This is a genomic window from Flavihumibacter petaseus NBRC 106054, from assembly GCF_000974785.1.
GTDB classification, from domain to species: Bacteria; Bacteroidota; Bacteroidia; order Chitinophagales; family Chitinophagaceae; genus Flavihumibacter; species Flavihumibacter petaseus.
The window spans coordinates 1671452-1729122 of the sequence record NZ_BBWV01000001.1; the positions used below are offsets into that span (position 1 = coordinate 1671452).

A 57671-nucleotide genomic window follows, 5' to 3' on the forward strand; every position below is an offset into this window, starting at 1 on the left:
TTAACCCGATCTACCACCGGCTACAATTCTTTGGTAAGCAACCGTTCGTTTGGTTACGCGGGCATTACCCTGTATGAATCCCTGGCGCCCGGCATTCCCGGCTCCCGGTCGCTGCTGCCCCAAATTGGCGGAACCGCCGTGACGACTGATAAAAACCGTAACGCGTATTATTGGCCGGCAAGCGCAAATGCCGCGATGGCCGCCATCAGCAGGAGTTTTTTTGAATCTACTTCAGACGCCAATAAGGCCAGCATTGACTCGCTGGAAAATGCCTATTCAGTACAATTTCAATCAGAAGCCGATGTTGATGAAATTCAGAACGCCATAGAATACGGCCGCCAGGTGGCAACATCCATTTTCGAATGGTCTAAAACTGATGGCGGGCACCAGGCCTATCTGCATATTACTGACCCCAACATCACGCAGCTCGGGGATGGAACAGGGCACGACGGCATATGGATCTCCACCACACTGCCACCCGCCGCCCCGGCGTTACCGGTTCATCCGCACTGGGGCGATAACCGCAGCTTTATCGCCAACATTGCTGTATCTACCCAGCCGGGTCCTCCCCTGGCCTATAGCGAAGACCCCAAATCACCCTTCTACGAAATGGTCAACGAATTGTACACCATTTCTTTGTCGCTGTCCCACGAAGATTCCACCATTGCCAGGTTTTGGGGCGACCAGCCGGGTAACCTCAATGTGCCGGCACACGCCACCAATATCCTTACCCAACTCATCGTTAACAAGCACCTGGACCTGGAGTTAGCTGCAGCAGCGTACGCCTTGCATGGTATTGCGTTATACGATGCCAGTATTGCTGCTTTCAAAACAAAATATACCTACAAACTGCTTCGGCCCGCCACCTATATCCGCAATGTCATGATGCACCCCGACTGGAACACCGTCATCCCGACACCATCGCATCCTGAATACAGCGCGGCACATGCGGTGGTGTCTGCTGCCAGCGCAGCAATACTGGAAAAGATCTTTGGCGCGCATTGTTCGTTCACCGACCATACCTACGAAGCCACGTATGGCGCCCGTTCCTTTAACAGTGTTGCCGACTATGCCAGAGAAGCCGGGCGGTCCAGGTTACTGGCAGGCATACACTATTCGCCTTCCATTGCAGCGGGGTTGGTACAGGGGAGACTGGTAGGCTACCAGGTGGTGCAGTTGCGCATCCGGTAATCATTGGGTAGAATGCAGTAACTTTCCTGACAGCGTCTGCCTTTTTCAATACCTAAAGCGCCGACCATGAAGCTGACATGGGTGATAGTATTGGTAGTCATTCCCGGGCTTTCCCATTCCCAAAGGCATACCATCGACAGCCTGGTTACTATTCTGCCTTCCTTAAAAGACAGCGCCAGGGTGGAATGCTTAAACAAACTGGCACTGGAATATTACAAAAACGCCTTACCCGAAACCTACATCAATGTGCAAACCGACAGTGCGCGGGTGTATGCTTCGCAGGCTTACTCGGAAGCTAAAAAAATCGGGTACACCAGGGGCATCGCTAATGCCCTGCAAAACCTGGGGGAAATCGCGCGGGACAGGAATGACTTTATCACATCAGAAAAATATTATCGCCAGTCCATTCCCCTGTTTGAAACCATACATGCGGAAGACAGGTATAGCCTGGCAAACCTGCGACTGGGCTGGAGCTTGTTCCGGCAAGGCAAATATGCTGAAGCAAGAGCGGCTTATGAAAAGGCAATGCGGTATTACCTTGTAACCAAGGACGGGGAAAAGCAATCCATGTTATTACGGATGATCTCCTCCACTTACAGCGCAGCCGGATATTATGACAAGGCGTTTGAAAATACAGCAAAAGCCATCAGGATAACCTACCAGATCAGTGATGAGCGGGGCATTATTTCTTCCCCCGAGAATATGGGTAACTTATATAGCGCTGCCGGGGAAAAGGAAACCGCGTTACAGTACTTCAGGACAGCGGCACAAAATGCAAAGCCGATCAATCCCGTACGGTACAATTACCTGCTGGGCGTCATTGCCAGGTCACAGGATAAACTGGATTCGGCCATCTATTATTATGAGAAATCCTATCAATGTGTAGCCAGGATGACCACCGATACCATGATGCGGAAAAGGAGCCGGTACTTTGTCAATGGGCTTACCGGCGGCGTGTATTTGCAACAACATAAATACGATGCAGCCATTGAACAGTTTAAAGCCCCTTTACCATTTTTTGAAAAGGGAAATGACAAGGGCAACATCATGTGGATGCTGGGATCGCTGGCAAAATGTTACCTGGCTAAAAAGGCGTTTGCTACCTCTTTCCAATATGCAAAACAGCTGCTTGCAACAGCCCGGGAAACAGGCGCAAGGCCTGCAATCAGGGATGCCTACCAACTGTACTGGCAAAACTATGACGGGTTGGGGAAAACAGACAGCGCGTACAAATACAACTTAAAATATTCCGCACTAAAAGATTCTATTCTGAGTGATGAGTACCGGCGGAATATGGCTTTGGCAGAAATGAAATCGCTGGATGAACAGCAGAAGGCAAAGATCAGTTTATTGCAGAAAGACCATCAGCTCGATCAACAAAAATTGTCATTACAACAGCAGAAACTGAAAAGTGAATCGCTCCTGCGGTATATCCTGATGGCCATGGCGGGCGCTTTTATGTTGATAGGCTTTTTTATTTTTCGTTACATCAACCTTAAACGCAAAAATGAGCAGCAGCAGCTTAAACATGAACTGGAATTGCAGCAACTGGAGAGCAGAAAAGCAAAACTTGAATTTCAGCAACAGGCTACTGAACTGGAAATGCAGGCCCTCCGGGCACAGATGAACCCGCATTTTATTTTTAATTGCCTCAGCTCGATCAACCGGTATATACTCATCAATAAAACTGCGGAAGCCTCTGATTATCTTACTAAATTTTCCCGCCTGATCCGGATGGCCCTGCAAAACGCGGAGAAACCATTTATTGCACTGGAAACAGACCTGGAAGCACTGCGGCTTTACCTGGACCTGGAACGATTACGGTTTAAAAATGCCTTTAACTACAGCATTACATTTGTCAATGCGATTGACGCCAACACGGTGTATATTCCGCCGATGCTGATACAGCCTTTTGCAGAAAACGCTATCTGGCATGGACTCATGCACAAAAAGGACATCGGCAGCCTGGACATACAGCTTTGTGCAGAAAACAAGACCCTGACCTGTATGATAACAGACAATGGCATCGGGAGAGAAATGGCGTCCGGCTTCAAGAGCCGCTCCGCGGAGAAAAACAAGTCCATGGGTGTGGGGATTACTACCGGGCGGCTGGCGTTATTGAATAAAGCGGCCCATAAACCGGCTGTTTTTGATATTGAAGACCTGGTAGACAATATGGGCAATGCCTGCGGCACTAAAGTAATTTTGTCTCTGCCGTTTAAGGAATTGACTGAGGTGGTTTTATAACCCATAAACCGATACAATGATTACTGCTACTATTGTTGATGACGAACCGGATTGTTGTGAATCCCTGGCGGTGTTGCTGGAGCGTTATTGCCCCGAGGTAAAGGTTTTGGACATCTGTCATTCCGGCGAAGCGGCGCTGCAGTCGGTTAAAGAGCAGCATCCGCAAATACTTTTCCTGGATATCGAAATGCCCTTTATGAACGGCTTTGAGCTGCTGGAAAAATTGGGCAACATTGATTTTGAATTAATCTTCACTACGAGCTACGACCAGTATGCCATTAAAGCATTCCGTTTCAGTGCGTTGGATTATTTGTTGAAACCCGTTGACCGGGAAGAGTTGCAGAAGGCCGTGCAGAAAGCGGTACAGCGGAAAATGCATCCGCTTCCGCAGCAACTGGAAATGCTGTTGCAGAAATACAAACACCCGGCCATTCCTGTCAATAAGATCGCCATTCCCACCATGGAAGGCTTTCAGTTGCTGGCGGCTGATGCAATTATCAGTTGCGAGTCGGACAATAATTATACCTGCCTGTTTTTAAAAGATAAGCGGAAGATAGTTGCCTCCCGTACGTTAAAAGAGATGGAAGAGATCCTGGAAGACTATCCGTTTGTGAGGGTACATCATTCGCATATTGTCAACCTTAACGAAGTGGAGAAATACATCAAAGGCGAAGGTGGTTACGTCATCATGAGTAATGGCGCCACGATCAATGTTTCCCGCAGCCGGAAGGAATTGTTGTTAAGAACCTTTCGGTGAGATAGAATGGGATGTCACTATCTTCACCCTAATTGGAAACTTTCAAATGGCTTACGTAATAAAAACACTGTTGGTTAGCAGTGCCATAGTAACACTGATTACATTTGGCGGCTGCACAGAAAATAGAATACTTTGGAATGATGTAAATACATATTTTGGTAAGCGTGACTTAACTGGTGACGATATTAGAAAGAAAGTCTCCTTTGAAGCAATCAACTCCATTACTAATGGAGATACAACTAATTTCACGGTGAAAGTGAGGGATTTTTTTGTGAGATTAGGAAAGTCTCCGAATTATGGTCTTGAAAAGCGTGATAGTTTGATTTATGTCATATTTAACAAGAACGACGAAATCGCTGCAGGCCCAACCGTTGAAATAAGGTCTGATGGAAAAGACTGGTATATATCAGATGTTAGATTTGGTAAATAACTTTAGCTACCCGCCACTGGTTAATTTAATGTAGATTGGTTACCAAATTCAAAAAATGATCTCTCCCGGTGTTTCCGGCCTTGCCGTTTCCCTGATCTCCCTTTTCCTGCTTAATGAGCAACCCTCCAGGGTACCCGAAGCCAAAAAGCATGACATCACCGTGATGACCTACAACATCCATCACGGCAATCCCCCCGGAAAACCCGGCACCATTGACCTGGATGCCATTGCTAAAGTGATCAAAAAGTCGGATGCGGATGTGGTAGCGATTCAGGAAGTGGATATCAAGACCGGCCGCTCGGGTCATATCAATGAAGCAGCAGAACTGGCAGAAAAAGCGGGATATACCTCCTTTTATTTCGGAAAGGCGATGGACTATGACGGGGGCAGTTACGGCGTTTTGCTGATGGCGAAAGTGCCGTTATTTGATATGCGCACCCTTCTGCTGCCATTGGATACCGCCAACCCTTCCGAACCCAGGGTACTGGCCACCGGAAAGGTCAGTATTGACGGGAGACAGGTCACTATTGGCTGTACCCACCTCGATGCGGGCGAAACGGATGCCGTCCGCCAGCTGCAGATCAACGCCATCAACAAATTCGCTGCCACCGTGGAAGGTCCCTTCATTATTGCCGGAGATTTCAACGCATCAGAAAAAAGCCCTGTTATCCGCTCGCTGGACAGTCTCTTCACCCGTACTTGCCAGAATTGTCCGCAGACGCTGCTGGAAGACGGGAACTTTTTTGCCATTGATTTTATCGCGTTCAAGGGAAAATCTGACTTTATTATCAAGGAGCATAAAGTGATCCCCGAGAAAAAAGCGTCTGACCATATGCCGGTGAGAGCGCGCCTGGAATTTCACTAGCCGGTAAAGTGCCGGCTGCTGCTGCTACTTACCGGTGAGTTTTATGTCAGACCAGGCAAACGTAAAGCCGGTGGTGCCCACTTTCAGTAATGTGGAATCGCTATTGTATTTATAAGTAAATCCGGATTCGCCATAAGTGCTGAAAGTGTATCGCAGCTTGTATTCGTAGTTGAAAATGCAGGTTTTACTAAACACCAGGTATTTTACCAGTGATCCGGCGGTATCATTAAATACCATAGGCAGATAGCCCGTTCCCGCTCCGGTCTGATTCGTCCAGTTCGCTATACCAATAAACGGAAAAAACCAAAGGGCATGGTACGGATTGGGCACATCTGTCAGCTTCACCCGGATCGTTTCCAGAACATCAAACTGGTTGCGGCCGGCCCACTCATAAAGGGTCATGGATAGGTCGGTTCCATCGGCATATGGTGTATAATCAAGTGTTGCATAACGGTATGGACGGGAGCTGTCTCCGTCTATAGTATAAACAGCAGCAATCTTATCATCTGGTGTATAGGCAATCGAATCATAAATATTCCGCAGGTTACCACTCAGGTCACCGAAATAAGGACTGTTGATATCATTCAATTGTTTCGGAAGCTTATAATTTGCTTTAACAGGCCTCCCCTGCTGATCATAGGAGAAAATGACTGAACTACCTTCTGTTCTGAAATCGGAATACCAGGCAGTATCCATAAAGGCAATATGATCAATTTTTCCGTCTTCCCTGTAGAAAACATGATTGGTTGCCTTCGACTCAAATAAAGTGAAACTTGCCAGGCGTCCGTTTTCATAGGTAAAATTCATGTCCTGACCTTCCATGTCATTGGATCGCACGCTTAAAATGAGTCCCGGAGGCGTTTTAACACCATTGTTTCCCTGGACAGGAGGTAAAGAGTCTATCGGCGGATGCGGCGGAGCGGGTGGATCAGGTGGTGGAGAGTAGGACGGGGTACAGGCAATGAAGCAGCACAGCAACGTCAACAGTTTCAGTTTCATAGAGAAGGTTTAATTCTGGCAACAAATAAAACCAAAAAACCAACAGGCGGATCATTTTTTCGATCAGTTGTTTCCGGGGCGGCTTCAGTTATGCAATTGCTCCTGCACAAATTCGCGGCTGTACTCCCGGATCTGATCCCGCACGTTGCGGAACTGTTCGCTGATCTCGGCTTCCGTGCCGGTAGCTTTGGCCGGGTCCGGGAAATTGTAATGAAATTTCTGCGCTTCAGACGGGAAGAAGGGACACCGCTCTTTCGCATTGTCACAGACGGTAATCACATAGTCAAAAGCGAGGTCCCTGTATTCACTGATATTGTTGGAAGTGTGCATGGAAATGTCAATGCCATCTTCCTGCATCGTCTGAATCGCCCTTGGATTGACGCCATGCGTCTCAACACCCGCACTATAGACCTCCGCCTTTTCGCCGGCAAAATGTTTCAGGTAGCCCTCCGCAATCTGGCTGCGGCAACTGTTGCCGGTACACAACACTAAAATTTTCTTCTTGTCCATTTTTATACGATTAACCAGATAATGTTGATGATGCAAAACTTCGGATCAAATCCAAAGATCAACTGAAGCACGACCACCGAAGTGGTGATGATCAGCGGATTCCGGTACCTTTTCCAGGTTGGGCTAGTTGCAGCAATCCGGTCCACAGCAGGATGATGATTTTTCTGCATACACGGTGATGCTGTAAATGCCGGCATTGCTGTTTCTGAAAGCTGCGATCTCTTCGGCGCTCAGGTAATTTCCCAGAATATCATCAGGCACTACGATCGCCTTTTCCTTCTGGAGCGTGATATTGTCAAAGCCATTGGAGCGGATCAACTCCAGGTACGCTTCTTTCTGAATAGCACCGGATACGCAACCCGCATACATTTCAGCCGCTTCCTGGATCTTTCCCGGTAACTCGCCTTCCAGCACGATATCGGAAATGGAAAAATGTCCGCCATTCTTTAATACCCGGAAGATCTCTTTGAATACACCATCCTTATTGGGCACCAGGTTCAGCACGCAGTTGCTCACAATCACATCCGCCACATTGGAAGTGACCGGCATTTTTTCAATATCGCCCTGGCGGAACTCCACATTGTGCAACTGCAGTTTCTCCGCATTAGCCCGGGCCTTTTCAATCATGGCCGGTGTAAAATCAATGCCGATCACTTTGCCGGTCTCGCCGGTCTCCTTCCTGGCAATAAAGGCATCATTGCCCGCGCCGGATCCCAGGTCGATCACCACATCGCCTTTCTGGATTTTCGCAAACTGCGTCGGCAACCCGCACCCCAGCCCCAGGTCCGCATCGGGGTTGTAGCCTTCCAGGTTGGTGTAATCGTCGGTCATGATGTTGTAAACCTCCGTGGAACAGCAACCGGAACCGCAGCAGGAGGCTGCATTGTCGGCTTTGTCCTGTAAGGCGATCTCGCTGTATTTCTGCCTGACCATTTCCTTAAGTTCGTTTTCTGTTGACATGTTATGGCTTTTAATTGATTGTAATATTGCGATGAATAAGTTCAAAAAAATTTAACAGCAGGTGTCCTTGTTGAAATAAGGCTCAAAGAAGGTGTCAAACGCCGCCCGGAACTGTTTCCACACTTTGGGGTCAATGCAGTAGCAAACGCTGGTCCCTTCGATAGTGCCCTGGATCAGTCCCACGGTTTTTAACTCCTTCAGGTGCTGACTAATGGTCGCTTGCGCCAGTCCCAATTCCTCCACCAGGTCACCACAGATGCAGGCCTGCGCTTTCAGCAGGTGCTGGATGATGGCAATCCGCGCGGGATGCGCCAATGCCTTCATCATCTGCGCCAGCTTGTTCTGCTTCTCGGTAAATATCTCTGCTTTGGTCAATCCCATATCTATCGCAATATTACGATACAGTTTGAATCCGCCAAAAAATTATTTTGCCTTCGGCCTGATACGCATCCCGGTTGAATCCCGCCCGATGCGTACTTCATCAAGGTAATAGCTGCGGCTGGTCGTCGTGCTGGGCGTCCCTTTCCAGTCCGGCATCCAGCTCCACTTGTACAGTCCCACCTTAAAGTACGGGAACCACGACCCGATATACTGCGCGGGGCCGCTATATTCCAGCAGCAGCTTGCGGTTCTTCCAGATCCTGACGATTCCTGTGCTGTCTGTCCGTGGCAGGTAATACACCAGCCAGTCGTTCCATTTGCTTTTGGTCACTGGTCCCAAATCAAAACTGCGTTCCACGATGGATTCCCGGTTGCTGCAGTAATTGCCTGTGCTGTACCGGATCCGCGCGCGGAACCGGTTGGCCTTGATCTCTATTGCCAGCGTGGGACTCGCACTGCATTCGGGACTTTTATCATGCCACTGCGCCACAATTTCTTCGGCATCATCCGTGGTATAGGTTTTCGGGAAATAGTTGGAGAAAGCATACCACCGCAACGTGCTGTCGATTCCGCTTTCGTTATTCGACACATTGTACACCAGCTCCGAGCGCTTGTTGCCCACATTGGATTCCGGGTCGTCCTGCTTCAGCTGGATCTTTGCCGCATGCTGTCCCGCACGCACCGGCTTGGTCACCTGGCTGATATTGTCCTTTAGGCCATATTCCACAAAATACCAGCCCTTGAGAAAGTCCGCCGCGTTTTCAAAACCCTCTTTAAAAACAGGGCCTTTTTTGCCATTGGCAGATTGAGCAAAGCCGCTACCATACGTAGATATGAATATGAAAAAGATTAAAATGCGCATAAAGCAGATGGAAATTGCATAAAACTAACCCTTTAATGGGGTTATTTTTACCAATAGAAAGAAGACGATCGTATGAAAAAGTTTGCGTGGACTTACCTGGCGGTGTTTGTGATTTTTATCGGGCTGATGTGGGTGATTGCCATGAAGGGCCGCGACCTGGTGGCCGCATATGGTTCACTCCCCGGTAATATTGTTCCCGGAAAAGGAGCCGCACACGGAGCCACCAACCTGGGCCTGCTGCTGATGCAGGTGTTGGTGATCCTGCTCGCTGCCCGGTTGATGGGTTACCTCGCCAAAAAAGTTCGGCTGCCAGTTGTAGTCGGTGAGATGATCGCCGGTATCCTGTTGGGACCATCCCTGCTTGGCTGGCTCGCCCCCAATGTCAGCGCCTTTGTTTTTCCGCCGGCTTCCCTACCTACACTTTCCTTTATCAGCCAGATCGGCCTCATCCTGTTCATGTTCGTGATCGGCATGGAGCTTGACACCAGCCGTATGCGGCATAAAGCCCGTGCCGCTGTCGTGATCAGTCATGCCAGCATCCTTTTCCCCTATTTCCTGGGCATGACCCTCGCCTATTTCCTCTTTGAGAAATTTGCCTATACCGGTACACCCTTTCTTTCCTTCGCACTGTTCATGGGCATCGCGATGAGCATCACCGCTTTCCCCGTGCTCGCCAGGATCCTGCAGGAAAGAAAGCTCACGCAAACACCCGTCGGAGCACTGGCCATCACCTGCGCAGCAGCTGATGATGTCACCGCATGGTGTATCCTCGCCATGGTGATCGCCATTGTAAAAGCAGGCGATCTTACGGGTGCCTTACTCACCATTGTGTATAGCCTGGCCTTCGTGTTGCTGCTGCTATATCCTGTTAAAAAATGGATCGCCGGCAGGATGGAACAGCTCCTCGGGAAAAAGGACGGTGCCACCCGCATCATTGCCCTCTCTTTCCTGGTCATGATTTCCAGTGCCTGGTTATCTGAAACCATCGGGATCCATGCCTTATTTGGCGCCTTCCTGGCTGGCGTGATCATGCCGCGCGATGCCCGCTTCCAGGAACTGCTGGCCGGCAAAGTAGAAGACCTTAGTGTTTTGCTGCTTCTACCGATCTTCTTTGCCTTTACCGGCCTGCGTACCCAGATTGGCCTCCTCGGCGAAGGGCATTACTGGTGGATTTGCGGACTCATCATCCTGGTGGCCGTCGCCGGAAAATTCGGCGGCAGCATGATCGCTGCAAGACTGGTCGGACAGGACTGGCGCTCATCTTTTGAGATCGGGGCACTGATGAATACCCGCGGACTTATGGAGCTGATCGTCCTGAATATCGGCTTTGACCTTGGCATACTATCCCCCGAGATCTTTGCCATGCTGGTGATCATGGCCATCAGTACTACCCTGATGACCGGTCCCGCACTCGACCTCATCAACCGGTACTGGGAGCCCCGGAGCGCCGCAACTCCAGTTCATCTGCCGACAAATGGCGGTAGCTGAATTCATAACAACGGTACACCACCTGGTCATCGGGCGCCGGCGCAGCACCCGTAAAATAATTGAACTGGAATCCCCGGAACAATAATAACTCCCGGTGAACAGTAAACGCAGCTGCATCCGGATCCAGCAAGCTCGCCAGGATGCGCCGGTTTCTGCTCAATACATGATTCACGGCCGTCATGGCATGATAGTCATCACTATTGCGTTGGTTGTGGTAACGACCGCGGCAATCGTCGTTGCAAAATTTCTTGTCGATGCGACCCTTCAGTGGCGTGTCACACCAGATACAATGCTTTCTTTCGGTCAACATAAATTTTTTTCGAAAATTACCGGTCGCCGATGGCGCCCACAACCGTGTTTTAGCCCGAATTGTTTTGCACAACTCCTATACCTGTTTACAACACGACTACAGCTTTCCGCCTGCCGCATTTTTACATTCTAAAATTTAATGTATGAGTGCGAACAGGAACAAGGTTATCCTTATCGGTAACCTGGGGGCAGACCCGGAGATCAGGATTACACCCAACGGAAAACGCGTGGCCAATTTCAATATGGCGACAGACGACAACTACACCAACAGCCAGGGCGAAGCCGTGAAGGAAGTGCAGTGGCATCATGTGGTGGCATGGGGAAAACTGGCCGAGAAAGTGGAGGCGGAATTGAAGAAAGGATGCCGCGTGCGCGTGGAAGGCAGGATCGGCTACAGGAGTTATGAGGACAAGGAAGGGCAGAAAAGATACCTGACAGAAATAACGATCGGGGAATTTGAACTGCAACAAACCGCGGTATCCGTAGATTTACCGCAGGAACATGAAACCTGACGAAATCAATCCGGCTTTTGACATTGCTGTCCGCTTTGTGCTGCACACGAAACGGAACCTTTTCCTGACGGGTAAGGCAGGCACGGGAAAGACGACTTTCCTGAAACATATTCTCGGCCGCCACGAAAAAAAGACGGTGGTGGTGGCGCCCACGGGTGTCGCTGCCATCAATGCCGGTGGCGTAACGCTGCATACCTTTTTCCAGTTGCCCATGGGTGCATTTGCGCCTGGCTATGAGCTGCCCGATGCGGGACATATACTGTTCAACAACCAGCAGACCTTATTGTCCAACCTGCGGCTGAACAGTACCAAGAGAGAGCTCATGCAGGAAATGGAACTGCTGGTGATTGATGAAGTGAGTATGCTGCGCGCCGATACGCTCGATGCCATCGACTGCATCCTGCGGTATGTGCGCAGGCAACCCCGGGAGCCCTTTGGTGGCGTGCAGGTCTTGTTTATTGGTGACCTTTACCAGTTGCCACCGGTGATCAGTGATGCAGAATGGGAATCGTTGAAAACTTATTATAACAGCCCATTCTTCTTTGATGCGCGGGTGTTGAAAGACACGCCATTGCAGGTGATCGAGTTGACGAGGATCTACCGCCAGCAGGAACAGTTGTTTATTGACCTGCTCAATAAGGTCCGCAACAACAGCATCACGGCAGTTGAATTGCAGCAGCTGAATGCGCGTTGCAATATACCCCGGCTGCCAGAAGCAGGAGCCACGCGGCCGATCACCCTGACCACGCACAATGCGATCGCAGAATCGTTAAACCTGAAAGAGCTGAATGCACTGCCCGAAATGGTGAAAGAATATGATGCCGTCATTACCGGTGAGTTTTCGGACAAAGCGTACCCGGCGGAACAGGTGTTGAAGCTGAAAGTGGGTGCGCAGGTGATGATCACGAGAAATGACAAGGGAGAAGACCGTCGGTATTACAATGGAAAGATCGGGCGCATTCGGGCCTTCCGCGAGAAAGGCATCGAGATCGAATTTCCCGGAAGTTATGATACCCTGCTGCTGGAAAAAGAAACCTGGCGCAACCTCCGCTTCCGTTTTAACCGCGTGCTGAACCAGGTGGAAGAAGAAGAACTGGGCACATTCACCCAGTATCCGGTGCGGCTGGCCTGGGCCATCACCATTCACAAGAGCCAGGGACTGACCTTTGAAAGTGCAGAAGTGGATGCGGGTGCTGCGTTTGCAGCGGGACAGGTATATGTTGCGCTCAGCCGGCTGACCCGGCTCGATGGCCTCTACCTGAGAAGACCGATTGCTGCCAATGCGATTTCCACCGACGGAAGGATCGTTGCGTATTCCAATACATTTCCGGATCCTGAGTCTGTAGCATCCGTTTTGCCGGAAGCAGAAAAATGGTTTATTGCCGACAAGGTCTTTGCTGCATTCCGTTTCGAAACCCTTGCAGAGCAGGCAAGGTTGTGGATCACGGGTGAAGGCGACTACAAGAAATACCCGGTCGGCGAGAAGGCTACACTTCCGGTGCTGTTCTCGGAGCAGTTGAATCACCTGGCCACCGTCGGCAGGAAAACTGTCACGCACCTGGATACACAATTCAACCTGGGTCAAGTACAGGGATTTGAAACCATGGGGGAACGCATCTATGCGGCGATCGGCTACTTTAACCCGCTGCTGAAAAATTTGCTGGAGCAACTGTATACAGAAGCGAAGAGCGTACCCGATGGAAAGAAAGGAAAGCAACAGAAGCTGGTGCTGGTGATGTGGGAGGAATTGTTGCTGCGAAGGGTCTCCGCGATGGAACAAGCGCGAAAAATAGCCGATGCCCTGGTGGCGGCCATCCCCGCTGCAGCCATCCTGGCAATGGTGGAGCAGTCCGAAGCAGTCAAAGGAGTGCTGTCAGACGAAAATGCCGGATCAGCCAGCACAAAAAAATCAGGTTCAAAAAAAGGAACGAAAAAGCATGTTGCTGGTGGGAACAACGATGACCCAACAGGAGAAAAAGTTCCGAGCGCATGGATGACACTGGCATTATTTATGGGCGGTAAAAGCATGGAGGATATTGCAACCACGCGGGAGCTGGCTTTGTCTACAGTCGCCGGCCATCTTGTGGAAGCTGTTGAGGCAAATAAACTTTCGGCAGCAGACCTGGTCTCAGTTGAAAAGATAGTATTGATCCGTCAGGCAATCACCGGAAGTGGTGCCAAATCACTGAAAGAATTGAAAGCAGTATTATCTGATGAAATAGAATACTATGAGATCAGGGCCGTACTGGCGGATAAAAAAATATCCGATTCAATATGACCTTCGGATCAGTTTGCTTATATTCAGGAAAGCGTCCCCCATTTTTGGAAACTAAATATTGTGTGCATGGATTACAAGCAGTACCGAAAGCATCTGGATACCCTAATGGAAGCACAGCGAACAACAGGAGCGAACCAGGAAGAGTGGCTCGTTGACTATACCCGGCTCAATATTCAACGGATGCGGAAGGTTGAGGAAAACTGGAAGCCCAGTGAACAACAGGAAGACCTCCTGCTGACTTTTGAAACTCCCTTAAGATGGATCACCCTCACCGAGGGCTGGTCAGGCGACGCCGCCCATATAGTTCCCGTCATCGAGAAAATCGCACAGATTAATCCCCTCATGCAACACCAGGTGTTGCTGCGGGATGAGAACCCCGAACTGATGGATAAATTCCTGACGGACGGAGAACGTGCCATTCCCAAAACGATCTTTCTTGATGCGGAAACTGACCAGGTCTGGGGCAGCTGGGGTCCAAGGCCCAAAGCAGCCATGGAACTGATCCACGGGCTTGAAGCAAGCCGCGCACTGCCGAAGGAAGCGATCTTTTCTCAACTGCATGCCTGGTACCAGAAAGACCGGGGTTGCCGTACGGCCTGGGATTTTATCGATCACCTGCAGGCAGCTGTACTCAGGAAAAAAGCTGATACGCAAGAAGGCTCATAACATAAGCCAGTCCGGTCATGTAGGCCAGCTGAATTGCCGGCCATTTCCAGCTGCGGGTTTCTCTTTTCACCACAGCAAGCGTACTCATGCACTGCATCGCCAGCAGGTAAAACACCATGAGGGAGATGCCGGTGGCCAGGGTATATACTGGCTGACCATCCGCCTTTTTGGCCTGCTGCATTTTTTCACGCAGCAGCAATCCGCTGTCGTCATCGCCTACACTGTACAGGGTGGCCATGGTGCCGACAAATACTTCGCGTGCAGCAAAAGAGGTGATCAGTGCAATACCGATTTTCCAGTCGTACCCGAGGGGACGGATCACCGGCTCGATCGACTTGCCTAGGATGCCGGCATAGGAGTTCGCCAGCTTTTCTGAATTTTCTTCGCGTTCCAGCTCATCCACGTTGGCAGGTTGGCTGGCTTTCAATGCGGCGTATTGCTTCTCCACATTGCTCATGCGGTCGGCGGGACCATAACTGCTGAGTGCCCAGAGCAGGAGGCTGATCACCATGATCACTTTACCGGCATCTACCACGAAGATCTTTGCTTTCTGCACCATGGTGGTACCCACATTTTTCCAGCGCGGCGCGCGGTACATCGGCAGTTCGAGGATGAAAAAGCTTTTTTCTTTGATTTTTATAAACCACTTGGCGATATAAGAAATCAGCATTGCCAGCACGATGCCCAGCAGGTAAAGGCCCATCATGACGAGCCCCTGCAGGCTGATAAAGCCGAGCAGTTTTTTGGAAGGAATAACGAGGCCGATCAGGATGGTATATACGGGAAGCCGCGCGCTGCAACTCATCAGCGGGGTGACGAGGATGGTCAGCAGGCGCTCTTTGGTATTTTCAATATTACGTGCCGTCATGATCGCGGGCACGGCACAGGCGAAGGCACTGATCATTGGCATCACGCTCTTGCCGTTAAGTCCCACTTTGCGCATGAGCTTATCCGTGAGGAAGCTGATCCGGGCCATATAGCCGGTGTCTTCCAGCAGGGTGATCAGTCCGAACAGGATCATGATCTGCGGCACAAAAACCAGGATGCCGCTGAGTCCCGCGAGGATGCCGTTCGTTAAGAGATCAGACCACCAGGTTTGTGGCAAAACGGAGGAAAGCCAGGAGCCGAGGTAACCGAAGGTCCATTCGATAGCATCCATCGGGTATTGGGCGATCAGGAAAACGCTTTGGAACAACAGGAATAAAACGGACAGCAGGATAATGTATCCCCACACGCGGTGCAGCAGGAGTTTGTCCAGCTTTTCGGTGAAGAGGCTCTTGTGCAGCGGATCGGGCTCCACCACGGTTTGCTGCATGATCCCCTTGATGCGGGCATACCGCTGCAAAATTTCTTCTGCCTGGGTTTTGGTGGGGTTGAAGTTGAAAGCTTTTTCCTTGCCTTCGATCAGGTCCTGTTCAGCTGGGGACAACTGGAAATGTTCATGGTTGATCAGGTAGTGGATGGCCTTGTAATCGCTTAGGCCGGCGATCTCTTCTTTTACCGCATCCACGGCCTGGGGGGCGAGTTCCTTGTTGGTGATGAAATCGCGGCTGGGGATCCGGTATTGATGAGTGGCGGTGGCGGCCATGGCTTTTTTCAGCTGGGGGATCCCCTTGTTCTTGCGGGGATTCACCACCACCACCGGTACGCCGAGTTCGCGCTCGAGGCCTTCGATATCGATCTCGATGCCTTTCTGGCGGGCGAGGTCCATCATGGTGAGGGCCACCACCACCGGGATCTTGAGGTCGATGATCTGGGAAACAAAAAGGAGGTTGCGTTTGAGGTTGGCAGCATCGGCCAAAAGGACGAGCATGTCGACCTTGACGTCGGTATCCTGTTCCATCAGCACCTTGTAGGTCACCCATTCGTCGCCGCGTTTGGGATAAAGGCTGTACGTGCCCGGCAGATCAATGATGGTGGCAGCCAGTTGTTCAGTCAACTGGGTGTTTCCGGTCTTTTTATCTACGGTTACTCCTGGGAAATTTCCAACTTTCTGGTTTAATCCTGTCAGTGCATTAAAAAGCGAGCTTTTGCCACTATTCGGATTTCCCACTAATCCAATTTGAATCATGCCAACCTCTTGAAGCGCAAATTTACCGAGGAATCATCCATTCGGCTTACGAATTCGGGAAGAAGGTGGTTACCCGCCCTTTTCCTGGACATGCAGGCGGTGAAATACCCGGTGCATGATCGGCGCCAACAGGATGCCGCTGTTGGTAATGAACACGATACCCGCAAAAAGCGCATAAAATGACGAAAAGAGCTTGGCGCCATTGCCGTGCATGTCCACCACCGGGCCCATTCCGCCCAGTAACATGGCGGAATTGTGGAAAGCATCCAGCCAGGAGGCTTCGTCAAGGAAATGAAATCCTGCGGTGCCCAGCACGAGGCAGCCGGCCAGTACTAACAGGCAGATAAAGAGGTTGTAGGAGAGCCTGCGGTAAAACCGCTGCCTGCTGATAACAGGCTGGTTGATACGCTCATACATATATGTAAGGGATTTGAGCGAAGTTACGATCCCGGGACCGCCGAAACCGCTGCCACAGCCGGAACCGCGATCAGCCTGTCCCCCTGGAACAGCGGCAGCACATTCGCCCCGTCGGCCGTCAGGCAGTACCGGATATCCTTTTCCAGTCCATAGCCGGTCAGCCGGTGGTAGTGGGACGCATCCCTGCTCTTCATGAATTCGTAAAGGTCCGGCTGTGCTTCCTGGTAGGCTGCTTCGGCCAGGTTGGAACTGTCGCAGTTGATCCGGAAATGTTCCCGCACCCGGTTGATCACGGCACCGGCGAAGAGGGTATCCTCGATGTTCACGCGGTCTTTCCAGGCAGCGCAGGCCAGCACCACGTTTCTTTTTTCGCGGATCAGGAAATCAGCAATGGCCGATAAATTGGGAAATGATCCGGTTACGATCACCGGGGCACCGTTGTTCAGGGCCATATGCAGCAGCTTAGTGCCGTTGGTGGTGGTCAGGACGAGTGTTTTGCCTTCAATAAACTCGCGGGGATATTCAAAGGGGGAATTGCCATATTCGAGGCCGTCGGCCACCTTGCCGTCGCGTTCACCGGCGGTAATGCCGCCGAGTTGTTCGCCGAGTTCGATGCAAAGGGGTACAGAATCCACCGGAACTACCGACGCCGCGCCATTGTAGAGGGCCGTGGCAATGGTGGAAGTAGCCCGCAGTACATCAATGATTACCACAATACTATCCTTCAGGTCATATAGGTTCAACAGGGAGGGCGATAACGCCGTAAACAGTTCGGGCTTTGTAGTCATGGGACGCAAAATTAAGATTTTGCGCGGCTACACGATTCCGCGGCTACACGATTCCTTCCAGGACCCTTTTCCATTGGTCGGTTTCCGCATAGGCCTTGATGCCCTGGTTACGCGTTTCCAGCAGTGCGGTGAGGTAATTCTTCAGGTAGAAGCGGTCCACCGCATAACCGAGAAACCCGTAGGGCACTTCGTAATGGAGATAGTCGATCATCAGGGTGCCGTTGGCGACTTCCTTGAAATGGTGTTCATGTTTGAAGCTTTTGAAATCGCCTTCCAGCATTTCGTCGATGAAACTAACGGGTGGTTTCAGCGACGTGATCTTGCTTTTCAACAGACGGTTCTTGCCCAGGTGACGGGCTTTCCAGGTGACCGTTTCGTGCAGGTTCATCAGTCCCATACGGGTGCCACCTACGGCTTCTTCGCCATATTTGCTCATTGTTTTACGATGCAGGTCAATGCTTCTCGACAAATCGAAAACGCGCGAAGGAGGGGCCTGGATAAAGGTGGTCAGGTGGATCGTCGGCATGGGGTAAATCGTTACCGGTTTCCGAGCGAAAATTGTTCCAAAAATTGAACCATTACTGGAAAGGAACCTTGCTCACTTTGGCTTTCAGCTTTTTATCACGTACCGCAATGAAAACTTCGCTGTCCGGCGCGGTATGGCTGATGTTCACATACCCGAGACCGATAGCTTTCTGCAGGGATGGTGCCTGTGTGCCGCTGGTCACCACGCCGATATTGTTGCCGGCTGCATCTTCAATCGTATAACCATGCCTGGGAATGCCCTTGTCGATCATTTCGAAGCCCACCAGTTTGCGGGAAACGCCGCTGGCTTTTTGTGCCTCGATGATCTTGTCTGCCGTGAATTCCTTGGAGAATTTGGTGATCCAGCCAAGGCCAGCTTCGAGGGGTGACGTGGTATCGTCGATATCGTTACCGTAGAGACAGTAGCCCATTTCCAGGCGGAGGGTATCGCGGGCGCCGAGGCCGATGGGCTTGATGCCGCTGGCCTTGCCTGCTTCAAAAATGGCATCCCAGATCTTTTCGGCTGCACCGTCGGTGTCTTCAAAATAGATTTCCACGCCGCCGGCACCGGTGTAGCCGGTAGCACTGATCAGGACATTGTCCACCCCGGCAAACCTGCCTTTTACAAACGTGTAATATTTGAGGTTGAGGATATCAATATCGGTGAGGGTCTGCAGGATTTTAGTGGCGTTGGGTCCCTGGATCGCGAGGAGGCAGGTTTTGTCGGAAATGTTGTGCATTTCGACGTTCTTCTCATTGAAAGAAGAGATCCAGTTCCAGTCTTTTTCAATATTGCTGGCATTGACTACCAGCATGTATACTTTTTCGGGTTCGATGCAGTACACGATCAGGTCGTCTACGATACCGCCTTCCTTATTGGTCAGGGCGCTGTATTGGGCCTTGCCGGCAGTGAGTTTGGACGCGTCATTGGTAGTGACCCGCTGGATCAGGTCCAGTGCATCAGCTCCTTTCAGGATGAATTCGCCCATATGGCTTACATCGAATACGCCGGCATTTTTGCGGACGGCGGCATGCTCATCATTGATGCCGGTGTAGGAGATCGGCATGTTATAACCTGCGAAGGGGGCCATCTTGGCACCCAGTTCAATATGCTTCTGCGTAAACGGTGTATTTTTCATATAGCGCTGTTCGGTCGGCAAAAGTAGGTAAAGGGTATGGAAAATAACCAGTTAGCCGATTGCGTTAAAAAGATAGCTGTTTGTTTACAGCAAATCTTAGTAAATTTGCGTATATGTTATTACTCGCGACTGATCTTGATGGTACGCTGTTAGGAGGAAACTACGAGGAAAAACACGAGTTGTACAGCATTATTTCCGCCAACCCTTCGGTTCGATTGGTTTTCGTTACCGGACGCGGTCTGCCCTCCATACTTCCCTTACTGAACGATCCCTTTATTCCCAACCCCGACTATATCATTGCCGACGTAGGCGCAACGGTCGTGGATGGAAAGACATTGTTACCGGTAGAACCATTACACACAGAAATCATGTCCCGCTGGCCCGGTGAAGCGCTGGTGCGGGAGCGTTTAAAACAGGTGCCGCATTTGCGGGAGCAGGTTGTTCCGATGGACAGGCGTTGTTCCTATTATTTGCATGAGCAACTGGATATCACTGAGGTTAAAAGTATCGCAAATGGTTTGGGCTGTGATGTAATTGTATCCGCCGGCAAATTCGTGGACGTGCTTCCGGGCGGCATCAACAAGGGGTTCACCCTTCGCAGGCTGATGGAAATGCTCAACGTTCCGGAAAAAGAAGTATTGGTGGCGGGCGATACGTTGAACGATCTTTCCTTGTTTGAAACCGGTTATAAAGGTGTAGTGGTGGGTGGTGCGGAGAAAGAACTGCTCGATGCTACTTCCGGTCACCAGCATGTGTACCAGGCGGAAAGACTGGGATGCGGGGGAATTCTTCAGGCATTACACCATTACAATGCCGTTTTTGATGGCATATAATACCAGGCCCGTCCTGTTCAATACCGTTAATTTTTCAAAGAGGCGCTCCCGGTAGGAATCCACCGTCCGGATGCCGATATTCATCCTGTCGGCAATCTCCTTATAAGTCAGGTCGGAAGCAGCATGTTTCAGAAAGGTCAGTTCTTTTTCTGACAGGCAGGGTGCATCCTTTGGTGGCGCAGCAGTATAGTATCCTTCGTCCTTTAGCTGGATCAGGGCTTTTTGAAACTCCCAGGGCTGACTCACTTTGGGTAGAAATCCCCTTGCACCTTTTTTCAACAGCCGGATGCTCGCCAGGTCGCTTTCCAGCATACTCAGCCCCAGCACCCTTGCTTCCGGCAGAAACTCCCCCAGCCAGTCCATGGTATCATAACCATTCATTACCGGCATATTCACATCCAGCAAAATTATATCGGGAAGATGCGGCGACCCGGGGATCCGGTCGATGAAATCTTTACCATTGTCCGCTTCCAGGATCACCTGGAACCCGGGTAGGTCATTAATGATGGATGCAATGCCTCTTCTGATGAGGATATGGTCATCGATCACGGCTACATAGTGGATCATAAGTCGAACTCAGACCGATAAAATACGCACTATTGCCGTTTTTTCAAAAGGTCCAGCAGTTTATGATCAAGTTTATACCCGTGAAAATCAACATAATCCACATCGGCCCGGCCGGAATTCAGTAACCCGAAGTCCCCGATGAAATTCCAGAGTGCGAAACCGATGCCGTTGTCGTTCAGCACCCCGGTCAGGTCGCCGAACCAGTTCAGGAATACGTCATGCGGTGTTTTGTTCCAGCAACCACATTCGCCGCAATGTACGCCGACGCCTTTCTTTTTCAGTTCGAGCCATGGCTGATAATACTTTTCGAGGCTCGCGCGGCTGTATTCCGTATCCCCGATTTTGCCGGGCCATACGGGCAGGGGATTTTTTTCGGGCTCCTTATTGGCCCAGGGAGCCTTGTAATGGGAGATGGCATGCGGATAATAGCCCCGGCAGCTTTGCCCGATGGGTGTACCGATCAGTTCAGGGATCGGATCATTGCCCACATTGTTGCCATCGGCGATCACCAGGTGCGCGGGGTTTTCTTTCCGGATAGCCGCAAGGGCCCCTGTAGCTACTTTTTTATAATACTCGCCGGGTACGGGGCCGGATGCCGAATGCTGATCGTTCAGATCCTTCCGCATGCTGGGTTCGTTCACCAGGTCAAAACTGATCTGGGCCGGGGTTTTGGAGCGGAAACGTTTCGCCCAGAAATTCCAGTGGTAATAAAAGGCTTCCTGGGCAGCGGCGTCGGTCCATAAATGATAGGGTTCCCGGAAACCTGCGTTGATGCAGTAACCCGGGGCCCGGTGCAGGTTGAGGCTAACGTGCAGGCCCTGCTCATTGCCCATAGACACGAGGGTTTCGATCTGCTGAACGCGGGCTTCATCGACCTGGTACACTTCTTCGGGGGTGATGTCCCGGCTGCGGTCGAATTTCAGGTACCAGGGATAGGCTATGGGAATGCGGATAAAATTGAATCCCCAGTCGCGTATCCAGGTGAGTTGTTGTTGGGTAGTGGCCGCGGGACTCCTGGCGGGATCGGGAATAAAGAAATCCAGGAGGTTAAAACCCTGCCATTTGGGAAGAGGCGCAAGGGGCTGGTGGGTGAAGGGTAGTTCGGTGTTGGCGTTCAGCAGGCCGGGAATCGCCAGGGATCCGACTGCCAGTGCGCCGGCAGCCAGTGAGGACTGCCCCAGGAATTTTCTCCTGTCCATATGACAAGCTTTTATTCCCAGAAATTACGACCCAAATAGGTATAAAAAAAGTGTCCCCGGGTACCACCCCGGGGACGTTCCAACTTCAACCCCGCCACCTACCGCATGGAGGGCGGCGGCCGGGCTGTTTACCTGTTTTTATTTGAGAAAGCTTCCCAGCACCATCAGCGGAGAGTAGTCAGATGAAATGGTGGCTGACTTGGTCTCGCCATCATTGTCGCCATCATCACTGCCGGATTTCACGGGAGTTTTATCTTTTTTGATGATCACTGAGTCTATCTTCTCTTTGTCCTTCAGCTTGCCTTCGCCTTCGATCTCCACACCATTCTCATCGATCTTGAATTTGAAGCGGCCTTCTTTCAGTTCAGCGGCATCAAAATCGCTGGCGCGTTTCAGGCCTTCGCGGGTCATCACATATTCCACGTTGCTGTCCCAGCTGTAGGAATCTTCCCAGTCGCTGTCCCAGGTCACATTGAATCCGCGACGACGGTTGGTGTTGATGGTAAACCACTCGTAGTCGTCTACACTGCGGTCGATCTCGATCTTCTTGCCGATCGGCACTTCTACCACTACCAGCACCTGCTGGTTGCGGAATTTATCGGTGCGGGTGATGGCAAATCCTTTTTCCATCTGGATCACGCTGTCACGCTGAACGATGGGGAAAGTGATTTTCTGTGCCAGTTCGCGGGCCTTGTTGTTGGTGTTGCTGCGGCTGAAGCGCACAGTATACACGTGGAAGAGGGAATCCTTGCTCTTCACCACATTCACCCTGACAGTTTTCAGCATCAGGCTGTCGTGGTTCATGCCATAGAACGGAACATCTTCATCCCAGCCGAAAAAATCGCCATCGCTGTAATAATGGATGTTGGAGCCTACGGATTCAAAGAACAGTTTATTGTTGGCGGGCTGCACGATATTGATCTGGTCTTCCACACCGGCCCTGTTCTTGAAGTTCCGGGCAAACATACCGGCGAGGAAAATAAAGCTGAACAGGCCGATGATCCAGAGGCTGCCGAAAGTGTAGCCGAGGTAATTGTTCTGGCTTTTCACCCCCATGATGCGGCGGATCAGCCAGGTGATCAGGGCGATGGCGGGTACACCCAGGAACAATACCAGGCTCAGCCAGGCGAGGGTGTTTTGCCAGAAGCCTTCCAGGAAGAAGTCTTTCACCGGGAACACGGCCATTCCACCGAACAGTACACCGAGCAACACGCCGAACAGGGCCAGGGCGATCACGGCGGCGATGAACAGGAAGAAGGCTTTGAAAAGGATACCGATCACGTGTCCGAATCCCGATCCCGCACGGCGCACCGCAGGTCCAGCCTCTGACTGGGCAAAATGCCTGCCTCGGCTGCTGAATTGCTGGGCGGTTTCTTTTACCTCAGCACCCCAGCTTTGTGCCTTGGACTTAAAATTTTCGAGATCTCCTTTTACAGTGTCACGGATGGAGTTGAGGTCGATCCGCTCGCCTTTCATTTCCAGCTTTTCCGCTGCTGTATTCGCATAGGGAACGGCGATCCAGAGTACCAGGTATACGACGAACAGGGTTGAACCCAGGCCGCTGCTGATAAACCGGGGACCGAAATTCCAGTCCATATCCCAGAAGAAGGCGTTGAAGCTGCCGCCTACGATCCCCATGATCAGGGGGAGGGCGAAGATCAGCCGGGGGATCCAGGTCTGTATATTGAAATAGGAGGCCAGACCACCACACACACCGGCAATCACTTTATCGTCGGGGTTACGGTACAGCCTTTTGGTAATATTGGAGGCCAGTGACTCGGAGGGAACGATGATCCAGAGCAGGATATATACCCAGAACAGGAAACCGGACAACAGTACAAAGATGATCCGCATGATTACGGGGTCGATGCCGAGGTAGTTGGCAAGGCCGCTACACACGCCACCCAGGATCTTGTCGTCAGCGTTCCGGCTCAGGCGGCCGCGGCGGTAGGAACCACCGGAAGGCACAAACGGCGCGGGACCGGTTCCGGATTGCTGCTGGCTGCTGCTCTGGCTTTCAGAACGGGCAGATCCATTGGAAGTACCGCCCAGTTCAGCGTCGGCTGCTTCAAAATCTTCGGGACGGCCCATATTGGCGATCACACGGTTCACATCTTCGTCGGTAATGCAGGTAGCACCTTTCTTCAACCGGTCTGAAAAGAGTTCTGCGATGCGACCCTCAATGTCATTGATGATTTCATCACGACCCTCTTCCTGTGCAAAATAGCGGCGCAGGCTCTCTGTATATTGCTTCAGCAGGTCGTACGCGGTCTCCTCGATCGGGATCACACGGCCCTGGAAGTTTATATTGATGACCTTTTTCATAATTGATAAGTATTAGCAGGTTGAAGTTTAGTTGGTGGTTGGATTGTCGGGAACGGTTGGAAGCGATTCAGACTTGCTGGTAAGGGCGCGGACACCATTGGCAAGTTCCTTCCAGGTGGCTTCCAGTTCCTGGTAGAAGTCATTGCCTTTTGACGTGAGGGAAAAGTATTTGCGCGGTGGCCCGGAGTTGCTTTCCACCCAGCGGTAGGTGAGCATGTCTGCATTTTTTAACCGGGTCAGGAGCGGGTAGAGCGTGCCTTCCAGGATCTGAAGGTTCGCGGCCTTCATTTCGTCAACAATATCACTCGGATAGGCTTCGCCGCGGCGGATGATGGAAAGGATGCAGAATTCCAGGATTCCCTTCCGCATTTGGCTTTGTGTGTTTTCGATATTCATAACACTTGTCTGTTTTTTTGGCTGGTGGCGGTGTTAGATAAGGCTTAAATGGATAAGGTTAAAAGGATAAGGTTGATAAGGATAAGGTGCTAAGGATAAGGTTCTTTTCCGCCACCAGCCCGGTTCATTGCCTTTGACGATACAAACATAGACAATGTTTCAGTACTATGCAAACTAAAGTACCCGCTTAAAGTAGGTAATTTCCATAAAAAGATAATGGGCGATGGCTGAAATGCACTCTGGTGGCTGGTTTCAAAAAATAACCCCGGAAAAATATTTTTCCGGGGTTATGACAAACGGTATTTAATTTATTTGAATGGTGGCTCTTCCGGGCCATTTCGGGACGCCTCCGGACCTACTCTTTCAGCCCGGTGTTGTCAGCAGGCTTGTTATACCGCCATTCCTGCTGGTCCAGTTTCCGCGGAGTAGGCAGCACTTCATCGGCGGTATTGCCATCATAAAGGCGGCCATTCTTCATCACGTACTGGATGGTATTGGTGTTCCGGATATTCTCCAGCGGGTTGCTGTCCATGATGATCAGGTCAGCCAGCTTGCCCTGCTCCAGGGATCCCAGGTCATTGTCCAGGCCCAGTGCCGCTGCCCCCTTGATGGTAGCCACTTTCAGGGCTTCCAACGGACTCATCCCGCCGCTCTGCATCGCCCACACTTCCCAGTGGTACCCGAGGCCCTGGAATTCACCGTGACTGCCGATACCGGCAAGTCCGCCGCTTTCCACCAGCGATTTCATGTTTTTGGCATGTTTCGGGAACACATGTTCTTCCGGCATAAACCAGCCGGAAACGCGCCTGGTTTTCCCTGCCAGCTCCTCATAAGGCATGAAGTGCTGCATTTTCTTGTCGTGATACGGGTTCTCCGTTTCCCAGAAATAATTTTCCGCAAACGGTCCGCCGTAGGATACCAGCAACGTTGGCGTCACCGCCATTTTCGCGCTGGAGATCGTGCCGATCACGTCCTTGTACAGCGGGTAGATGGGAATCGCATGTTCATGGCTGGGATAGCCGTCCAGCAGGTTGGTCATGTTCAGCTTGTAGTTGAGACCGCCTTCCGTAGTGGGATGCAGTCCCTGGTTCTTCGCCGCCATGATGATCCACTGGCGTTGCTGGCGGTTGCCCACCAGGTACATCTTGATATACTGTGTATGGAAATACTTGCTGTACTGGGAAAGAATGCTTTCCGCCTGGGCGGAATCTTTCACGTTATAGGCCCAGAAACCGACCCCGGGACCGGTTGAATAGATACGGGGACCGATCATCGCGCCGGATTCCACCATATCGCCATAGGTCAGCACATCCGTGGTGCCGGTCTGCGGGTCCATGGTGGTGGTGACGCCGTAGGCCAGGTTGGTGGCATAGATCCAGATCTGGTTCTTGTGCAATCCCCAGTTCGGCCACATATGCGAGTGGGTATCCACAAATCCCGGCACGATCGTTTTGCCGGCGCAATTGACTTCTTTCGTTCCGGCGGGCACGGTGAGGGTTCCCGATTTGCCGATCGCCTTGATGCGGTTGTTGACGACGAGCACATCGCCCTGGTCGATCACTTCATCTCCCTTCATGGTGACGAGGCGCGCTCCTTTCAGCAGGATGGCTGACTGGGGAATATCGCGCTGGTAGTACACTTTGATGGCAGTTTCTTCAGGCTTGTAGGTAGTCTCCGGCTTTTTCGCATTGGCCGTGGAGTCCTTTTTCGCGGTGCTGTCTTTTTTCGCCACCACTACTACAGAATCCTTTTTCAGCTTGACGCTGTCGGCCGGTTTGGGCGGATTGGCGGCCACTTTCGCCAGGGAATCTGCTTTCTTTTTGGCCTCGGCTTTTTTGGCAGCGGTGATGCTGTCTTCAAACTGTTTGGCCCGGGTGAGGTCATACACAAAATGGGCATTGCCCAGGCTATAATGCACGCGGGTGCCATTGGCTTCCCAGGCGGGGAACTCGCCACCCATGGTGGTCAGTTTGCGTGCAGGAAAAACTGCGCTGCTGGCGTCGGCCAGGTTGATGTTCACCGGCTTACCCGTTTCGGGGATGGTCATGGAATAGATCTCGTTGTTGATCTGTGCGATGGCCCTGGTGCCGGTGGGTGACATAAAGATCAGGGCAGCATTGGATGGCAGCGACATTTCCATCGCTTCCGCCTGGGCTTCCGTCATGATGCAATCCTGGATGGCAGGGCGGCCATTTTTGAAATTGCTGATGCCGTAGGTGGTGATGCCCGTAACTTTTGCATGTACTTTTTCATCGCCGCCATCCCACTCAATGGAAATGAGCTGGCCGTTCTGGTTCAGGTAGATGCGGTCAGGCTGCCCTTTTACAAAATGCGGGTTGTATCGGCCGAGGCATTTGTCGATCACTTTCACCTCGCCGCCGGCTGCCGGGATCCAGCAGAATTCATCTTCGGCATCATTGTAAAACGGCGCATAGGCCTGCTTGAAAGCTTCCGCCTGGGTCCGCTGGAAAACGATTTTGTCGCCTTCGGGCGTGAAGACAGGGAACTGGTAGAGTCCGGGTGCCTTGGTCAGCTGCACGGGGGCGGCTTTTCCGTTGAGTGTTGCTTTAAAGAGATGACCGCCATCGGGTGCCCAGCTGCTGAACACGAGGCTGTTGCCATCGGGTGACCAGGTGGGGAAGGCTTCCGTAAAATTGTTGTTGGTGACGCGTTTGGGCGTTCCTTTCGGATAGTCCATCACGTACAGCCGGTTCAGCACGGTAAAGGCCAGTTTTTTCCCGTCGGGGGACGGCACCGCGTCGCGGATCTGGGTGGAGAGTCCGTAGGCGCTGTCGGCTACCGGGTATTTGAAATCGAGCATGGGTCCGAGTTCCAGTTCAGCATCGACGGTAAACGGAATTTCTGTGATGGCGCTGCCGTCTACGGGAATACGTTTGATCTTGCCGCCAAAAGAGGCGAGTACTGCTTTGCTGTCGGGGGTGAAGGTCATACCCGGCAGTACACCCATGGTGGCGATGGATTCCTGGTCGTCGCGCTGCACGGGGTAGGCCAGCCATTTCTCATCGCCGTTTTGCAGGTCTTTCAGCACGAGGCCGGTTTTGTCTTCGAAGCGGCTGCCGTATACCAGCCATTTGCCGTCTTTCGACAATACGGGGGTGAAGGCAGAACCGTAGCGGGACGTGATGGTATTGATTTTGGCGGTTTTGCGGTCGTACACGCCGATCTGGTATTGGGGCAGGGAGGCATTGTAGTTCCAGGGACCGAAACGGCGGGAGAAATAGATGTAGCGGCCGTCGGCGGAAACAGCGGCATCGATGGTTTTGAGGCCGGCTGGCTGATCGATCAGCTGGGTACCGGCACCGCCGTCTTTGTGCAGCATGTAGAGCTGCATGTTGAGTTTGCCTTTGGAGTAGACGACATATTCACCGTCGGGGGTCCAGGCGCCGCTGGTGATGTTGCTGGTCATTTCCTTGGTGAGTGCTGTGGTATCCTGCTTTTCTGAATCGATATACCAGAGGTTTTCGCCGCCGGAACGGTCGGAGGTAAAGAGGATTTTTTTGCCATCGGGGCTGTACCGCGGGTGGGTATCAAAGGCGAGTCCTTTGGTGATGGCTGTGGCTTTGCCGCCGGTTGCCGGAATGGAATAGAGGTCGCCCATCAGGTCGAAAATGATGGTTTTGCCATCGGGACTGATGTCGAGCGACATCCAGGTGCCTTCGCTGGTGTGCAGGGGAATTTTCCTTTTCGGTTTGAGCGGAAGGGTTTTGAATTCGGTGTAGCGGACGGTATCTTTTTTGGTGGTGTCTGCAGGAAGGGGGCTGTTGAGACCTGCGGTGCTGCCGAAGTTGTGGCTGCCACCGATCGCCCCATACAATAATCCACCCGAGATAAGGCATGCTGTTGCCAGCGGAATTCGGGAATACATAGCTGTGATTTGGTTAGGCAGAAATTAAGCACTTATTCTGAATTACGATATACCGGTTATAATTTAATCCCGTTGCTAATCGGTTGTGTTGATTTCCGCAATTGGGCGAGGGGTGTCTGTTTTTCGAAATAGTGCAATTCATAAAATCGAGTGAAATGAGCCACCACACTGTGTTTGATAACCGTATGTGTACTACGCGTTTCCGGTCGTTTCCTAAAGCGTTCTTTCAAGCGGATAATTGGTAAGCGGGAAATCGATTTGAAAGCCACCTGTTGGAAGCTCTTTATTGGTTTATGGAGACAAGGTATACCGATGCTGCGCTGGCAACACAACCAGTTCAATAACAACAACCGTATACAAGCGTCTAAATTTGTGAAATGCAGTGTGGTGGCTCATTTCACTGAGTTTTGGAAATTGATCGTTTTCAAAAAAGCGACTCCGTTCTCCGCCAAGGCTACGAAGGGCAAAGCCCACCGAAGCTAAAGCTATTGCAGTCAAAGCCCACCTACGCTAAAGCTTCGGTGGGCGAAGCTGGCGGGCATCGCAATTATTTTTTTAACCCGATTTCGCGCAATCTTTCATCGAGGTATTCGCCGGCGGTGGTATCGGCATAAGCCTTGGGATGGTTATCGGTGATGCAGCCGTCGAGGCAGGCGAGGCTCATTTCTCCCTTGGGATGCAGGAAGAAGGGGATGGAGAAGCGGCTGGTGTGCCAGAGCTCGCGGGCTGGATTGACCACGCGGTGGGTGGTGGACCGCAACTGGTTGTTCGTGAGCCGTTGCAGCATATCACCTACGTTCACCACGATCTGTTCGGGCAGGGAGGTGACGGGCACCCATTCGTTTTGTTTGGTCAGGATCTGGAGGCCATCGGCACTGGCGCCCACCAGCAGGGTGATCAGGTTAATGTCTTCGTGCTGTTCAGCACGGATGGCAGATTTGGGTTCCTGCGTGATCGGGGGATAATGGATCGCGCGGAGAATGCTGTTGCCATTCCGGATATGATCATCGAAATAATGCTCGGGCAGATCCAGGTACAACGCAATGGCCTGCAGCAATGCCTTACCGGATGACTCAAACGCGCGATACGTTTTGTCAAAAGTTTCCCGGAAGCCGGGGACATCTTCCACTTCAATATTATCCGGATATTCTTCAGCACTGGCGCCGGCAGCGGGTTCGGGCTGACCGTGCTGGTAAAATTCTTTCAGATCGGGAGCGCTGCTGCCCTTGGCATGTTCGCGGCCGAAGGAAGTATACCCCCGCTGACCGGCGAGCTCCGGCACTTCGAATTGCCTTTTCCTTTCGGCCGGCAAAGAGAAAAACTTTTGTACCTGTGTATAAAGAGACTCAATCAGTGTATCAGGAATTCCATGGTTTTTGACAGCAACAAAACCCACCTCCTCGTAAGCCTTTCCCAGTTGCTGCACGAAGGACTTTTTCAGTTGCGGATCTCCGCTCAGGAAATCGGCCAGATTTACGACTGGAATGGCCATAGCAGTAGTTTTAACCGTTGGAAAATGCTTTATTTTGAAGCGTGAAAATAGGTAAATCCAGCAGCATTCCCGTCACTGCAACCCTGATGATTGTATTGGCTTCGGCCTGTGCGCGGAAACAGGTTCCGGTATCGTCAAGCAATTCGATAACTACGGTCAGTGTCAGTGGACCGGATTATTCCGATTACCGCAACTGGGCCGCGTTGCCGCAGATGCCGGATCCGTCAGACAGTGTGCCGCTGCCGCTGCGTGCCGATTATAAACGCGATACAACGGTGGATGTATTTTTTATCCATCCCACCACCTTCACCATGAAGGAAACGGGTGAGTGGAATGCCTCGCTGGAAGACAGTTCGCTGAACGCAAAAACCGACCGCTCTGCCATCCTTTACCAGGCGTCTGTCTTTAACCGTTATAATGTATATGCGCCACGCTATCGCCAGGCGCATCTTCGCGCTTATTATACAGATAACCGGACAGCTGCAACAGATGCCCTTGATCTTGCCTATAGCGATATCAAAAGAGCATTTCAATATTACCTGCAAACACAGAATCATGGCAGGCCGGTCATCATTGCCTCTCACAGCCAGGGCACCACGCATGCGAAGCGTTTGCTGAAAGAGTTCTTTGACGGAAAGCCTTTGCAGCAGCAGCTGGTAGCCGCCTATATACTGGGAATCCCGGTGGAACCGGATTATTTTGTTTCGCTGCCGGTATGCAATGCACCGGCACAGACAGGCTGTTATATTACCTGGCGCACTTTCCGGCGCGGATTTGAACCCGATTATGATTCCACGTACCGGCGGTCGGTTGTGGTCAATCCCCTCAGCTGGAAAGCGGATACCAGTTATTCTCCGGCGACACTGAACAGGGGTGCGGTGCTCCGCGATTTCAACCGCGTACTGCCGGAAGTAAACGATGCGCAGGTGTACAAGGACTTGTTATGGATCAGCCGGCCGCATTTTCCGGGAAGCAGGTTTTATCGTGCACGGAATTATCATATTGGTGACTACAACCTGTTTTATGTGAACATCAGGGAGAATGCGGGGGAACGGGTGACAGCTTATGAGCAGCGGTGATATTTACTTATTATGCACAATTCTATGGAAAGCTCCTTTACTTTAGAAGCGTTGATTGACCAGTATATCAGGGAAAATGAGGCTATTCTTGACTTTCTGCATTCAAATGGGCAAGACCTTGAAAACACCGATTTCCGTTTGTACATTGATACATTAAGGAACACCAGGTACAATGCTGCCTTAGGCCTGGATTTTCAGTATACCCTCTTGTACTCAAAACAGGGCGCGGAGCTGCTTAAGGGATTTGATCTGAACAATATCAGCAGGCTCCTGGCAAGCCTGATCAGACTTCAGGAATTTAACCTGGATGCTTATGCCGAGGCAGCGCATTTCGAATGGGCAGTTATGCGAAGAACCATTGAAGCCAAAAAAATTATCAACGAAGGCATTAACGCTGCAAAACAGAAAGTAGAGGAATTAGAGAGACTTCTGGCCGTCATCGGGAGATAAAACCCGCGCGCTGCATCAGCTCAATGATCGATTTATCTTCAGACAAGGTGTAAGTCTTCACACCATTGATCACCATCTCATCCATCACGGCAACAATATTTTTGTAGGAGCAGCCGGCGTCGGGCGAGATCAGCACTTTCAGTTTGGATTTTTCGCCGGTAGCATCGAGCGCCTTTTGTTTTTTGCGGATCACATCGCCCAGTCCATTCACCAGCTGGTAGCCGGTCTGCTGCACCCTGCCGGCGGCGATGGCGTCTTCCGGTTTACCATCAAAATAACAGACTACATCATTGGCGGTAGGGATCACCGTTAGTGTGGTGCTTTCGGCGAAGGCAAGCGGGGGCCCGTCAGCAGGAAGATTTAACCTCATTTCGCGGGGCTTGGTAAGGGACGTGGTGAAGATGAAAAAACTGATCAGGAGAAATCCCAGGTCAACCATGGGCGTGAGGTCAACTTTGATCGCATGGCGCCGGGAGCCTGCGTTACGGGTGAGTACTTCTGCCATAAAAAAGAATTTGCTGCTGAGATTCACCCGGCAGCAAATTCCATATGTCGAATGCTACTAAAACGCTCAATTAAAACTCCGCTGATTTCGGCGTTCTCGGGAAGGCAATCACGTCACGGATATTGCCCATGCCCGTAACAAACTGCACCATCCTTTCAAAACCCAGGCCAAAGCCGGCATGGGGTACAGTACCAAAGCGGCGGGTATCGAGGTACCACCACAATTCTTCTGTGGGGATATGCATTTCAGCCATCCGGCTTTCGAGTTTGTCGAGGCGCTCTTCCCGTTGAGAACCACCTACGATCTCACCGATTCCCGGCGCAAGGATATCCATGGCATCCACTGTTTTGCCGTCGTCATTGAGGCGCATGTAGAAGGCCTTGATATCTTTCGGGTAGTTGGTAACGATCACCGGTTTCTTGAAATGTTTTTCCACGAGGTAACGCTCATGCTCACTCTGCATATCGATTCCCCATTTCACTTCATACTGGAATTTCTTTTTCTTGTAAGCCGGTGATTGCAGCAGAATTTCGATGGCTTCTGTGTAAGTGATCCTTTCGAATTTGTTGTTCACTACAAAATCCAGTTTTTCGATAAGGCCCATTTCAGAACGCTTGTCGGCCGGCAGTGATTTTTCTTCTTCCTTCAGACGGCTGTCGAGGAATTCAATGTCTTCCCGGTTATTTTCCAGTGCGAACCCGATGATGTATTTAATGAAATCTTCCGCGAGGTTCATGTTGTCTTCCAGGTCGCAGAAAGCCATTTCCGGTTCGATCATCCAGAACTCCGCAAGGTGCCGTGTGGTATTGGAATTTTCTGCACGGAAAGTAGGACCGAAAGTGTAGATCTCTCCGAATGCCGTGGCGCCCAGTTCACCTTCGAGCTGACCACTCACCGTGAGGTTGGTGGCCCTGCCGAAGAAGTCTTCCTTAAAGTTGATGCTGCCGTCTTCGTTGCGCGGGGCGCCGTCAAAAGGCAGTGTGGTGACGCGGAACATTTCGCCTGCGCCTTCGGCATCACTGGCAGTGATCACGGGTGTATGGAGGTAGAGAAATCCGCGCTCATGGAAAAATTTATGGATGGCGAAAGCCAGTGCATGGCGCACCCGGAATACCGAACCGAAAGTGTTGGTACGGAAACGCAGGTGGGCTTTCTCGCGGAGAAATTCGAGGCTGGGCCGGTTCTTCAGTTGAAGCGGATATTTTTCGGCATCACTGTCCCCAAGGATCTCCAGTTCCGTTGCCTGCAATTCCTGTTGTTGTCCCTTTCCCTGGGAAGGAACCAGTGTGCCGGTTACTTTCAGTGAAGCGCTGGTGGTCACGCGGCGCAGCAGTGCATCGTCAAAGGAATTCAGTGGCAGTACCACCTGGAGATTGGTATTGGTGGAACCATCGTTGAGGGCCACAAACTGATTGTTCCGGAACGTACGGACCCAACCCATTACCGTTACCTGCTGGCCTTCCGGCGTCCAGGTGAGCAATTCCTTGATTTTTACACGCTTGTTGAACATAGCCTATATTTAGGGACGGCAAAGATAAATTTATCTCCATTGCGAATCATGCGAATAGCTGTCTTTTCAACACAATCCTACGACCGGGAGTATCTGCAGCGCTTCAATCCCGGCTTTGTGCTGGACTTTTTTGAAGTAGCCCTGGAGCCGCATACTGTGGGGCTGGCGGCGGGTGCCGGAGTTGTTTGTGTATTTGTGAACGACAACCTGAATGCTGCGGTGATCAATGCCCTGCGGGATATGGGCGTGCGGCTGATCGCGTTGCGCTGTGCCGGTTTCAACCAGGTGGATCTTGCCGCAGCATTGGCCGCCGGCATCCCCGTGGTGCGGGTTCCGGCCTATTCGCCCTATGCCGTGGCCGAGCATGCCGTGGCGCTGATCCTCACGCTTAACCGAAAGACCCATAAGGCTTTCAACCGGGTACGGGAAGGGAATTTTTCACTCGACCGGCTCACCGGTTTTGACCTGCACGGCAAGACCGTGGGGGTGGTGGGTACGGGAAAGATCGGCCAGGCTTTCTGTCACATCATGCTGGGATTCGGCTGCAGGGTGCTGGCCTTTGACCTGGTCGCCGACCGCGACCTGGAAGCAGCAGGGGTGGTGTATGCCTCCCTGATGGAAGTGCTGGAATCAACGGAGATCGTGTCGCTGCATTGTCCCCTGAATGCACAGACCAGGCATATCATCAACAGCGGCAGCCTGGCCCGGATGAAAAAAGGTGCCATGCTCATCAATACCAGCAGGGGCGGACTGGTTGAAACAGCTGCTGTGATTGAATCACTGAAGAATGGTCATCTCGGTTATCTCGGGCTGGATGTATATGAGCAGGAAGAGAAATTATTTTTCGCCGACCATAGTGAGAAGCTGATTGATGATGAGCAGATTTTACGCCTCATCAGTTTTCCGAATGTAATCATTACCGCACATCAGGGCTTCTTCACCGATGAAGCATTGACAGCAATTGCAAAAACCACCATGGAAAATATACGTTGTTTTACTGCCGAAGAACCGCTGCTGAACCGTGTTTAGGCCGTTTTTCCGTTAAATTCAGCCAGAATTTTTGGAATCTGGGCATTTTAAGCTAAACTTGCAATTGGAACCAAGAAGATTAGTTCTCCTCAGCTCACCGACTCTTCTCTTGTAGTACAGTCAACCGAATACTCAATTCTATTTTTTTCAAGAAGTAAGGCCGATTGAAATCTTACCAAACGCACAAGTCTTAGTATGTATGACATTTTGCAACTGAACGACATGCTCGTTCCTGAGTTGCTCGATATTGCGGAGCAATTGAAAATCACCAATGCAAAAAAGCTCGATAAACAGGAAATCATCTACAAGATCCTGGACAAGCAGGCTGTGATTGCTAGTGAAGGCAAAGGGTCCGATGCCAGCGATAAAGGCAAAAGAAAACGCATCGTGAAAGCCACAACAGCGAACTCCACGGAGGAGGCCATTGTGGAAAGCGAAGAAGTTAAGCCACGCAAAGTTGAAGCACGGAAACCCGCTCCCCGCAAAGAAGAAGCTCCTGTTAAAGAAGATAAACCTGCGCCTGTACCAGCCGCTGCCAATGGCAATGCTGCCGGCAAACGTGGTCGCAAAAAGGTGGATGAAACCGCACCTGCTGCACCTGTGGCAGCAGAGCCACAGAAACCTGTAAAAGAAGCTGCACCTGCACCTGCACCGGTTCGCCGTGAGGCGCCCGCGCCTGTAAATGAGCAGCCTGCACCGGTTCGCCGTGATGCTGCAGAGCAACCTGCCCCTGCACCTGCACCGGCTCCCGCGTCTGCAGAGCCTGCACAAAGGCCCTACCAGCAACCCAAGCGTGAACCCCGCGAAGTATTCAACATTGAATTCGACGGTGTTATCCCCGCAGAAGGTGTATTGGAAATGATGCCCGATGGATATGGTTTCCTGCGCAGCAGCGACTATAACTACCTGTCGTCTCCCGATGATATTTATGTTTCTCCTTCCCAGATCAAATTATTCGGCTTAAAGACCGGAGATACCGTGAACGGATCTGTCCGCCCGCCGAAAGAAGGTGAAAAATATTTCGCACTGCTGAAGGTGGAAACCATCAATGGCAGAACACCTGAAGAAGTTCGTGACCGCGTACCATTCGAATACCTGACACCGCTGTTCCCCTTTGAAAAGCTGAACCTGTTCGGCGAACCCAACGGCTACAGCACCAGGATGATCGACCTGTTCACGCCCATCGGTAAAGGCCAGCGTGGCCTGATCGTGGCACAACCCAAAGTGGGTAAAACAGTGTTGCTGAAAGAGATCGCCAATGCGATTTCCAACAACCACCCCGAATGTTACCTGATGGTGGTGCTGATTGATGAAAGACCCGAGGAAGTGACCGATATGGAAAGAAGTGTGAAAGCAGAAGTAATTGCTTCCACCTTTGACGAGCCGGCAGAAAAACACGTGAAGGTTTCTACCATTGCATTGCAAAAAGCAAAACGCCTGGTAGAATGCGGACACGACGTCGTGATCCTGTTGGATTCCATCACGCGCCTGGCACGTGCACACAATACTGTTGCACCTTCCTCCGGTAAAGTACTCAGCGGTGGTGTTGAAGCCAATGCCATGCAGAAGCCCAAACAATTCTTCGGCGCAGCCCGTAAAATTGAAAACGGTGGTTCTCTCACTATTCTCGCTACAGCTCTGATTGATACCGGTTCCAAAATGGACGAAGTGATCTTTGAAGAATTCAAGGGTACCGGTAACATGGAACTGCAGCTGGATCGCCGTCTTGCCAATCGCCGGATCTACCCTGCCATTGACCTCGTGGCTTCCTCTACGCGTCGCGATGACCTGTTGCTGGACCGCGAAGTATTGCAGCGCATGAACCTGCTTCGTTTGTACCTCAACGATATGAATACCGAAGAGGCAATGACCGACCTGCTGAAACGCATGCGCGGAACCAAGAGCAACGAAGAGTTCCTCGCCAGTATGAACGGATAATTATATTAACTGAATATTGAAAGCGGATGGCAAAAACCATCCGCTTTTTTAATCATGGCTGTAGTTTCCCTCGATATTGACACCTTCCTGGAAAAGCTTGCACAACAGCCTTTGCTGCTTGATGTGCGGAGTCCTGCTGAGTTTGCCCATGCCCATATTCCGGGTGCTGTTTCCCTGCCGTTGTTTTCGGATGAAGAAAGAAAAGTTGTGGGCACTGCTTACAAACAGGAAAGCCGGCAACAGGCGATCAAGATCGGCCTGGATTATTTCGGTCCGAAGATGCGGCCGATGGTGGAAACCGTGGAGAAACTGAATGCAGGAAAAGAAGGCGTGCTGGTGCATTGCTGGCGGGGCGGCATGCGCAGTGGCGGTGTGGCCTGGCTGCTGGACCTGTATGGGATTAAGGTGTTCACCCTGAAAGGTGGCTATAAAGCATTCCGCCAGTGGGTACTCGCACAGTTTGAGCGGGATTATAACCTCCAGGTGATCGGTGGATATACCGGCAGCGGAAAGACAGAGATTCTCGGCAAACTGGCCAGGCACGGGGAAGCCGTACTGGATCTTGAAGCGCTGGCGGATCACCGCGGCTCGGCTTTCGGTCACCTGGGCAGGGCAGAACAGCCCGGGCAGGAACAGTTTGAGAACAAGCTGGCGCTGGCCCTTCATGCATTGGGTGCTAAACCTTTCTGGGTAGAAGATGAAAGCCTTCGTATCGGCAGTTTGTTTCTACCCAATAATTTTCATGACCAGTTGCGGAAAGCGGCTTGTGTTTTTATTGATATCCCATTTGAAGAACGCCTCGACCATATTCTCAAAACCTATGGCAGTTTTCCGGTGGATCAGCTGATAGTGGCCATCCTGCGCATTCAGAAAAGGCTGGGTCCACTCGAAACAAAAACTGCGATCAACCACCTGGTGGAAAAAGAGATCCGGCAGGCATTCGCCATACTGCTGAAATACTACGATAAATTTTATACCAAGAGTCTCAACAGCCGGCCAGCCGATGCAAAGCCATTGAATCGCCTTAATGCTGTTGCTGTTGATACTTTGCGCAATACCCAGTTAATTTTGCAGGCATGCAGTATCCCTTAACGCAATATTCCCACGGCGCGGGCTGCGGGTGCAAGATATCACCGCAGCTGTTGTCAGAGATCGTGCAGGGCGGACCGGATTTTTCCGGCTTTACACAGTTGCTGGTGGGCAATCAGTCGAATGATGATGCGGCCGTGTACCAGCTGGATGAAACCAGTGCGCTGATCTCCACTACTGATTTCTTTATGCCGATCGTGGATGATCCCTTTGATTTCGGGAGGATCGCAGCAGCCAATGCGATCAGTGATGTGTATGCCATGGGCGGCAAGCCGCTGATGGCCATCGCGATCCTGGGCTGGCCCGTGAATACCTTGCCGGCAGCTGTGGCGCAGCAGGTAATGGCCGGCGGCCGTGATGCCTGTGCAGAAGCAGGGATTCCCCTGGCTGGCGGTCACAGCATTGATTCTCCCGAACCGATCTTCGGACTTTCCGTCAATGGCCTGGTGCACCCCGCCAACCTGAAGCAGAACAATACGGCGAAAGACGGGGACTGGTTATTCCTGACCAAGGCATTGGGAACAGGGATCCTCTCCACTGCCCAGAAAAAGGGTGTTTTGTCAGACCCGGATTATGCGAGCCTTGTTAAGCAACTGAAAACACTGAACCGTGCCGGTGCTGTATTCGGCCACCTGCCCGGTGTGCATGCGATGACCGATGTAACCGGATTCGGCCTTGCGGGTCATCTCCTGGAAATGGCTGCAGGCAGTGATCTTTATGCCCATGTTCAACTGGACCGTCTGCGCATATTGCCGGGCGTGAATGCTTTTATAGCTGCCGGAATTTCACCCGGTGGTTGCCAGCGCAACTGGAAAAGTTATGGCGAGCAGGTTGGCTTTGCACCGTCTGTGAATGTAGCGGAAGCCTCGTTGCTGGTGCCCGATCCGCAAACGAACGGGGGCTTACTGTTAGCAGTAGCCGAAAATTCTGTTCCTGCGGTAGAAGAGGTTTTCCGGCAGTTTGGCCTGGAAGAATACCTTGAGCCGATCGGCAGGCTGCAGGCAGTTCCGCCTGCAGGCAATGTAAGGGTGTATTTCAGCTGATCACCTTAAACGCGTGGCTTCAGGGTAAAGATGATGGACAGCGGTTGTAGTGTATCCGGGTGGAGCGGCTCTGCTGCTGATTCCAGGTAAAAGTCAGTGTTTTTGAAAAGTTTCAGCCAGCTTCCGATGGTCCGGAAATACCAGGGTGCGGGCTGGGTAAAGTCCTTGCTGAATCCTTTCCAGTTTCCCGGTAACCAGCCTTCCTCATACGGTACAGAAGCGCCCGCATTAAAGGGATGAAGGGTCTGAATCATGATGGCACCTGATGGTTGCAGCCAGTTGTTCCGCAGGGTGGAAAACAAGGCCTCTGCAAGCTCCTTTCCGAAAAGGGAAAAATTGAAAACGATGAGTGCATAGCCTGTGCTTTCAGGTTGTGTGCGGCCGTCGACTATATCCTGGTAAGCGGCGGCACCCACCCTCGCAGAAGGGCAATTCCGGGCAGCCTGTTCTGCCAGCGCGGGGATAGCATCCAGGCCATACAACCGCGTTGCCGGCAACACTGCTGACACCGCGCGCAACAGCCATCCTTCACCACAACCGAGATCAAGCAGGCTGCCGGGGCGGTTTGCTGCAATGGCATCGATAATGGCCTGGTTCGTCACCAGTTTACGGCTTTCAATACTGTTGGCAGCAATGGCGTTTGTCCATGCCGCGGCATTCACGTGCCAGCTGTCGAGTATTTCCTTTTCCTCGTTCATGCAGGGGTGGCCGGATTCAGACCAGCTTATCTATTTTCTGGGAAAGCTTTTTATCCTTTTCCGTGACAACGTTTCCGGCATCATGGGTATTCAGCCAGATCTCGACGGTATTGTACACATTCGTCCACCGGGGATGATGGTCCATTTTTTCTGCTGCCAGCGCTACGCGCGTCATGAAAGCGAATGCCTCTGAGAAATCCTTAAAGGAAAATTTCCGGTACAGGGCATTTTCAGTTTCCTGCCACATAACAAACAGTTTAATTAAAAAATCAAATGTTCCTTATTCCTGATCTTTTCGTTGGTCATTTCCACCACCAGCTGTACCCCGTTGAAACTGCGGATCGTTTGCGCGATTTCCGTGATCAGTCCCTCCTGGATATTCTCGCCCTTGGTGAGCCAGATATAGTCCAGGTGCCTGAATTCGGGCAACAGGTATTCGCCGTCATGCTGGTTGCGGTACAGGTAATGGGCGCGGTACAGCTGCGGTTCCTGGTATTCATAGATCGGGAAATAATAGTGCCGGTTTTTTTTCGTCATCTGGATCTCCAGGTCCACATTGACGCGGAACCGGAATCTTAGGTGCTGGTTGAGATGCCAGCAAAACTGGTAGTCCCGGATGGGGGCTACAATGCCCATCAGGTGCGCATCTTCGAAGAATTCCTCCGCCATTTCCGCGACATCCAGTTTCAGTTTCATAGCAGCAATTTACGAGCAATCAGAATTCCACTTCAGCAGTCATTTCGGCTTCGGCACGTTTGTACTTAACGGTTGTTTTGTCGCCCTTCTTAAACTTGCCCAGCGCCTGCATATAGGCTTCCACATCTGCAGTAGGATGTTCACCCAGCTGGAGGATAATATCCCCCGCCAGCAGCCCGGCTTTTTTAGCGGGACGGCCTTCGCTGACACCATCTACCCGTACCCCTGTTCCGCTGAAGCTGTAATCGGGCATGATGCCCATTGTGACGGAGAACCTGGAGGAAGTGGAGGTCTGCTGTTCGCGGGTTTTGGTAAAGGCCAGCTTTTTATCGCCCGGTACCTGCCGGATCACCTGGTAGATCAGCTGGATCACGCGGTATTCACCTTCTGCATTGATCCGGGGTGCATCATCGGTTGGTTTATGGTAATCGGTGTGCAGTCCCGTGAAAAAGAACAGCACCGGGATATCTTTCCGGTAAAAGGAAGTGTGGTCGCTGGGTCCGGTTCCGCTGCTGTCATACTTCACCTGGAAATATTTTATGGCGGGTATCTGTGAGAAGGTTGTTGCCCATTCAGGGGAGGTGCCGTAACCGCCGATCGTCAGTCCGTGGGAGCTGTCGTTCAGCCTGCCGACCATGTCCATATTGATCATGTAATTGACCTGTGCCAGTGGTACGGTAGCGTGTTCCGTAAAATATTTCGATCCGAACAATCCGAGTTCTTCGCCGGAAAAGGCCACCAGCAGGTAGTTGCTCGTTTTCTTCTTGTCTTTTTTGAGCATTCTGCCCAGTTCGATCAGGGCTGCCGTTCCGCTGGCATTGTCATCAGCCCCGTTGTGGATCTCGTGCTGGCCGTTGCGCAGCATGGAGTTGCCGTCTTCCCCGTAGCCCAGGTGGTCAAAATGTGCCCCGATCACGATCGTGTAGGGAGCACCGTTATCCATATAGCCGATGACGTTGCGGCCGGTACGCTCCTTTTGCACAAAGCCTGATTTCAGTTTGATCTCGAGGGTGGCAGTTTCGTCGGTCAGGTACCTGGAAGCGACCGTGCTATTCAGGACAAACAGCGGGATGGGCAGCGGCTCGCCTTTTTGTTTGGACTGGAAAGTAAGCGTGGAATCATTGTACACGAGCAGTGCCGTGGCACCTTTGGCAGCCGCGGCTTTTGTCTTCTCCAGCAGCCAGGATTCCATGTCAAAATGCGGATTACCGGAATTGGCTTCCTTCGCTTCGTTCAGGTCAAGTACCCAGGGAACACCGGCTTCCTGCAACGCAATGGAGGGCATTGCTTCCAGCATTTTGTCGGGAGAAAGCGCATGCACGAAATAGTTATGCTTTTCTACCTCATTGCCATTGATGAAAAGATAGCTGGCGCCCTTGTAATCTTTGCCGTCATTGATGGGGAAAGTCTGTTGCCAGCCCTGTTCTGCTTTGGGTTGCAACCCGATCGATTCGAACTGCCGTATGATATAATCCGCTGCCAGTTGCTCGCCTTTTGTGCCGGCCCTGCGGCCTTCCAGCTGATCATCGGCGAGAAAAACAATATGCTGCCGGATCGCCTCCACGACCACCTTGTCGCCTTTTTTGAGCTTCTGGGCGGAGGCGACACTGCTGCTGAACAGGAGAAGGCCCAGCGCATAACGGGCGGATGAAATCATAACGTTCACGACTTTAACGGCAAAGGTATTATTGCATTTGCTAATACCGTGCCGCAATGAGAGAATAAATATTATGGTTATCTGCGAAGCTTTCCGTTACTTTTGCAGATTGTCCTGCCCGCAAGCAAGGACGTTACCAAACAGGCTAGCGAATGGCATTACCGCACCTTATTAAATATGTTTATACCAATGGAACAGATGAAGTAATCCGGCGGGGTAAAAAAATCCATGCCATTGGTTTTGTGGAGATGGTTGAATATGATGAGTTACTGGGTTCTGTTACGTTCAGGGTAAAAGACGACAGCTACTCTACCTACTACAAAGTTTACATTCAGAAATTTACTGACCCGAAAGGGTTGTCCGTGCGGTGCAGTTGTCCCTATAACCTGGGTGACATCTGCCGCCATGAAGCTGCTGCGCTGATTCAGCTGCAGGAGCTGCTGGATAAAAACCTGCTGCAGGCAGAAGAAGTGGAATACGATCAGCGGCACACGGTCATCAAAATGAAGACCATTGATCTTAAAACGATCAAACTGCTGAGCGGACAGGAAACCTTTAATGAGGCGGAGCAATATCTCCAGAAGGGGCGTGCCAATATTGAATCTGCTGCGGATGAAGTAGTGACGGCAACCGTTGAACTGGAAGGAAAGACTTACAAGGTGGTGATCCGCAAAAATGAGGAGCGCAACTTCGATACCAGTTGCGATTATGTGGATTCCAAACATCCGCTCTGCCTGCCGAAGGTGATTGTGTTCCTCCAGCTGCTCAACAGTTTTGGTCCCAATTATTTCGACAGTATCCGCAACTGGGACAAGGAAAAAAACAAGTTGCTGGAAGTTTACGGATATAGCCTGAATGATGATCTGAAAGGGAAATTCGAGTTTGCTTACAAGGAAGGGAAACCATTCCTGCGGGTGCTCGACAGTTCCATTAAAAGAATAAATCCGCTGCAGACCTCAAGGCCCAAGCCGGTAGAGGTTGCAGCAGTACTCGAAGAACAGGAACCCGAAACGCCTGAAAAGCTCAATGGCAGTCAGCAACGGATCGGGATTGTGTTGAATCTCCATCACCGCAGCTACCCTGGTTTCCAGCTGGAAGCCATCCAGGGAGAGCCGGATGATCAGCAGCAACAATTTGTGGGAAAGGTTGAAAAGATTGACCTGTCGAAATATGTCAACATTGAATCTTTCCCGGAATCAGATCGTGGACTTGTGCCGTCCTTGCGACGCATGCAGGATACCGAACTGACCAAGTACCTCAACCGCAATTCGCCCTTCAGCGGGATCTGGGAAAATATTGTACATCATGAGAATGAGGATCTGCCTGCAGAGACCAAACACCTCGTGGTGGAATACCTGCAACCGAAATTGCGGAAGCTCCTGAATGAAGTCGCAGACAGCCCTTTCTTCTTCCAGCTGCCTGCGGGAAAATCCTTTAAGACGGAGAACCTGGTTTCGATTGATATAGAAACGGCACCGCTGATTCCTTTCTTCAAGGTGCAGCAGAAGCAGAAGCAATATGAAGTAAGCTGCTGGATCAAGATCAATGGATCGGAAATGCGGCTGACAGACAATCAACTCAATGGCAACCTGTTGTTTCTCTATAACGGCAGTCTGCATGGCTGGCGCAATGAAGAAGATGTGAACCGGGTGGAAACCTTTATGCCGAAGGGAACCATCACGATCACCAAGGCTACCTGGCCCATGCAGTTGCTGAACCTTGTGCTGCCTCTGGCAAAACATTATCACGTTGAATTTGATCCTGCGCTGATCTCGTCCTATAAAGATGGCGAACCTGAGCGCAAGCTCATGCTGCAGGAGAAAGGTGAATACCTCGTCTTCCAGCCGATTTTCTCCTACAAGGGATTTGAAACCAAGCCGGGTGACAAGGATGAGATTATCGTTCCCGATGGCGAGAAGGTGATGATCGTTCACCGCAACAAAAGTGTGGAGCAACAGTTCCTGCAAAAGCTGGAAGCGCTGCATTCGAATTTCATCAGACCTGAGGGCTCACAAAATCTGGTACTAAAAGGTGCGGATGTACTGAAGAATAACTGGTTCTTTCTTTTCGTAGATGCCATGAAGGAAATGAAGATCCCGGTATATGGCTTTGAAGCGTTAAAGAATTTCCGATTCAATACAGCGAAACCGCAAACGCGGATCCAGATCAGCAGCAATACCGACTGGTTCGATGCAAAGGTGGACATCATTTTCGGCGACCAGAAGGTTACCGTGGCAGAAGTGAAAAGAGCGCTCGCCAACAAGCAGCAGTTTGTGCAGCTGGATGATGGGACGCTCGGGATCCTGCCCGAGGAGTGGATCAAAAAATATTCCCTGCTGTTCCGCATCGGTGAGGGAAAGGCGCAAAACCTGCGCCTGTCGAAATACCACATGAGTGTGATCGACGAACTGTACAACGAGAGAAACGAAGAAGAGCTGTTTGTGCAGCTTGAAGAAAAATATGAAAGGCTGCGCGGGTTCAAGAGCATCCGCGAAGTACATCCGCCGTCACACCTTCTGCCGATTTTACGGCCGTACCAGTCCTTCGGCTTCCAGTGGCTCAACTACCTGAGTGAAGTGAACTGGGGCGGCATCCTGGCGGACGATATGGGTCTTGGTAAAACCGTGCAGGCGCTCAGTTTTCTGCAGCATTACCGCGACACGCACGGCGGGCTGAAGGCGCTGGTCGTTTGTCCCACCACGCTGATGTTCAACTGGGAAAACGAGATCAGGAAATTTACTCCGGCACTGACCTATCATATTCATCACGGCGGAGAACGCACGCGCAGCAAAACACTGCTGGATGAAAAAAATGTGATCATCACTACTTATGGCACCCTTCGAAGCGACATCAAGCTGCTGGTGGACCTGGAGTTTGATGCAGTAGTACTGGATGAATCGCAGGCCATTAAAAACCCTGCCAGCAAGGTTACCAAAGCGGCTTCCCTCCTGCGTGCCAAACATCGGTTGTGCATGAGTGGTACGCCGTTACAGAACAATACTTTTGATATCTATGCGCAGATGAACTTCCTGAACCCCGGCATGCTGGGCAGCATGGAGTTCTTCCGCCAGGAATTTGCCATTCCCATCGACAAGTTCGGTGAACAGGACCGTAAGGAACACCTGCGCAAAATCCTGTTCCCGTTCATCCTGCGGCGGACTAAGGAACAAGTGGCGAAAGACCTTCCGGAAAAAACAGAGACCATTCTCTGGTGTGAGATGGAAGATGAGCAGCGGAAGATCTATGATGCGTACCGAAACGATTTCCGGGATAAGATCCTGGGAACGATCGAATCGCAGGGTGTGCAGAAATCGCAGCTGACGATCCTGCAGGGCCTGATGAAACTGCGGCAGATCTGTGATTCACCGGCGATCCTGAATGAGCAGGAGAAGTTTGAAAATCATTCCATCAAGCTCGAGGAACTCGGCCGCGAGATCACGGAGAATATCAGTAACCACAAGGCGCTGGTGTTTTCGCAGTTCCTGGGGATGCTGGGGCTGATCAGGACCAAGTTGAAGGAGCTGGGTGTGGATTATGAATATTTTGATGGCAGTACGACGGCTATTGACCGGGAAAAGGCGATCCAGCGATTCCAGAACGATGAGAATTGCAGGGTGTTCCTGATCTCGCTGAAAGCTGGTGGTGTGGGTTTGAACCTTACGGCTGCGGATTATGTGTATATCGTTGACCCCTGGTGGAACCCGGCGGTAGAGCAACAGGCGATCGACCGGACGCACCGGATTGGCCAGACGAAGAGCATTTTTGCTTACAGGATGATCTGTAAAGATACCATCGAAGATAAGATCCTGCAGTTGCAGGAAAGGAAGCGGGTGCTTGCGAGAGACCTGATTGCCGATGACGAAGGATTTGTGAAGAACCTGACCAGGGAGGATGTGGAATACCTGTTCAGTTAAAAAAAAGGCCCCGTCAACCGGGGCCCGCTCTTACAAATGTGGTTTCAGAAGTAAGGGCTGAATATATGGGTGGGTTAGTGACGATAATGGCGCCGGACATACACTGTCCGGTTTTCAATGGGTGACTCACCCCGGAGGATGATGCAGAGAAGGTATCTGGCAAAGCGGGTAAAATTCAGCACCGGACGGTAACTGTCCTTGTTGATTTTGATGGCGTCGATGCTGTAATGTATGTCTTTCCGATTCATGATATTGGGTTTTGGAGCGTTCTAACCACCTAGAACGACAGACAAAAAGTTTTATTGTGCCGGCCCGCGGTGCTTTGAATCCTTAAATTTGCGGGCTTTTAATTCTATATGGCGAAGAGTTTATTTAACCGGAAGTCCGCGTCAGGTGCTGAAATGTCTTTTGTTGATCATCTCGAGGCGCTTCGCTGGCACATCATGCGCGCCCTGCTGGCTATACTTGTAGGCGCGATCGTGGTATTCATTTACATGGATTTTTTCTTTGGCCAGGTCGTCATGGGTCCGGCCAACAAGGACTTTATCACGTACCGCATCTTATGCGCCACCAGCCATAAGCTCGGGATGGGCAATGCACTATGCCTTGAGGACATCAACCTGAAGCTGATCAGTACGGAAATGAGCAGCCAGTTCATGATGAGCTTCACCATCGCCTTTATCGGCGGGTTTATTATAGCTTTTCCCTTTGTGTTCTGGGAGTTCTGGCGCTTTGTGAAACCTGCACTGACCACCAAGGAGCTGAGAAAAACGCGGGGCGTGATCTTCTGGGTGTCGCTGCTGTTCTTTTCGGGTGTCAGTTTCGGTTACTTCCTCATTGCTCCCTATACGGTCAATTTCTTCGCTGCATATACCCTTAGTCCATTGATTGCCAACACTTTCACCATCAGTGACTACATCGATAACATCGTATCACTGGTGCTGGGTACAGGGATCGTTTTCCAGCTGCCGCTGGTGGTGTATTTCCTGGCCAAGGTGGGTATCCTGACAGCAGATTTTCTGCGTACCTACCGGAAGTTTGCCGTGGTGATCATCCTGGTGATCGCTGCGGTGATCACGCCGCCGGATGTGGTGAGCCAGCTGATTGTGACAGTGCCCCTGTGGCTGTTATACGAGATCAGTATCTCCATCGCTGCCCGGGTGAACAAGGAAGCAGAGAAGGATACCCTGCCTGAAGAGTGGAGCTAAAAGCCTGAATTGTATGATTGGTATGACCTGAAGCGTGTCGTTTCTTATATTGCCGCTTCAATCTAACATAACTTCATACATGAGGAAACTTTTATTCGTGCTGGGTTTATTTCCGGCAGCCCTGGCAATCGGGCAGAAGAAGGCCAACCCCCAAAAAATAGCCGCGTCTATTACTGAAGAGGACCTGAAAAGGCACCTGACCATCGTTGCCGGCGCCGATATGGAAGGCCGGGAAACAGCAACAGAAGGACAAAAAAAGGCAGCTGCCTACATCGAACAGCATTTTCGTTCACTCGGCCTGCTGCCAGGGAACAAAGACAGCTACCAGATGAATTTTCCGGTATTCCGGGATTCCCTGGTGAGCAGCAAACTGGCTGTGAATGAGCAGCCTTTCACCGTTAACACAGATTACCAGCCGTTCCTGCAGGTTACGCGCCCCGGCGGGCAGTATTTTTCAGAAGTAGTGTTTGCCGGTCATGGTATCGTTGATTCTGCGTGGGATGACTATGCGGGCCTGGAAGTAAGGGGTAAGGCAGTATTGCTGCTCGACGGTGTTCCGTCCAGTTATACCACTACGAAAAAAGGTTTCCGCTCACCCGGAAATTTTTATGGCAAATACCTCAATGCCGTTAAGAAAGGCGCTGCAGCCGTTTTGCTGGTAGGACCCAATTTCCCCAGGAAGGAGACGCCTGCCCTCGGCAATATGTACACGAATCTTTACTCTGCAGAACAGCCGGCAAGCCTGTATACGATATCCGCCGGCCTCGCCAAATCCCTTGTCGGGGAGGATTGGTCCGGGCTGGAAAGCGGCGGCAAATCCGGAAAAGTAGCCGGAAAGGTTTATTCCACCCGGTTGATGCTGGAGCTGGACAAGCAGATCATGAAACTCAGCAGCAGTAACGTCCTGGGATACCTGGAAGGAACTGACAAGAAAGACGAATGGCTGATCATCACGGCCCATTATGATCACCTTGGCAAGCGGGGAAATGTGATCTATTATGGCGCTGATGATGACGGATCAGGTACAGTGGGTGTACTGGAGATCGCTGAGGCTTTTGTTAAGGCCAAAGCGGCCGGAAAAGGCCCCCGCCGGAATATCCTGTTCATGACAGTCAGCGGAGAAGAAAAGGGTCTCTGGGGTTCTGAATATTTCAGTGAGCATCCCTCCATCCCCATGGATAAAGCCACTGCCGACCTGAATATTGATATGATCGGAAGGGTGGATACGGAAAGGAAAACGCCCGATACGCTGAACTATGTGTATGTAGTAGGAGATGACAAACTGAGCACGGAACTCAAGCCGCTGAGCGAATCGATCAACAAAAAATACGTGAATATGGTGCTGGACTACCGGTTCAACGATCCGAATGACCAGAACCAGATCTATTTCAGGAGCGACCACTACAACTTTGCAAAGAAAGGTGTGCCGGTGATCTTTTATTATGACGGCATGCTGCAGGCAGACTATCACAAGCCGACTGATACTGTTGACAAGATCGATTTCCCGTTGCTGAAAAAACGCGCACAGCTGGTATTTTATACCGCCTGGGAAATGGCTAACCGCGACAACCAGATCAAAAGAGATCTTCCCATACCAACCATGACCCGGAACTGATGATGATCCGGTAAAGACAACAAAAAAGCGGCCAAAAGGCCGCTTTTTTAATTTTATCGGGGAGCTGATTACCAGCCCAGGATATAGGCGAATATGAGTGGTGCAACGATGGTCGCATCACTTTCCACAATGTATTTCGGTGTGTCGATGCCCAATTTTCCCCAGGTGATCTTTTCGTTGGGAACGGCACCGGAGTAGGATCCGTAGGAAGTTGTGGAATCACTTACCTGGCAGAAATAACTCCAGAAGGGTACATCATGCCATTCGAGATCCTGGTACATCATGGGTACCACGCAGATCGGGAAATCACCGGCAATACCACCGCCCAGCTGGAAAAAGCCAACACCTTTACCGCCGCTGTTCTGGCGGTACCAGTCAGCCAGCCAGACCATATATTCGATGCCGCTTTTCATGGTAGTAGCCTTCACTTCGTTTTTGATCACATAGGAAGCGAAGATGTTGCCCATGGTGCTGTCTTCCCAGCCACCGACAACGATCGGTACATTTCTTTCAGCAGCAGCGATCATCCAGCTGTCTTTCGGATCAATTTCATACCCTTCTTTCATCACGCCGCTGAGTAGTAGCTTGTACATGAATTCATGGGGAAAATAGCGTTCGCCGGCTGCGTCTGCATCTTTCCAGAGTTTAGAAATATGGTCCTGAATCTTACGGAATGCTTCTTCTTCAGGGATGCAGGTATCGGTCACCCGGTTCAGGCCGCGCTCGAGCAGTCCCCATTCTTCCTGGGGGGTGAGGTCACGGTAGTTGGGGATTCTTTCATAATGGCTGTGGGCAACCAGGTTCATGATGTCTTCTTCCAGGTTGGCACCGGTACAGGAAATGATGTCCACTTTGCCCTGCCGGATCATTTCTGCCAGCGAAACACCCAGTTCTGCAGTACTCATGGCGCCCGCAAGGGTAACCATCATCTTCCCGCCTTCCAGGAGATGTTTCTCATAACCTTTGGCCGCATCCACCAATGCAGCTGCATTGAAGTGACGGTAATGGTGCTGAATGAACTGTGATACCGGTCCTTTGCTCATGACTTTTCAGATTTAGGGCACAAAAATAGGTGAAATAAAAACAGCCCCGCCAGGAAGCGGAGCTGTTTACTTTCCAACAAAACCTCAGAGAAAAACGTGAATTATTTGTTTGACATCTGGTATTCGGACCATTGTGAGCCATTTTCGCTTCTCAGCGTGATGCTCTTGTCTGCACTTTCCAGATGCACATAGTAAAATGTTTCATTGTCCTGCACCAGTTCAAAAAGTTCGGTGATCCAGTAACCGGAATAGTCTTCCTTAAGGCTGGTCATCAGGTTGATGGGCAACTGATGAGAGAGGATGTTGCGGTACACGCCCATTGTTTTGCCATCGTCATTCAGTACGGCGAACATTACCTGCCCGTTGTAGCTGAACTGAACTTTGTGATAGGCGCCTACCTTTGACCAGGTGGCTTGTTGAGCGCCGGCAAATTCTTTTTTGAAGGACTTTTCTACGCGTTGCTTAACTGCCTCTTTCTTTTCATTCCTGTTGTTGGTGTTAGCGAAGGCGGTGGATAAGGTGAGGAGTACAATTGCGATGACTCCTGTGATGCTCTTTTTCATTTTGATAAGGTTTATAAAGTTGTTGTGCTGTTTGTTATTGTGACGCAGCAGGCAACAAAAAGGTTACAGTTTATTTTTTACTTTTTTGAATACACTGATATTACCGGAAGGAGTTGCAGAAACGATCATGGATGATTTCTGTCCGTGCAGGGTAATATGATAAGTTGTGTTTCCGCCACTGATGTGTTCGATCACATTCTTCACAATATGGTCAGGATAGCGGTCCTGGATTGCCTTTGTTACAAGAATGGGAAGATTTTCGATGCTGATGTAGCGGGCAGTTGCCACCATTTCTCCATCGGCATTGTAGAACGCACTCAGTTCAGTGTTGCGGAAGTTGAAAGTTGCCTGATACAATCCGGCATCGTCAAGTGATTTCCACTGTACATTTTTCGCGTCTGCGAATTCGCTGCGGAAGGACTCGAGAACTTTACCAGTAACAGGATCTACACTTGCAAAGCTGGACAGACTTACAAAAGCTGTAGCGGCGATGATGATGAACTTTTTCATAAAATAACATTTGAAGGTTTAATGATCAATTGTGTTTGATTGGTTTGACGATGTAAAAGTATTTTGGTTACAGACGCGTGTCAAGCAAATAGTGAACAGTGGTGAAAGAGATTTCAGAAACTTTCGACGAACGACAGATTTAGCTTTTCCGGGCATTGATTAAACCGCTGAAAGCGGCGCCAGATCAGCGTTTGAGAAAAAGTGTTAAATAAAAAGTAAAACCTGGTTAAGCCATGGTTAAATTAGAGAAGTGGAAATGGCTTCTTACAAAATGATGACCGTAATATTCATGGAAAGTTTGTAAAAGCTGATTATCTTACTAAGCTTGTTCGTGTATGCATAAACTTTTGTGTACGATATTGATGCTCAGCTGTATCGTTTCCGTACAGTCACAAACCGGTGACCGTCCGCAAACTCCCCATCCACCTTATCCTTATCAATCAGATTCACTCGTGTATCAGCCGGAAGGCGACAGTTCACGATACGGAATAACGGTAACGAAGCCGTCAACCGGTGGTCCGTTTGCTTCCTTTCTGCTCATTACGGGATCTGGCCCGCAGGACAGGGATGAAACTATTTTACGTCATAAGCCATTTGCTGTACTCGCAGATTTTCTTACCCGCCAGGGTTATCTGGTCATGCGGGTGGATGACCGGGGCGTGGGCCAGTCAAACGGTAATTTCGCTGGTGCTACCAGTTTCGATTTCGCCTCCGATGTTCAGAAACAACTGGCTTTCCTGCGTTCGCTTCCACAGGTGGACAAAAAAAGAATAGGGCTGATCGGTCATAGTGAAGGAGGAATGATCGCGCCGATCGTTGCCAGCCGGGATAAGCAGATCGCTTATATGATCCTCCTGGCCGGGCCCGGTGTTCCGATCGGACAATTGATGGGTGAACAGAACCAGGCAGTGCTGCAGTCGGCAGGAGTAGATTCACTTGCTGCGCTTTCCTATGGCAAATTCTTCGCGGCAACAATGCCTGCCGTGGCTGCCGCACCCACGCGTGACAGTGCCGCCCGTATACTTTCGGAACAGCTCAACACCTGGCGACAGGCCGAACATCCCAACCGGGTATTCGCCACTACTGCGATAAGGAATGACTCAGGCGCGGTTATTTATCAGCAACGAGTACTGCAACAGATTTACTCGCCCTGGTTCCGCACGTTTCTGGGGTATGATCCCGAACTTTACCTGGAAATGGTAACCTGCAAGGTGCTTGCTTTGAATGGCGCCAGGGATATCCAGGTATTGCCCGATTCAAACCTGGAAGGCATCCGGAAAGCACTGGCCGGGTCGTCGCAAACGGCCACGATAGAAAAACTCCCCGGGCTCAACCACCTGTTCCAGACCTGCAAATTGTGTACGGTGCAGGAATACGGAATCCTGACAGAAACATTATCTCCCGTTTTGCTGGATCGCCTTGCCGACTGGCTTAAAAAAAATGCCGCTACGCCATGAATTATTTAGCGCATGCATTTCTCTCTTTTCGCCAACCGGAAATCCTGGTGGGAAATATGACCAGTGATTTTATAAAAGGCAAATCGAAATTCAGCTTTCCTGAAAAAATTCAACAGGGCATTGCACTGCACCGTGCCATTGATCAGTTTACCGATGATCATAAGGTCAATGCCAGGGCCAAAACCATTTTTAAGCCCGCTGTAGGCCTTTATGCCGGTGCCTTCCTGGATGTTGCCTATGACCATTTCCTGGCAAACGATCGTCTTGTATTTGCCGACGACAACCTTCCCGCATTCAGCCAGTGGGTATATGGCACACTGGAAAACCGGTTGGAGGACTGTCCGGCCCGTTTCAGGGACATTTTTCCATACATGAAACAATACGACTGGCTGACCAATTACAGCAGCAGGGAGGGTATTGAAAAAAGCATGGCCGGACTGGTGCGGAGAGCAAAGTATCTTCAGGACCATGGCCCCGTGTTTGAATTGTTTAACAGGGAATACGAAACGCTCGAAGCCTGCTACCAGCGGTTTTTCCCGGAGCTGCTCTTATTTGTCAACAATTATTTTAAGAAACATTTGTTGCCACCGCAACCTGGCATCTGATAAACATGAACGCTGAGCTTTATTTTTGCCGCATGAAAAAACTAGTTTTTGCCAGCCTGATGATGGGAATTTCCCTGGGCACATTCGCCCAGTCAAAATTTCCTGTGGTAGATAAGTCTTCCCTGGATGAAAGTTACTATCCCGCGAATTACCCGATCCTGAAGATCCAGGATAAGGCGACTGAGCCCTTGCTCGCGCGGGTGGTATACAGCCGGCCGTTGAAGAATGGCAGAAAGGTATTTGGCGAGCTGGTGGAATATGGTACGATCTGGCGCCTTGGAGCCAACGAAGCTACAGAACTGGAACTGTTCAAAGACGCGAAGATCGGCGCCTCCAAAGTCAAGAAGGGCCGCTATACGCTTTATGCGATTCCTGAAGAAAACAAGTGGACCCTCATCCTGAATAAGGAGACCGATACCTGGGGGGCTTTCCGCTATGATCAGAAAAAAGACGTTGCCCGCGTAGACCTTCCGGTTCAACGGACGGGTGAAGACCTGGAAGCATTCAGCATGTATTTTGAGAAAAACAATGGCACCATTCACCTCGTCATCGGATGGGACGATGAGAGCGTTAGAATGCCCATTCAGTTTTAAACATCATTATGTGCGGGATCGCCGGAATATTTTGTCCTGACCCGGAACCTGACCGGGCGCATGAACATCGCCGGTCAACAGGACTGATGACGGATGCCCTGCGTCACCGGGGCCCTGACGGGCAGGGTACCTGGAACAATCCCGGCGAATCGCTTTTTTTCGGTCACAGGCGTCTGGCGGTGATTGACCTGAGCCCGGCTGCAGCCCAGCCGATGCACCTGGGTAACCGTTATACGATCGTTTACAACGGCGAAATCTATAATTACATGGAGCTGAAGGCGCAGTTACAGCAGGAAGGCGCGTCGTTCAGCACCGGTTCAGATACGGAAGTCATCCTCCAGGGATTTCACTATTGGGGGGCTTCCCTGGTGCACCAACTGGATGGCATGTTTGCCTTCGCCATCTGGGACGAGCAGGAAAAGACGCTTTTCCTGGCGCGGGACCGATTTGGTGAAAAGCCCCTGTTTTATCATTTTGACGGGGAGGGCCGTTTCCATTTTGCTTCAGAAATGAAAGCTTTTTGGGCGGCCGGGGTTTCCAGGCTACCGGATCCGGCAGCGGTGACCTTTTTCCTGGCCACCGGTAAATCCAACCCGGCACTTTCCGCTGAAAATACCTTCTACCAGCAACTCTACCAGGTACCACCGGCATCCTACTGTTCCGTAAGGAAGGGAAATGACGCCCTCCTGCTGGAAAGGACCATCTATTGGGATATTGATAAACAGGTTACCTGGAAGGGTACTGATGCGGATGCAGTACAGCAATTCAGCCAGCTGCTCGAAGATTCAGTTTATAAACGACTCCGGGCCGATGTACCCTGCGGCAGTTCCCTGAGCGGCGGGGTAGACAGTGGCAGCATTGCATTTTTCATGTCGCAACTGATGCAGCAACCCTATTCAGGGTTTTCGGCAGTATTTCCCGGTTATGAGAAAGATGAAAGTGTATCGATAGCCGCACTTAGGGAACAGCTGGCTATCAACAGCGTACTGGTGCATCCTGATGCGAATGAACTGAATGACCAGCTTGATGGGATGCTGTACCACCAGGAGGAACCGGTCGGCTCAGCCAGCGTTTTCGCACAATACCTGGTTTATGCCGCGGCCCGGAAGACAGGTGTAACAGTTTTGCTGGATGGCCAGGGTGCCGACGAATTGCTCGGTGGCTATGAATCCACCACGCATTGGTATCTCCAGGAGCTCTGGCGAAAGGATAAGACCGCTGCCCGGGAAGCTGTGAAGCGGTTCCGGAACAACGGCTGGCGTGGGCCCTGGGGCTGGAAAAATTATATGGCCGCCTGGTTTCCGGCGGCTGCACAAAATGCCCTGATCCGAAAAGAAAAACACACGATAACCGCCACACCGTTTCTGCATCCCGACCTGGAAACAGACTTTCCCTATGAGGTATTGTACAAGCCTTTGGTTACTGGTTTGAATGACCTGCTCTACGACGAGCTGACCCGTTCAAGGTTACCGGAACTGCTGCGTTATGCCGACCGGAACAGCATGGCTTTCGGCCGGGAGATCCGCCTGCCCTTTTTGCAACCTGATCTTGTCAGTTTTACCTTCAGCCTGCCTGCCTCGCTGAAAGTGAGAGATGGCTACCGCAAGTGGATCCTTCGCCAGGCGATGCATCAAAAGCTTCCGGACAAGATTGTCTGGCAGGTTGGAAAGATAGGTTTCGAACCGCCACAGGCTTCCTGGATGCAGCATAGCCTGATCCGTGACCGGATCCGGGAAAGCAGGAAAAAACTGGTGGAGAAGGGATGGCTTACCAGCAAGGTGCTGGATGCACCTTTTCAGCCTGCCACCGCCTTTGATGCCAACAATTACGACTGGCGGCACCTGGTATTGGCTTCTCTATAAATAATGCAACTTTACCACTCAAATAAGGTCCATTCTATATGAAGCTTGCAACAAAAATGATCCATGCCGGTGCGCATCCCGATCCGGGAACCGGAGCCATCATGACCCCGATTTTCCAGACTTCAACCTATGTACAGGAAGCGCCGGGTAAGAACAAGGGATTTGAATATGCCCGCTCGCAGAATCCTACCCGCCAGGCGCTTGAGGAGGCGTTTGCCCTGATTGAAAATGGAAAATTCGGACTGGCTTTCAGCAGTGGTGTTGCGGCTACAGATGCCGTGATCAAACTGCTGTCGCCCGGAGATGAAGTGATTGCAGCAAGTGATATGTATGGGGGTACTTATCGCCTGTTTACAAAAGTGTTTGAACGATTCGGGATAGTGTTCCGGTATGTGGATACCACCAACCTGGAGGAAGTTGCCGCAGCAGTTACCCTCAATACCCGGCTCATTTGGCTGGAGACGCCAACCAACCCGCTGATGAATGTAACGGATATTGAAGGCGTGAGCCAGATCGCAAAAAAAGCCGGCGCACTGCTCTGCGTGGACAATACCTTCGCGAGTCCCTATCTGCAGAATCCACTTGACCTGGGTGCTGATATCGTGATGCATTCCGCCACCAAGTACCTGGGTGGCCACAGTGATGTGATCCAGGGCGCACTCATGATGAATGACAGCACCCTCCGGGAAAAATTGTATTTCATTCAGAAAAGCTGTGGTGCAGTTCCGGGACCAATGGATTGTTTCCTGGTTTTACGGGGCATCAAAACACTGCACCTCCGGATGCAGCGGCATTGTGAGAACGGTGCCGTGGTCGCACACTGGCTGAGAAATCATCCCAAAGTGGGAAAAGTGTATTGGTGCGGCTTTACCGATCATCCGGGTTATGCGATTGCCAGCCGTCAGATGCGGGGATTCGGCGGCATGATGAGTTTTGAACTGAAAGACGATAGCCTGCAGGCGGCGCAACAGGTATTGAGCAGTACGCACCTGTTTGCTCTCGCGGAAAGCCTGGGTGGTGTTGAATCGCTCATCAATCACCCAGCTTCCATGACGCACGCCTCCATTCCCAGGGAAGAAAGGCTGAAAAACGGACTGACGGATTCCCTGATCCGCCTGAGTGTAGGCGTTGAGGATGCGGAAGATCTAATTGCAGACCTGACCACAGCAATCGGTTAATATCAATCCACCAAATGAATAAATATCTAACGGCACTGCTCCTCCTGGCGGGAGCAGAAGTGTTTGCGCAACCCGCTTCCGGTCCCATCAATACCGTGAATTTCTCACAGGTAAAAGTGACGGATCCTTTCTGGAAAGGCCGTATGGAAACGGTAGCAACGTCTACCCTGCAGGCCTGCATGCTGTATACGGAAACGAAAACTGCCCGCATCAGGAATTTTGAAAATGCCGCTGCGAAGAAAGGCAAACATGAAGGCATTTATTTTGACGATTCCGATGTTTACAAGGCGATTGAAGCGATGGCCTATTCGCTGAAGAACCATCCCGATGCAGAAGTCGAAAGGAAAGCAGACGAATGGATCAGTAAAATTGCCGCAGCGCAGTTGCCGGACGGCTATATCAATACCTATTACCAGCTGACCGGTCTTGACAAGCGCTGGACCGATATGGAAAAGCACGAAGATTATTGTGCCGGTCACCTCATTGAAGCTGCTGTTGCCTATTACAATACAACAGGGAAGAAACAGCTGCTCGACGTGGCCATGAAGATGGCTGATCATATTGACACCTGGTTCCGGCAGTCCGGCAAACACTGGGTGAGCGGCCACCAGGAGATTGAGCTGGCCCTGATGCGGTTATACCACCTGACCGGGCAGCGGAAATACCTGGACATGGCCCAGTGGTTTCTAGACCAGCGGGGATATGGTTATGGTAAAGGGGTGATCTGGGATGAATGGAAAGATCCTGATTACTGCCAGGATGGTACCCCGGTGAAGGAGCAGCGGCAGATTACAGGGCATGCCGTGCGGGCGATGTATCTCTACACCGGTGCAGCTGATGTGGCGGCCGTTACCAACGATCAGGGTTATATGACTGCTATGAAAGCCGTGTGGGATGATGTGATCAACAGGAATCTGTACATCACGGGCGGGATCGGCGCACAGGGAAAGAATGAAGGATTTGGTGTTGACTATGATCTGCCTAACCTGACTGCTTATTGCGAAACCTGTGCGTCTGTTGGCATGGTCTTCTGGAACCAGCGCATGCATGCACTGACCGGCGAAGGAAAATATACCGACGTGCTGGAAAGAAGTCTTTATAACGGGGCGCTGGATGGCCTGTCGCTTTCCGGCGATCATTTCTTTTACGGCAATCCGCTTGCGTCATCCGGAAATTATGCAAGGCGCGAATGGTTCGGCACTGCGTGTTGCCCTTCTAATATTGCCCGCCTGGTGGCATCGCTGGGCAATTATATTTATAGTGTTTCTCCCGGAGCTGCTTGGGTGAATCTCTATATCGGCAGTGCCGTATCGCTTCCGTTTGGAAAAGAAAAACTT

General features: G+C 51.2%; 52 protein-coding genes (2 of these 52 running past the window's edge). 25 read left to right on the plus strand and 27 right to left on the minus strand.

The genetic code is table 11. The annotated features are described in order from the left end of the window. From FPE01S_RS07010 to FPE01S_RS07030, 5 genes are all read left to right on the plus strand, one after another. Positions 1–1191 carry the 3' portion of a phosphatase PAP2 family protein gene (locus FPE01S_RS07010; RefSeq protein ID WP_046368062.1) on the plus strand. The gene continues 135 nt to the left of window position 1, outside the view, so only the last 1191 of its 1326 coding nucleotides appear in the window; its start codon lies beyond the left edge, outside the window; it ends in the stop codon at positions 1189–1191. A 66-nt stretch (positions 1192–1257) separates the two neighbouring features. Beyond that, on the plus strand, positions 1258–3438 hold the full coding sequence (locus FPE01S_RS24685; protein WP_052955564.1) for a histidine kinase: 2181 nt from the start codon (positions 1258–1260) through the stop codon (positions 3436–3438). Between the two features lie 16 nt (positions 3439–3454). Next, a complete protein-coding gene (locus FPE01S_RS07020; protein WP_046368063.1) occupies positions 3455–4195 on the plus strand; it encodes a LytR/AlgR family response regulator transcription factor in 741 nt (246 codons plus the stop codon). Positions 4196–4241: 46 nt separating this feature from the next. Further along, positions 4242–4625: a hypothetical protein gene (locus tag FPE01S_RS07025; RefSeq protein WP_046368064.1), complete on the plus strand. Its 384-nt coding sequence runs from the start codon at positions 4242–4244 to the stop codon at positions 4623–4625. 55 nt (positions 4626–4680) lie between these two features. Beyond that, positions 4681–5490 carry an endonuclease/exonuclease/phosphatase family protein gene (locus FPE01S_RS07030; protein WP_052955565.1) on the plus strand — a complete coding sequence of 270 codons (810 nt, stop codon included), beginning with the start codon at positions 4681–4683 and terminating at the stop codon, positions 5488–5490. Positions 5491–5514: 24 nt separating this feature from the next. Here the strand turns inward: FPE01S_RS07030 and FPE01S_RS07035 are convergent, their stop codons facing one another. From FPE01S_RS07035 to FPE01S_RS07055, 5 genes are all read right to left on the minus strand, one after another. Then, positions 5515–6489 (minus strand): hypothetical protein, encoded by a 975-nt coding sequence (locus FPE01S_RS07035; RefSeq protein WP_046368065.1) that lies wholly within the window; start codon positions 6487–6489, stop codon positions 5515–5517. Between the two features lie 84 nt (positions 6490–6573). Then, on the minus strand, positions 6574–6999 hold the full coding sequence (locus FPE01S_RS07040) for an arsenate reductase ArsC (RefSeq protein WP_046368066.1): 426 nt from the start codon (positions 6997–6999) through the stop codon (positions 6574–6576). Positions 7000–7122: 123 nt separating this feature from the next. Next, positions 7123–7959, minus strand: coding sequence for an arsenite methyltransferase (locus FPE01S_RS07045; RefSeq protein WP_046368067.1), 837 nt, complete (start codon positions 7957–7959; stop codon positions 7123–7125). Between the two features lie 51 nt (positions 7960–8010). Beyond that, complete coding sequence (locus FPE01S_RS07050; protein ID WP_046368068.1) at positions 8011–8340, minus strand: ArsR/SmtB family transcription factor; 330 nt, start codon at positions 8338–8340, stop codon at positions 8011–8013. Positions 8341–8382: 42 nt separating this feature from the next. Then, positions 8383–9201 carry a polysaccharide lyase family 20 protein gene (locus FPE01S_RS07055; RefSeq protein ID WP_046368069.1) on the minus strand — a complete coding sequence of 273 codons (819 nt, stop codon included), beginning with the start codon at positions 9199–9201 and terminating at the stop codon, positions 8383–8385. 72 nt (positions 9202–9273) lie between these two features. Here FPE01S_RS07055 and FPE01S_RS07060 point away from each other — a divergent pair, with 72 nt between their 5' ends. After that, complete coding sequence (locus FPE01S_RS07060) at positions 9274–10689, plus strand: cation:proton antiporter (protein WP_052955567.1); 1416 nt, start codon at positions 9274–9276, stop codon at positions 10687–10689. Here the strand turns inward: FPE01S_RS07060 and FPE01S_RS25840 are convergent. Beyond that, a complete protein-coding gene (locus FPE01S_RS25840; protein ID WP_072053958.1) occupies positions 10622–10999 on the minus strand; it encodes a DUF2116 family Zn-ribbon domain-containing protein in 378 nt (125 codons plus the stop codon). The genes FPE01S_RS07060 and FPE01S_RS25840 overlap by 68 nt on opposite strands. Before the next feature lie 142 nt (positions 11000–11141). Here FPE01S_RS25840 and FPE01S_RS07065 point away from each other — a divergent pair, with 142 nt between their 5' ends. The 3 genes from FPE01S_RS07065 to FPE01S_RS07075 all read left to right on the plus strand — a co-directional run bounded on the left by FPE01S_RS07065 (position 11142) and on the right by FPE01S_RS07075 (position 14454). Beyond that, positions 11142–11510 (plus strand): single-stranded DNA-binding protein, encoded by a 369-nt coding sequence (locus tag FPE01S_RS07065; protein WP_046368070.1) that lies wholly within the window; start codon positions 11142–11144, stop codon positions 11508–11510. Continuing rightward, positions 11500–13788, plus strand: coding sequence for a helix-turn-helix domain-containing protein (locus FPE01S_RS26315; protein ID WP_046368071.1), 2289 nt, complete (start codon positions 11500–11502; stop codon positions 13786–13788). Before FPE01S_RS07065 ends, FPE01S_RS26315 begins: the two co-directional genes overlap by 11 nt. A 66-nt stretch (positions 13789–13854) precedes the next feature. Beyond that, entirely contained in the window at positions 13855–14454 is a 600-nt protein-coding gene (locus FPE01S_RS07075) for a thioredoxin family protein (protein ID WP_046368072.1), read from the plus strand. Here the strand turns inward: FPE01S_RS07075 and feoB are convergent. The 5 genes from feoB to gcvT all read right to left on the minus strand — a co-directional run bounded on the left by feoB (position 14420) and on the right by gcvT (position 19394). Then, positions 14420–16507, minus strand: a complete 2088-nt coding sequence (gene feoB, locus FPE01S_RS07080) for a ferrous iron transport protein B (protein WP_245623955.1) — start codon at positions 16505–16507, stop codon at positions 14420–14422. The two genes, FPE01S_RS07075 and feoB, sit on opposite strands and share 35 nt — an antisense overlap. An 87-nt stretch (positions 16508–16594) precedes the next feature. Continuing rightward, positions 16595–16942 carry a hypothetical protein gene (locus tag FPE01S_RS07085; RefSeq protein WP_046368074.1) on the minus strand — a complete coding sequence of 116 codons (348 nt, stop codon included), beginning with the start codon at positions 16940–16942 and terminating at the stop codon, positions 16595–16597. A 23-nt stretch (positions 16943–16965) separates the two neighbouring features. Next, on the minus strand, positions 16966–17730 hold the full coding sequence (locus FPE01S_RS07090) for a 2-phosphosulfolactate phosphatase (protein WP_046368075.1): 765 nt from the start codon (positions 17728–17730) through the stop codon (positions 16966–16968). A 43-nt stretch (positions 17731–17773) separates the two neighbouring features. Then, entirely contained in the window at positions 17774–18256 is a 483-nt protein-coding gene (locus FPE01S_RS07095) for an SRPBCC family protein (RefSeq protein ID WP_046368076.1), read from the minus strand. 52 nt (positions 18257–18308) lie between these two features. Further along, the gene (gene gcvT, locus FPE01S_RS07100; RefSeq protein ID WP_046368077.1) at positions 18309–19394 is read right to left on the minus strand and encodes a glycine cleavage system aminomethyltransferase GcvT; all 1086 of its coding nucleotides are present in this window, start codon (positions 19392–19394) and stop codon (positions 18309–18311) included. A 113-nt stretch (positions 19395–19507) separates the two neighbouring features. Between gcvT and FPE01S_RS07105 the strand changes: the two genes are divergently transcribed. Continuing rightward, positions 19508–20227 (plus strand): HAD-IIB family hydrolase, encoded by a 720-nt coding sequence (locus FPE01S_RS07105; RefSeq protein WP_046368078.1) that lies wholly within the window; start codon positions 19508–19510, stop codon positions 20225–20227. Here FPE01S_RS07105 and FPE01S_RS07110 read toward each other — a convergent pair. The 6 genes from FPE01S_RS07110 to FPE01S_RS07135 all read right to left on the minus strand — a co-directional run bounded on the left by FPE01S_RS07110 (position 20192) and on the right by FPE01S_RS07135 (position 30092). Beyond that, positions 20192–20794: a response regulator transcription factor gene (locus FPE01S_RS07110; RefSeq protein ID WP_046368079.1), complete on the minus strand. Its 603-nt coding sequence runs from the start codon at positions 20792–20794 to the stop codon at positions 20192–20194. The genes FPE01S_RS07105 and FPE01S_RS07110 overlap by 36 nt on opposite strands. A 29-nt stretch (positions 20795–20823) precedes the next feature. After that, a complete protein-coding gene (locus FPE01S_RS07115) occupies positions 20824–21993 on the minus strand; it encodes a glycoside hydrolase family 5 protein (protein ID WP_046368080.1) in 1170 nt (389 codons plus the stop codon). Between the two features lie 138 nt (positions 21994–22131). Further along, a complete protein-coding gene (locus FPE01S_RS07120; RefSeq protein ID WP_046368081.1) occupies positions 22132–24318 on the minus strand; it encodes a PspC domain-containing protein in 2187 nt (728 codons plus the stop codon). Positions 24319–24345: 27 nt separating this feature from the next. Beyond that, positions 24346–24687, minus strand: coding sequence for a PadR family transcriptional regulator (locus tag FPE01S_RS07125; RefSeq protein WP_245623956.1), 342 nt, complete (start codon positions 24685–24687; stop codon positions 24346–24348). A gap of 382 nt (positions 24688–25069) precedes the next feature. Continuing rightward, positions 25070–28600: an amidohydrolase family protein gene (locus FPE01S_RS07130; RefSeq protein WP_052955568.1), complete on the minus strand. Its 3531-nt coding sequence runs from the start codon at positions 28598–28600 to the stop codon at positions 25070–25072. A gap of 547 nt (positions 28601–29147) precedes the next feature. After that, positions 29148–30092, minus strand: coding sequence for an isopenicillin N synthase family dioxygenase (locus FPE01S_RS07135; protein ID WP_046368083.1), 945 nt, complete (start codon positions 30090–30092; stop codon positions 29148–29150). A gap of 41 nt (positions 30093–30133) precedes the next feature. Here FPE01S_RS07135 and FPE01S_RS07140 point away from each other — a divergent pair, with 41 nt between their 5' ends. Both FPE01S_RS07140 and FPE01S_RS07145 read left to right on the plus strand, forming a co-directional pair. After that, positions 30134–31171 (plus strand): DUF3089 domain-containing protein, encoded by a 1038-nt coding sequence (locus tag FPE01S_RS07140; RefSeq protein ID WP_052955569.1) that lies wholly within the window; start codon positions 30134–30136, stop codon positions 31169–31171. 12 nt (positions 31172–31183) lie between these two features. Further along, entirely contained in the window at positions 31184–31621 is a 438-nt protein-coding gene (locus FPE01S_RS07145) for a hypothetical protein (RefSeq protein ID WP_157473921.1), read from the plus strand. Here FPE01S_RS07145 and FPE01S_RS07150 read toward each other — a convergent pair. Together FPE01S_RS07150 and asnS are read right to left on the minus strand one after the other, a co-directional pair. After that, positions 31608–32126: an ExbD/TolR family protein gene (locus tag FPE01S_RS07150; RefSeq protein WP_046368085.1), complete on the minus strand. Its 519-nt coding sequence runs from the start codon at positions 32124–32126 to the stop codon at positions 31608–31610. The genes FPE01S_RS07145 and FPE01S_RS07150 overlap by 14 nt on opposite strands. A gap of 70 nt (positions 32127–32196) precedes the next feature. Then, positions 32197–33636 carry an asparagine--tRNA ligase gene (asnS, locus tag FPE01S_RS07155; protein ID WP_046368086.1) on the minus strand — a complete coding sequence of 480 codons (1440 nt, stop codon included), beginning with the start codon at positions 33634–33636 and terminating at the stop codon, positions 32197–32199. A gap of 48 nt (positions 33637–33684) precedes the next feature. Here asnS and FPE01S_RS07160 point away from each other — a divergent pair, with 48 nt between their 5' ends. The 4 genes from FPE01S_RS07160 (at position 33685) to selD (ending at position 38735) form a co-directional block, all read left to right on the plus strand. Further along, a complete protein-coding gene (locus FPE01S_RS07160) occupies positions 33685–34665 on the plus strand; it encodes a 2-hydroxyacid dehydrogenase (RefSeq protein WP_046368087.1) in 981 nt (326 codons plus the stop codon). A gap of 195 nt (positions 34666–34860) precedes the next feature. Next, positions 34861–36603 carry a transcription termination factor Rho gene (rho, locus tag FPE01S_RS07165; RefSeq protein WP_046368088.1) on the plus strand — a complete coding sequence of 581 codons (1743 nt, stop codon included), beginning with the start codon at positions 34861–34863 and terminating at the stop codon, positions 36601–36603. A 54-nt stretch (positions 36604–36657) separates the two neighbouring features. Beyond that, on the plus strand, positions 36658–37695 hold the full coding sequence (gene mnmH / locus FPE01S_RS07170; RefSeq protein WP_046368089.1) for a tRNA 2-selenouridine(34) synthase MnmH: 1038 nt from the start codon (positions 36658–36660) through the stop codon (positions 37693–37695). Next, positions 37680–38735, plus strand: coding sequence for a selenide, water dikinase SelD (gene selD, locus FPE01S_RS07175; RefSeq protein ID WP_046368090.1), 1056 nt, complete (start codon positions 37680–37682; stop codon positions 38733–38735). The genes mnmH and selD overlap by 16 nt, the downstream gene beginning before the upstream one ends. A gap of 5 nt (positions 38736–38740) precedes the next feature. On the opposite strand, the gene FPE01S_RS07180 is transcribed toward selD, so the two are convergent. Genes FPE01S_RS07180 through FPE01S_RS24690 form a run of 4 tightly spaced genes read right to left on the minus strand, consistent with a single transcriptional unit; the run spans position 38741 to position 41786 of the window. Continuing rightward, positions 38741–39433 carry a class I SAM-dependent methyltransferase gene (locus FPE01S_RS07180; protein ID WP_046368091.1) on the minus strand — a complete coding sequence of 231 codons (693 nt, stop codon included), beginning with the start codon at positions 39431–39433 and terminating at the stop codon, positions 38741–38743. Between the two features lie 16 nt (positions 39434–39449). Next, entirely contained in the window at positions 39450–39680 is a 231-nt protein-coding gene (locus tag FPE01S_RS07185) for a 4a-hydroxytetrahydrobiopterin dehydratase (protein ID WP_046368092.1), read from the minus strand. A 14-nt stretch (positions 39681–39694) separates the two neighbouring features. Next, positions 39695–40129 carry an IPExxxVDY family protein gene (locus tag FPE01S_RS07190; protein WP_052955570.1) on the minus strand — a complete coding sequence of 145 codons (435 nt, stop codon included), beginning with the start codon at positions 40127–40129 and terminating at the stop codon, positions 39695–39697. A 19-nt stretch (positions 40130–40148) separates the two neighbouring features. Beyond that, positions 40149–41786, minus strand: coding sequence for a M28 family peptidase (locus tag FPE01S_RS24690; RefSeq protein ID WP_052955571.1), 1638 nt, complete (start codon positions 41784–41786; stop codon positions 40149–40151). A gap of 152 nt (positions 41787–41938) precedes the next feature. Between FPE01S_RS24690 and FPE01S_RS07200 the strand changes: the two genes are divergently transcribed. Beyond that, positions 41939–45700: a DEAD/DEAH box helicase gene (locus FPE01S_RS07200; RefSeq protein WP_046368094.1), complete on the plus strand. Its 3762-nt coding sequence runs from the start codon at positions 41939–41941 to the stop codon at positions 45698–45700. A 74-nt stretch (positions 45701–45774) separates the two neighbouring features. On the opposite strand, the gene FPE01S_RS25845 is transcribed toward FPE01S_RS07200, so the two are convergent. After that, entirely contained in the window at positions 45775–45948 is a 174-nt protein-coding gene (locus FPE01S_RS25845; protein ID WP_157473922.1) for a hypothetical protein, read from the minus strand. A gap of 108 nt (positions 45949–46056) precedes the next feature. On the opposite strand from FPE01S_RS25845, the gene tatC reads away from it, so the two are divergent. Both tatC and FPE01S_RS07210 read left to right on the plus strand, forming a co-directional pair. Beyond that, complete coding sequence (tatC, locus tag FPE01S_RS07205) at positions 46057–46908, plus strand: twin-arginine translocase subunit TatC (RefSeq protein WP_046368095.1); 852 nt, start codon at positions 46057–46059, stop codon at positions 46906–46908. Positions 46909–46987: 79 nt separating this feature from the next. After that, positions 46988–48523, plus strand: coding sequence for a M28 family peptidase (locus FPE01S_RS07210; RefSeq protein ID WP_046368096.1), 1536 nt, complete (start codon positions 46988–46990; stop codon positions 48521–48523). A 68-nt stretch (positions 48524–48591) separates the two neighbouring features. Here FPE01S_RS07210 and FPE01S_RS07215 read toward each other — a convergent pair whose 3' ends face one another. The 3 genes from FPE01S_RS07215 to FPE01S_RS07225 form a co-directional block, all read right to left on the minus strand. After that, positions 48592–49566 (minus strand): deoxyhypusine synthase family protein, encoded by a 975-nt coding sequence (locus FPE01S_RS07215; RefSeq protein WP_046368097.1) that lies wholly within the window; start codon positions 49564–49566, stop codon positions 48592–48594. 101 nt (positions 49567–49667) lie between these two features. After that, entirely contained in the window at positions 49668–50129 is a 462-nt protein-coding gene (locus FPE01S_RS07220; RefSeq protein ID WP_046368098.1) for a hypothetical protein, read from the minus strand. A gap of 63 nt (positions 50130–50192) precedes the next feature. Continuing rightward, entirely contained in the window at positions 50193–50639 is a 447-nt protein-coding gene (locus FPE01S_RS07225) for a hypothetical protein (RefSeq protein WP_046368099.1), read from the minus strand. A 335-nt stretch (positions 50640–50974) separates the two neighbouring features. Here FPE01S_RS07225 and FPE01S_RS07230 point away from each other — a divergent pair, with 335 nt between their 5' ends. The 6 genes in view from FPE01S_RS07230 to FPE01S_RS07255 are tightly spaced (at most 38 nt apart) and all read left to right on the plus strand, a layout consistent with a single transcriptional unit that may run on beyond the window. Continuing rightward, positions 50975–52096, plus strand: coding sequence for an alpha/beta hydrolase family protein (locus FPE01S_RS07230; protein WP_083990158.1), 1122 nt, complete (start codon positions 50975–50977; stop codon positions 52094–52096). Beyond that, positions 52093–52701 (plus strand): acyl carrier protein phosphodiesterase, encoded by a 609-nt coding sequence (locus FPE01S_RS07235; protein ID WP_046368100.1) that lies wholly within the window; start codon positions 52093–52095, stop codon positions 52699–52701. Before FPE01S_RS07230 ends, FPE01S_RS07235 begins: the two co-directional genes overlap by 4 nt. Before the next feature lie 32 nt (positions 52702–52733). Then, the gene (locus FPE01S_RS07240; protein WP_046368101.1) at positions 52734–53294 is read left to right on the plus strand and encodes a DUF2911 domain-containing protein; all 561 of its coding nucleotides are present in this window, start codon (positions 52734–52736) and stop codon (positions 53292–53294) included. Positions 53295–53302: 8 nt separating this feature from the next. Beyond that, complete coding sequence (gene asnB, locus FPE01S_RS07245) at positions 53303–55156, plus strand: asparagine synthase (glutamine-hydrolyzing) (RefSeq protein WP_046368102.1); 1854 nt, start codon at positions 53303–53305, stop codon at positions 55154–55156. A 38-nt stretch (positions 55157–55194) separates the two neighbouring features. After that, complete coding sequence (locus tag FPE01S_RS07250) at positions 55195–56334, plus strand: cystathionine gamma-synthase (RefSeq protein WP_046368103.1); 1140 nt, start codon at positions 55195–55197, stop codon at positions 56332–56334. A gap of 14 nt (positions 56335–56348) precedes the next feature. Further along, on the plus strand, positions 56349–57671 hold the 5' portion of the coding sequence (locus FPE01S_RS07255) for a glycoside hydrolase family 127 protein (protein WP_046368104.1). 630 nt of this gene lie beyond the right edge of the window; only the first 1323 of its 1953 coding nucleotides appear in the window; the start codon lies at positions 56349–56351; the stop codon falls past the right edge of the window.

Bases quoted from the DNA above. Each gene is read 5' to 3' on its own strand.
- FPE01S_RS24685 (WP_052955564.1), top strand. From the start codon at position 1,258: ATGAAGCTGACATGGGTGATAGTATTGGTAGTCATTCCCGGGCTTTCC.
- FPE01S_RS07020 (WP_046368063.1), top strand. From the start codon at position 3,455: ATGATTACTGCTACTATTGTTGATGACGAACCGGATTGTTGTGAATCC.
- FPE01S_RS07025 (WP_046368064.1), top strand. From the start codon at position 4,242: ATGGCTTACGTAATAAAAACACTGTTGGTTAGCAGTGCCATAGTAACA.
- FPE01S_RS07030 (WP_052955565.1), top strand. From the start codon at position 4,681: ATGATCTCTCCCGGTGTTTCCGGCCTTGCCGTTTCCCTGATCTCCCTT.
- FPE01S_RS07035 (WP_046368065.1), bottom strand. From the start codon at position 6,489: ATGAAACTGAAACTGTTGACGTTGCTGTGCTGCTTCATTGCCTGTACC.
- FPE01S_RS07040 (WP_046368066.1), bottom strand. From the start codon at position 6,999: ATGGACAAGAAGAAAATTTTAGTGTTGTGTACCGGCAACAGTTGCCGC.
- FPE01S_RS07045 (WP_046368067.1), bottom strand. From the start codon at position 7,959: ATGTCAACAGAAAACGAACTTAAGGAAATGGTCAGGCAGAAATACAGC.
- FPE01S_RS07050 (WP_046368068.1), bottom strand. From the start codon at position 8,340: ATGGGATTGACCAAAGCAGAGATATTTACCGAGAAGCAGAACAAGCTG.
- FPE01S_RS07055 (WP_046368069.1), bottom strand. From the start codon at position 9,201: ATGCGCATTTTAATCTTTTTCATATTCATATCTACGTATGGTAGCGGC.
- FPE01S_RS07060 (WP_052955567.1), top strand. From the start codon at position 9,274: ATGAAAAAGTTTGCGTGGACTTACCTGGCGGTGTTTGTGATTTTTATC.
- FPE01S_RS25840 (WP_072053958.1), bottom strand. From the start codon at position 10,999: ATGTTGACCGAAAGAAAGCATTGTATCTGGTGTGACACGCCACTGAAG.
- FPE01S_RS07065 (WP_046368070.1), top strand. From the start codon at position 11,142: ATGAGTGCGAACAGGAACAAGGTTATCCTTATCGGTAACCTGGGGGCA.
- FPE01S_RS26315 (WP_046368071.1), top strand. From the start codon at position 11,500: ATGAAACCTGACGAAATCAATCCGGCTTTTGACATTGCTGTCCGCTTT.
- FPE01S_RS07075 (WP_046368072.1), top strand. From the start codon at position 13,855: ATGGATTACAAGCAGTACCGAAAGCATCTGGATACCCTAATGGAAGCA.
- FPE01S_RS07085 (WP_046368074.1), bottom strand. From the start codon at position 16,942: ATGTATGAGCGTATCAACCAGCCTGTTATCAGCAGGCAGCGGTTTTAC.
- FPE01S_RS07090 (WP_046368075.1), bottom strand. From the start codon at position 17,730: ATGACTACAAAGCCCGAACTGTTTACGGCGTTATCGCCCTCCCTGTTG.
- FPE01S_RS07095 (WP_046368076.1), bottom strand. From the start codon at position 18,256: ATGCCGACGATCCACCTGACCACCTTTATCCAGGCCCCTCCTTCGCGC.
- gcvT (WP_046368077.1), bottom strand. From the start codon at position 19,394: ATGAAAAATACACCGTTTACGCAGAAGCATATTGAACTGGGTGCCAAG.
- FPE01S_RS07105 (WP_046368078.1), top strand. From the start codon at position 19,508: ATGTTATTACTCGCGACTGATCTTGATGGTACGCTGTTAGGAGGAAAC.
- FPE01S_RS07110 (WP_046368079.1), bottom strand. From the start codon at position 20,794: ATGATCCACTATGTAGCCGTGATCGATGACCATATCCTCATCAGAAGA.
- FPE01S_RS07115 (WP_046368080.1), bottom strand. From the start codon at position 21,993: ATGGACAGGAGAAAATTCCTGGGGCAGTCCTCACTGGCTGCCGGCGCA.
- FPE01S_RS07120 (WP_046368081.1), bottom strand. From the start codon at position 24,318: ATGAAAAAGGTCATCAATATAAACTTCCAGGGCCGTGTGATCCCGATC.
- FPE01S_RS07125 (WP_245623956.1), bottom strand. From the start codon at position 24,687: ATGCGGAAGGGAATCCTGGAATTCTGCATCCTTTCCATCATCCGCCGC.
- FPE01S_RS07130 (WP_052955568.1), bottom strand. From the start codon at position 28,600: ATGTATTCCCGAATTCCGCTGGCAACAGCATGCCTTATCTCGGGTGGA.
- FPE01S_RS07135 (WP_046368083.1), bottom strand. From the start codon at position 30,092: ATGGCCATTCCAGTCGTAAATCTGGCCGATTTCCTGAGCGGAGATCCG.
- FPE01S_RS07145 (WP_157473921.1), top strand. From the start codon at position 31,184: ATGCACAATTCTATGGAAAGCTCCTTTACTTTAGAAGCGTTGATTGAC.
- FPE01S_RS07150 (WP_046368085.1), bottom strand. From the start codon at position 32,126: ATGGCAGAAGTACTCACCCGTAACGCAGGCTCCCGGCGCCATGCGATC.
- asnS (WP_046368086.1), bottom strand. From the start codon at position 33,636: ATGTTCAACAAGCGTGTAAAAATCAAGGAATTGCTCACCTGGACGCCG.
- FPE01S_RS07160 (WP_046368087.1), top strand. From the start codon at position 33,685: ATGCGAATAGCTGTCTTTTCAACACAATCCTACGACCGGGAGTATCTG.
- rho (WP_046368088.1), top strand. From the start codon at position 34,861: ATGTATGACATTTTGCAACTGAACGACATGCTCGTTCCTGAGTTGCTC.
- mnmH (WP_046368089.1), top strand. From the start codon at position 36,658: ATGGCTGTAGTTTCCCTCGATATTGACACCTTCCTGGAAAAGCTTGCA.
- selD (WP_046368090.1), top strand. From the start codon at position 37,680: ATGCAGTATCCCTTAACGCAATATTCCCACGGCGCGGGCTGCGGGTGC.
- FPE01S_RS07180 (WP_046368091.1), bottom strand. From the start codon at position 39,433: ATGAACGAGGAAAAGGAAATACTCGACAGCTGGCACGTGAATGCCGCG.
- FPE01S_RS07185 (WP_046368092.1), bottom strand. From the start codon at position 39,680: ATGTGGCAGGAAACTGAAAATGCCCTGTACCGGAAATTTTCCTTTAAG.
- FPE01S_RS07190 (WP_052955570.1), bottom strand. From the start codon at position 40,129: ATGAAACTGAAACTGGATGTCGCGGAAATGGCGGAGGAATTCTTCGAA.
- FPE01S_RS24690 (WP_052955571.1), bottom strand. From the start codon at position 41,786: ATGATTTCATCCGCCCGTTATGCGCTGGGCCTTCTCCTGTTCAGCAGC.
- FPE01S_RS07200 (WP_046368094.1), top strand. From the start codon at position 41,939: ATGGCATTACCGCACCTTATTAAATATGTTTATACCAATGGAACAGAT.
- FPE01S_RS25845 (WP_157473922.1), bottom strand. From the start codon at position 45,948: ATGAATCGGAAAGACATACATTACAGCATCGACGCCATCAAAATCAAC.
- tatC (WP_046368095.1), top strand. From the start codon at position 46,057: ATGGCGAAGAGTTTATTTAACCGGAAGTCCGCGTCAGGTGCTGAAATG.
- FPE01S_RS07210 (WP_046368096.1), top strand. From the start codon at position 46,988: ATGAGGAAACTTTTATTCGTGCTGGGTTTATTTCCGGCAGCCCTGGCA.
- FPE01S_RS07215 (WP_046368097.1), bottom strand. From the start codon at position 49,566: ATGAGCAAAGGACCGGTATCACAGTTCATTCAGCACCATTACCGTCAC.
- FPE01S_RS07220 (WP_046368098.1), bottom strand. From the start codon at position 50,129: ATGAAAAAGAGCATCACAGGAGTCATCGCAATTGTACTCCTCACCTTA.
- FPE01S_RS07225 (WP_046368099.1), bottom strand. From the start codon at position 50,639: ATGAAAAAGTTCATCATCATCGCCGCTACAGCTTTTGTAAGTCTGTCC.
- FPE01S_RS07230 (WP_083990158.1), top strand. From the start codon at position 50,975: ATGCATAAACTTTTGTGTACGATATTGATGCTCAGCTGTATCGTTTCC.
- FPE01S_RS07235 (WP_046368100.1), top strand. From the start codon at position 52,093: ATGAATTATTTAGCGCATGCATTTCTCTCTTTTCGCCAACCGGAAATC.
- FPE01S_RS07240 (WP_046368101.1), top strand. From the start codon at position 52,734: ATGAAAAAACTAGTTTTTGCCAGCCTGATGATGGGAATTTCCCTGGGC.
- asnB (WP_046368102.1), top strand. From the start codon at position 53,303: ATGTGCGGGATCGCCGGAATATTTTGTCCTGACCCGGAACCTGACCGG.
- FPE01S_RS07250 (WP_046368103.1), top strand. From the start codon at position 55,195: ATGAAGCTTGCAACAAAAATGATCCATGCCGGTGCGCATCCCGATCCG.